This window comes from Gardnerella sp. c17Ua_118, assembly GCF_055804255.1.
This window is the reverse complement of sequence record NZ_JANUYT010000001.1, coordinates 692059-749729: the sequence shown is the minus strand read 5'-3', so window position 1 is coordinate 749729 and position 57671 is coordinate 692059. Positions and strand designations below refer to the sequence as shown.

At 41.6% G+C, this 57671-nt stretch carries 49 protein-coding genes, 1 tRNA gene, 1 pseudogene and 1 riboswitch (2 of these 52 only partly in view); of the genes and pseudogenes, 36 read left to right on the top strand and 15 right to left on the bottom strand.

From position 1 onward, the window contains the following. From recO to NYP69_RS03085, 5 genes are all read left to right on the top strand, one after another. Window positions 1-151: the 3' end of a DNA repair protein RecO gene (recO, locus tag NYP69_RS03105; protein WP_115793815.1), read on the top strand. It extends 602 nt beyond the left edge of the window; 151 of the gene's 753 nt are visible here — the last part of the coding sequence; the start codon falls outside the window, past its left edge; the stop codon is at window positions 149-151. Window positions 152-237: 86 nt separating this feature from the next. After that, window positions 238-339, top strand: a riboswitch (TPP riboswitch). A gap of 36 nt (window positions 340-375) precedes the next feature. After that, complete coding sequence (locus NYP69_RS03100) at window positions 376-996, top strand: ECF transporter S component (RefSeq protein ID WP_004130359.1); 621 nt, start codon at window positions 376-378, stop codon at window positions 994-996. Window positions 997-1165: 169 nt separating this feature from the next. Continuing rightward, window positions 1166-2089, top strand: coding sequence for an ABC transporter substrate-binding protein (locus NYP69_RS03095; protein WP_473410576.1), 924 nt, complete (start codon window positions 1166-1168; stop codon window positions 2087-2089). Between the two features lie 103 nt (window positions 2090-2192). After that, complete coding sequence (locus NYP69_RS03090; RefSeq protein ID WP_473412917.1) at window positions 2193-3434, top strand: phosphotransferase enzyme family protein; 1242 nt, start codon at window positions 2193-2195, stop codon at window positions 3432-3434. A 97-nt stretch (window positions 3435-3531) separates the two neighbouring features. After that, a complete protein-coding gene (locus NYP69_RS03085) occupies window positions 3532-4326 on the top strand; it encodes an isoprenyl transferase (RefSeq protein ID WP_016635710.1) in 795 nt (264 codons plus the stop codon). A gap of 26 nt (window positions 4327-4352) precedes the next feature. Here NYP69_RS03085 and NYP69_RS03080 read toward each other — a convergent pair whose 3' ends face one another. Beyond that, the gene (locus NYP69_RS03080) at window positions 4353-5582 is read right to left on the bottom strand and encodes a M20 family metallopeptidase (RefSeq protein ID WP_346284098.1); all 1230 of its coding nucleotides are present in this window, start codon (window positions 5580-5582) and stop codon (window positions 4353-4355) included. A gap of 77 nt (window positions 5583-5659) precedes the next feature. Further along, window positions 5660-6055 (bottom strand): MTH1187 family thiamine-binding protein, encoded by a 396-nt coding sequence (locus NYP69_RS03075; protein WP_346284099.1) that lies wholly within the window; start codon window positions 6053-6055, stop codon window positions 5660-5662. Between the two features lie 184 nt (window positions 6056-6239). On the opposite strand from NYP69_RS03075, the gene NYP69_RS03070 reads away from it, so the two are divergent. The 13 genes from NYP69_RS03070 (at window position 6240) to NYP69_RS03010 (ending at window position 23453) form a co-directional block, all read left to right on the top strand. After that, window positions 6240-7760 (top strand): glycine--tRNA ligase, encoded by a 1521-nt coding sequence (locus tag NYP69_RS03070; protein WP_004130346.1) that lies wholly within the window; start codon window positions 6240-6242, stop codon window positions 7758-7760. Between the two features lie 97 nt (window positions 7761-7857). Then, entirely contained in the window at window positions 7858-9012 is a 1155-nt protein-coding gene (gene dusB / locus NYP69_RS03065) for a tRNA dihydrouridine synthase DusB (protein ID WP_004130345.1), read from the top strand. Between the two features lie 229 nt (window positions 9013-9241). Then, on the top strand, window positions 9242-10450 hold the full coding sequence (ftsZ, locus tag NYP69_RS03060; RefSeq protein WP_020973343.1) for a cell division protein FtsZ: 1209 nt from the start codon (window positions 9242-9244) through the stop codon (window positions 10448-10450). Between the two features lie 24 nt (window positions 10451-10474). Further along, window positions 10475-10939: a cell division protein SepF gene (locus NYP69_RS03055; RefSeq protein WP_016635704.1), complete on the top strand. Its 465-nt coding sequence runs from the start codon at window positions 10475-10477 to the stop codon at window positions 10937-10939. A gap of 211 nt (window positions 10940-11150) precedes the next feature. Next, window positions 11151-11444: a YggT family protein gene (locus NYP69_RS03050; RefSeq protein ID WP_473412916.1), complete on the top strand. Its 294-nt coding sequence runs from the start codon at window positions 11151-11153 to the stop codon at window positions 11442-11444. Window positions 11445-11714: 270 nt separating this feature from the next. Then, window positions 11715-13028 (top strand): DivIVA domain-containing protein, encoded by a 1314-nt coding sequence (locus tag NYP69_RS03045; protein WP_016787380.1) that lies wholly within the window; start codon window positions 11715-11717, stop codon window positions 13026-13028. 71 nt (window positions 13029-13099) lie between these two features. Then, complete coding sequence (locus NYP69_RS03040) at window positions 13100-13594, top strand: signal peptidase II (RefSeq protein WP_473410574.1); 495 nt, start codon at window positions 13100-13102, stop codon at window positions 13592-13594. Beyond that, window positions 13587-14555 (top strand): RluA family pseudouridine synthase, encoded by a 969-nt coding sequence (locus NYP69_RS03035; RefSeq protein ID WP_473410573.1) that lies wholly within the window; start codon window positions 13587-13589, stop codon window positions 14553-14555. The genes NYP69_RS03040 and NYP69_RS03035 overlap by 8 nt, the downstream gene beginning before the upstream one ends. Window positions 14556-14607: 52 nt before the next feature. Beyond that, complete coding sequence (gene dnaE, locus NYP69_RS03030; protein WP_020758928.1) at window positions 14608-18159, top strand: DNA polymerase III subunit alpha; 3552 nt, start codon at window positions 14608-14610, stop codon at window positions 18157-18159. A gap of 154 nt (window positions 18160-18313) precedes the next feature. Continuing rightward, window positions 18314-19006 carry a hypothetical protein gene (locus tag NYP69_RS03025; RefSeq protein ID WP_004130326.1) on the top strand — a complete coding sequence of 231 codons (693 nt, stop codon included), beginning with the start codon at window positions 18314-18316 and terminating at the stop codon, window positions 19004-19006. 188 nt (window positions 19007-19194) lie between these two features. Next, window positions 19195-20532, top strand: a complete 1338-nt coding sequence (gene glnA / locus NYP69_RS03020; protein WP_004130324.1) for a type I glutamate--ammonia ligase — start codon at window positions 19195-19197, stop codon at window positions 20530-20532. Window positions 20533-20951: 419 nt separating this feature from the next. Continuing rightward, a complete protein-coding gene (locus NYP69_RS03015) occupies window positions 20952-21908 on the top strand; it encodes a nucleoside hydrolase (RefSeq protein ID WP_004132582.1) in 957 nt (318 codons plus the stop codon). 141 nt (window positions 21909-22049) lie between these two features. Further along, window positions 22050-23453 carry an MFS transporter gene (locus NYP69_RS03010; RefSeq protein ID WP_102703007.1) on the top strand — a complete coding sequence of 468 codons (1404 nt, stop codon included), beginning with the start codon at window positions 22050-22052 and terminating at the stop codon, window positions 23451-23453. Between the two features lie 197 nt (window positions 23454-23650). On the opposite strand, the gene NYP69_RS03005 is transcribed toward NYP69_RS03010, so the two are convergent. Together NYP69_RS03005 and NYP69_RS03000 are read right to left on the bottom strand one after the other, a co-directional pair. Continuing rightward, window positions 23651-24484, bottom strand: coding sequence for a GIY-YIG nuclease family protein (locus NYP69_RS03005; protein WP_128813972.1), 834 nt, complete (start codon window positions 24482-24484; stop codon window positions 23651-23653). Between the two features lie 45 nt (window positions 24485-24529). Further along, on the bottom strand, window positions 24530-25012 hold the full coding sequence (locus NYP69_RS03000; protein WP_128813973.1) for a hypothetical protein: 483 nt from the start codon (window positions 25010-25012) through the stop codon (window positions 24530-24532). Window positions 25013-25115: 103 nt separating this feature from the next. Between NYP69_RS03000 and NYP69_RS02995 the strand changes: the two are divergent. After that, window positions 25116-25271, top strand: a pseudogene (locus NYP69_RS02995) (nucleoside hydrolase); the annotation flags it as partial. 27 nt (window positions 25272-25298) lie between these two features. Here NYP69_RS02995 and hrpA read toward each other — a convergent pair. Together hrpA and NYP69_RS02985 are read right to left on the bottom strand one after the other, a co-directional pair. Beyond that, window positions 25299-29378, bottom strand: a complete 4080-nt coding sequence (gene hrpA, locus NYP69_RS02990; protein ID WP_128813975.1) for an ATP-dependent RNA helicase HrpA — start codon at window positions 29376-29378, stop codon at window positions 25299-25301. Window positions 29379-29386: 8 nt separating this feature from the next. Next, window positions 29387-30088: a class I SAM-dependent methyltransferase gene (locus tag NYP69_RS02985; RefSeq protein ID WP_128813976.1), complete on the bottom strand. Its 702-nt coding sequence runs from the start codon at window positions 30086-30088 to the stop codon at window positions 29387-29389. Between the two features lie 169 nt (window positions 30089-30257). Here NYP69_RS02985 and hflX point away from each other — a divergent pair, with 169 nt between their 5' ends. The 6 genes from hflX to NYP69_RS02955 all read left to right on the top strand — a co-directional run bounded on the left by hflX (window position 30258) and on the right by NYP69_RS02955 (window position 36276). Beyond that, the gene (gene hflX, locus NYP69_RS02980) at window positions 30258-31727 is read left to right on the top strand and encodes a GTPase HflX (RefSeq protein WP_473410776.1); all 1470 of its coding nucleotides are present in this window, start codon (window positions 30258-30260) and stop codon (window positions 31725-31727) included. Between the two features lie 130 nt (window positions 31728-31857). Further along, complete coding sequence (locus NYP69_RS02975) at window positions 31858-32820, top strand: L-lactate dehydrogenase (RefSeq protein ID WP_004130300.1); 963 nt, start codon at window positions 31858-31860, stop codon at window positions 32818-32820. Between the two features lie 173 nt (window positions 32821-32993). Next, window positions 32994-34340: a SufS family cysteine desulfurase gene (locus NYP69_RS02970; RefSeq protein WP_081090773.1), complete on the top strand. Its 1347-nt coding sequence runs from the start codon at window positions 32994-32996 to the stop codon at window positions 34338-34340. A 28-nt stretch (window positions 34341-34368) separates the two neighbouring features. Continuing rightward, entirely contained in the window at window positions 34369-35028 is a 660-nt protein-coding gene (gene sufU, locus NYP69_RS02965; protein ID WP_060785561.1) for a Fe-S cluster assembly sulfur transfer protein SufU, read from the top strand. Window positions 35029-35105: 77 nt separating this feature from the next. After that, window positions 35106-35582, top strand: a complete 477-nt coding sequence (locus NYP69_RS02960) for a metal-sulfur cluster assembly factor (protein WP_004130295.1) — start codon at window positions 35106-35108, stop codon at window positions 35580-35582. Between the two features lie 13 nt (window positions 35583-35595). Continuing rightward, on the top strand, window positions 35596-36276 hold the full coding sequence (locus NYP69_RS02955; protein WP_473410572.1) for an HAD family hydrolase: 681 nt from the start codon (window positions 35596-35598) through the stop codon (window positions 36274-36276). Window positions 36277-36301: 25 nt separating this feature from the next. Here the strand turns inward: NYP69_RS02955 and NYP69_RS02950 are convergent, their stop codons facing one another. The 3 genes from NYP69_RS02950 to NYP69_RS02940 form a co-directional block, all read right to left on the bottom strand. Then, the gene (locus NYP69_RS02950) at window positions 36302-36946 is read right to left on the bottom strand and encodes a DUF4125 family protein (protein WP_004130293.1); all 645 of its coding nucleotides are present in this window, start codon (window positions 36944-36946) and stop codon (window positions 36302-36304) included. Beyond that, window positions 36946-39036, bottom strand: coding sequence for a DUF4037 domain-containing protein (locus NYP69_RS02945; protein ID WP_473410571.1), 2091 nt, complete (start codon window positions 39034-39036; stop codon window positions 36946-36948). Before NYP69_RS02945 ends, NYP69_RS02950 begins: the two co-directional genes overlap by 1 nt. 130 nt (window positions 39037-39166) lie before the next feature. Continuing rightward, a tRNA-Pro gene (locus NYP69_RS02940) sits at window positions 39167-39240 on the bottom strand. Window positions 39241-39697: 457 nt separating this feature from the next. On the opposite strand from NYP69_RS02940, the gene lysS reads away from it, so the two are divergent. Both lysS and NYP69_RS02930 read left to right on the top strand, forming a co-directional pair. Next, window positions 39698-41374, top strand: a complete 1677-nt coding sequence (lysS, locus tag NYP69_RS02935) for a lysine--tRNA ligase (RefSeq protein WP_101896631.1) — start codon at window positions 39698-39700, stop codon at window positions 41372-41374. Window positions 41375-41562: 188 nt separating this feature from the next. Continuing rightward, the gene (locus NYP69_RS02930; protein ID WP_004132563.1) at window positions 41563-42303 is read left to right on the top strand and encodes a phosphoglyceromutase; all 741 of its coding nucleotides are present in this window, start codon (window positions 41563-41565) and stop codon (window positions 42301-42303) included. A gap of 144 nt (window positions 42304-42447) precedes the next feature. Here the strand turns inward: NYP69_RS02930 and phoU are convergent, their stop codons facing one another. Further along, entirely contained in the window at window positions 42448-43128 is a 681-nt protein-coding gene (gene phoU / locus NYP69_RS02925; protein ID WP_032843002.1) for a phosphate signaling complex protein PhoU, read from the bottom strand. A gap of 166 nt (window positions 43129-43294) precedes the next feature. Here phoU and NYP69_RS02920 point away from each other — a divergent pair, with 166 nt between their 5' ends. Continuing rightward, complete coding sequence (locus tag NYP69_RS02920; protein WP_004130284.1) at window positions 43295-44716, top strand: sensor histidine kinase; 1422 nt, start codon at window positions 43295-43297, stop codon at window positions 44714-44716. Window positions 44717-44787: 71 nt separating this feature from the next. On the opposite strand, the gene NYP69_RS02915 is transcribed toward NYP69_RS02920, so the two are convergent. Continuing rightward, window positions 44788-45054, bottom strand: a complete 267-nt coding sequence (locus NYP69_RS02915; RefSeq protein ID WP_004130283.1) for a hypothetical protein — start codon at window positions 45052-45054, stop codon at window positions 44788-44790. A gap of 145 nt (window positions 45055-45199) precedes the next feature. Here NYP69_RS02915 and NYP69_RS02910 point away from each other — a divergent pair, with 145 nt between their 5' ends. From NYP69_RS02910 to NYP69_RS02900, 3 genes are all read left to right on the top strand, one after another. Further along, entirely contained in the window at window positions 45200-46225 is a 1026-nt protein-coding gene (locus tag NYP69_RS02910) for a CHAP domain-containing protein (protein WP_473410570.1), read from the top strand. A gap of 101 nt (window positions 46226-46326) precedes the next feature. Continuing rightward, window positions 46327-47094 carry a C40 family peptidase gene (locus NYP69_RS02905; protein WP_020759073.1) on the top strand — a complete coding sequence of 256 codons (768 nt, stop codon included), beginning with the start codon at window positions 46327-46329 and terminating at the stop codon, window positions 47092-47094. Between the two features lie 198 nt (window positions 47095-47292). Next, entirely contained in the window at window positions 47293-48336 is a 1044-nt protein-coding gene (locus tag NYP69_RS02900; RefSeq protein WP_473410569.1) for a universal stress protein, read from the top strand. Window positions 48337-48443: 107 nt separating this feature from the next. Here NYP69_RS02900 and NYP69_RS02895 read toward each other — a convergent pair whose 3' ends face one another. Then, the gene (locus tag NYP69_RS02895; RefSeq protein ID WP_004130279.1) at window positions 48444-49682 is read right to left on the bottom strand and encodes a glycosyltransferase; all 1239 of its coding nucleotides are present in this window, start codon (window positions 49680-49682) and stop codon (window positions 48444-48446) included. Window positions 49683-49833: 151 nt separating this feature from the next. After that, on the bottom strand, window positions 49834-50253 hold the full coding sequence (locus NYP69_RS02890) for an OsmC family protein (protein WP_472781456.1): 420 nt from the start codon (window positions 50251-50253) through the stop codon (window positions 49834-49836). Between the two features lie 116 nt (window positions 50254-50369). Between NYP69_RS02890 and NYP69_RS02885 the strand changes: the two genes are divergently transcribed. From NYP69_RS02885 to NYP69_RS02875, 3 genes are all read left to right on the top strand, one after another. Continuing rightward, the gene (locus tag NYP69_RS02885; RefSeq protein WP_016805278.1) at window positions 50370-51242 is read left to right on the top strand and encodes a thymidylate synthase; all 873 of its coding nucleotides are present in this window, start codon (window positions 50370-50372) and stop codon (window positions 51240-51242) included. Window positions 51243-51321: 79 nt separating this feature from the next. Then, window positions 51322-51945, top strand: a complete 624-nt coding sequence (locus NYP69_RS02880) for a dihydrofolate reductase (RefSeq protein WP_473410775.1) — start codon at window positions 51322-51324, stop codon at window positions 51943-51945. Window positions 51946-51963: 18 nt separating this feature from the next. After that, entirely contained in the window at window positions 51964-52509 is a 546-nt protein-coding gene (locus NYP69_RS02875; RefSeq protein WP_473410568.1) for a low molecular weight protein-tyrosine-phosphatase, read from the top strand. A 101-nt stretch (window positions 52510-52610) separates the two neighbouring features. Here the strand turns inward: NYP69_RS02875 and NYP69_RS02870 are convergent, their stop codons facing one another. Further along, entirely contained in the window at window positions 52611-53396 is a 786-nt protein-coding gene (locus NYP69_RS02870; protein ID WP_473410567.1) for a DUF4191 domain-containing protein, read from the bottom strand. A gap of 172 nt (window positions 53397-53568) precedes the next feature. Next, a complete protein-coding gene (locus tag NYP69_RS02865; RefSeq protein WP_473410566.1) occupies window positions 53569-54225 on the bottom strand; it encodes a DUF3043 domain-containing protein in 657 nt (218 codons plus the stop codon). A 137-nt stretch (window positions 54226-54362) separates the two neighbouring features. Here NYP69_RS02865 and NYP69_RS02860 point away from each other — a divergent pair, with 137 nt between their 5' ends. Next, complete coding sequence (locus tag NYP69_RS02860; RefSeq protein ID WP_473412915.1) at window positions 54363-55730, top strand: M20/M25/M40 family metallo-hydrolase; 1368 nt, start codon at window positions 54363-54365, stop codon at window positions 55728-55730. Window positions 55731-56139: 409 nt separating this feature from the next. Then, window positions 56140-57671: the 5' portion of an ATP-binding cassette domain-containing protein gene (locus NYP69_RS02855; RefSeq protein ID WP_473410564.1), read on the top strand. It continues 1114 nt past the right edge of the window; 1532 of the gene's 2646 nt are visible here — the first part of the coding sequence; its start codon is at window positions 56140-56142; its stop codon lies off the right edge, out of view.

Here is a 57671-nt window from a genome sequence, read left to right as displayed (position 1 = left end):
AATTAATGGCGATTGGCAAAATTTAGACGGAACAAGTATAGACGATTTAACATCTAAATGCGTTGAACAATGGTGTGAATATTGGCTAGAAAAGCCTATTAGATCTATGCGTTTAAGCGAAAAAAATTCTAATTCGCTGTATTTTGATTAGAGTTTCTATTATCTTAATGAGCGATTTTGTTAATTTTATGTTTGAATTTTATAAAATATGTCCTAGCTGTCTGATGCAATATGAATGATATCAGGCACGGGTGCTCTTTTAAGAGCTGAGAAGATTACTGTCTAACCGTTTAACGTGAATCGGGTAATGCCGACGTACGGAGTTTTCTGCAGGGTCGCCTTTGTTTGATTGGTTAAAGATGAAAGGAGACCCTAATGGGTACATCTGTTGAAGAAGAGACCGTGCGTCCATCCTTGCGCTGGAACGTGGCTGATGTTACGCTCACGGTTGTTATTGCTGTAGCTTCTGGTATTATCTTCTGGGGCATCGGCTTGATTAGTGAGCCTATTTCTGCTGCTCTTAAGCTTATTCCAGTTCCAGGCGTTAGCGCATTGTACTATGGTTTGTTCTACTTCGCTGGTCCTTTAGCTGCTATTATGGTTCGCAAGCCAGGCGCTGCACTATTCGGCGAGTTTATTGCTGCAATGGTTGAGTTGACTGTTGGTAGCCACTGGGGCGGTATTGGTACCGTTCTTCCTGGTTTTGTTCAGGGCTTGTTCGCTGAGTTTGCATTCTTGTTTGTTATGTATCGCAAGTGGAACGTTGGTTTGACTGCACTTTCTGGCGCGTTAGCTGGTTTGGGTGGAATCGTTTCAACCTATCCGTTCTACTACGCAGGTGTTCCAATCTTCGGCGCATTCATGATGATTCACACACTTTGCAGCATGATTTCTGGTGCTGTAATTGGTGGTGTAGTTATGTGGTACTTGTACAAGGGTATTGCTGCTACTGGCGCATTGAGCCGTTTTGCTTCTGGCAAAGAAGTACGCGCTTAAGTCTTAACTTTTGCTAGTAAGATTTGATTTGTGGGCGGGGAATTACCTCGCCCACTTTTGTAAAGTCGCAAATAAAAGTGGCAAATAAAGTCGCAAGTTAGCAGCGCGCAAAAGTCGCAAATAAAAGTCAAAATAAAATCACAAATCACTATAAAACAAAGGAGTTAATATGCTAAGAGTACGTCTTGAATATGTGCATCCATGGACGAATCACGCAGGTATGTATCTTGCAAGAAAGCGCGGATTGTACGCACAATACGGATTAGATGTAGAGTTTACAAGCACAGATACGGAGCGCGGAGATGTTCCAGCATGCTTGGAGCGTGGAGAAGTAGATATAGCTCTTATTCGCTTAAATCAGCTTTTGGCTCATCAAAATGGTGCAAACAAGCTAACGTCATTTGCTGTAATGAATCAATCGCAAATTGGCGGAATCATAACAAATAAAAACACGGGTATTACGCGATTTAAAGATCTAGAAGGAAAGCGCGTAGTAATCCCTATGGGCGTTAAGCGCTTATACACAGAGCTTCAGCAGGCTGTTGCTGCCGACGGAGGTGACTTTAGCAAGCTGATTACAATTGACCCAGGCCCATGGGAGCCAGACATTCGAGCTGTAGAACGCGGAATGTGTGATGCGTTTATTAACGTTGCTTGGTGGGAGCCATACCAGGGTTCGCTTCCATTTGACCAAGTTGTTGTTCTTCCATTCGATTCTATTGGCGTAGCTCCGCATCATTCTTACTATGTTTGCGCTCGCCAAGAGATGATTGAGCGAAATCCGCAATTAATACGCAACTTTGCAAGCGCAACAGTTAAGGGCTATGAACTTGCAGGAAAAGACCTGCAGGCTGGCGTTGATGCTTTGCAAAATGCGCTTTGCCATATTAGCCCAGAGGCTTTGCGCGCCTCGCTAGACGAAGTGATTCCGTCTTGGTACGACAAGAATGGTCGTTGGGGTACAGCAGACATGGCTTTGGTGGAAAACTACACTCGTTGGATGGGTGAAAATGGCCACTTAAGCGTGCCTCTTGATTGCGCGCTAAAGAGCCTAGAAAGCGGATGCGTAACAAACGAGTATTTGCCAGAATAGTCGGCCAGCATGTGCTTGAATCGCAAGCAACCGTGCATAAGCTAGTTGGTGTCAAATAATCTGCGAAAAACAATGAGCCTGTAGTAAATAATTTGGAGCGAATATGGAAAACGAAAGCAACGACCCTCAGCTAGATATTGTTGCTCAAAGATGGGCAAATGTTGATTTAGATGAGGCAAATATTGTGTGTTCTCTTTTAGAGAATCCGCTAGAAGCTGATTGCGTTTTAAGCCATAGTTTGCGCCCGATGGCTGCAGGTTCATTGATTCGCGCGCATTACAAAGATGATTCGCCAAAAAAATCGCAAAGTTTAGACGTTTATATTAAAAGATGCAGCACAAAAGTTAGGCAAGCAAGCACAATTAGGCCGTATCATCGTTTTGCTGAGCATCTTTTAAAAAATAAAATAAGCACGCCAAAGTACTTGTATTTTAACAAAAATAGCGAGTTTTTAGGTTTAGAAAAGAATACTGCTGGCGATATTTGTGGCGATACTTCTGGCAATATTTACGTAGACGGCACTCTTCTTGTAATAGGTGATTGCGCTTACGAAGTGACTTTAAAAGCTAGCGGAGAAGATAGATACAAAGACGCGTACACTTGGGATCCGCCTAAAACGTGTGAAGAAGCCAAAAATCTTGGAGTAATGATGGCAAAAATCGCCTTAGCTTCGCAAAGTTTTGACGAGCCAAATCCTAAGGAAATCAACGCTTTTCAATCAAGATTTAGTCTTTGTGCAAGCGAAGATGTGCAAAAAGCTGCAGAAGTTTGGTTAAAAAATAGACCTGATTTAGCAAAATTCTTAAAAGAGCAGAATCGTGATTTTGTAAAAGATTTAAGTGAATTTGCTCCAACATGCAAAAAAATTTACGATTTGGGGTATGTGAATCTAAAAAAGCAGTGGACTCATGGAGATCCGCATATATCTAATTTTATGTGGAAAGATAGCTCTCCAAGCGCAGTATTTGACTTTGGAATGGCGTATAAAAACACAGCAATCTACGATTTGGCAATGACTTTAGAACGCAACACAATTCAATGGGTAGATATTGCGAATGGCAAAAAAGATTCATTTAGAACAGACTTAGCAGAAGCAATTTTGCAAGGATATGCTAGCGTTCGGCCATTAACAGATGTTGAAAAAGAGCTGCTTCCGCTTGTTTTATCTGTAAGTCAAATCGAGCAATGCGTAGAATTTGTAGACTATTACTTAAAGTCTAATGGATCTTACGATTTTAAGATTTGGGGCTATGATACTGGATTCTTAGATCATGCTAGATGGTACAAATCTTGCTTTGGAGAGCAATACTTAAACGCTTTAATAGAGATTTTGCGAGAAATATAGAGGATTTTAGTGGATTTTTTACTTGATTTTGCATGCTTTTATTTAGCTTTGCAAAACGCTTTAGCTATTCGTTCAATGGGGTTGTTAGATTTTAACTATGAGTTTTGAAAACGTTGATTACACTTCGTTAAATATTCCAGCGGCTCCATTTAGTGATCCTAGCCGTGTGCCAGATTTTCCTAAAGGCAAAGTTCCTCGACATGTAGGCGTGATTATGGACGGCAATGGGCGTTGGGCTAAAGAGCGCGGAATGATTCGCACCGAAGGGCATAAAGCGGCGGAACCAGTGGTTTTTGACACTATTGCAGGTGCTATAGAAGCAGGTGTTCGCTACTTGAGCTTGTACACGTTTTCTACGGAAAATTGGAAGAGATCTCCTCAAGAAGTGCATTTTTTGATGGGATTTTCTAGAGATATTATTCACCGCAGAGTTGCGCAAATGAACGAGTGGGGAGTGCGCGTGCGCTGGGCTGGAAGACGGCCTAAATTGTGGAAGTCTGTTATTGACGAGTTGGAAAAAGCTCAAGAAATCACAAAAAATAATACTACAATTGACGTTGTTTTTTGCTTAAACTATGGTGGTCGCGCGGAAATCGCAGACGCTTGCGCGGCAATTGCTAGGGAAGTTAAAAGCGGCAAAATTAAGGGCGATCGCATTAGCGAGAAGATGATTGCGGAGCACTTGTATAATCCAGATATTCCAGATTGCGATCTTGTGATTCGCACTTCGGGAGAGCAGCGCACAAGCAACTTTTTGCCTTGGCAAGCGTCTTATGCGGAGCTTGATTTTGTGCCAGAACTCTTCCCAGATTATGGTCGCGAAGCGCTGTGGAGGTCAATTGACCGTTATGCGCATCGCGACCGCAGGTTTGGTGGCGTAAAAACCGCTTAAACTTATTTGTTAGTAGAATTAATTTATTAGTCGCAAGCTAGCCATGCGCAAGCTGCAACAACGGCTGATTCAAGTCCACGATTTAGAGTTGGTTGCAAATCTGGAGCAAAAGCTGGATTGTGGTTTCCTGGAGCATTTTTCATGTCTTCAAATCCACCTAATCCCCAGTATGCGTAAGGTGTATTGAAAGCATTTGCAACAATAGAAAAATCTTCAGAAGCAGACTGTTTGCTGATTTGTACAGAATTTTCACCAAAATATTCGTCGAAAGCTTCGCGCACGCGATAAACTGATGCTTCGTCATTATTGGTTAATGGATAGCGGTCATAGTATGTAAATTCTGGTTCCTTTGGGCATCGTGCTAGATTGCACTCTCCGCGCACAATTCGCTCAATGGCAGAGTGAACAAATTTTTGAGTATCTTCGCTGTATGTTCTAGTATTAATCAAAAGTTCCGCATCGTCTGGAATAATGTTTGACTTACTTCCAGCGTTTATTGCGCCGACTGTAACTATTGCGTAATCTTTAGCAGCTACTTCACGAGATACAATCGTTTGCAATTTCAACACAATAGACGAAGCTAAAACCACAGGGTCAACGCTTAATTCTGGCATAGATCCATGAGATCCTTTACCAAAAATGTGTACGCGAATTGAAGATGCGGTAGTTAAAAATGCTCCTGATTTAATACCAACTGTTCCTGCAGGAATTGCTGCAAGTACATGCTGACCAAGATAAACATCTGGCTTTGGGATAATGCGTGTAATGCCATTTTCTACCAAGCTTTTTGCGCCTTGAGCTGTTTCTTCTCCTGGTTGAAACACTCCAATGTAGGTTCCATGCCATGCTTCTTTATGATTGTTAAAAGCTTGTAAAGCTCCAAGTAAACTTGCAATATGAAAATCGTGACCGCAAGCGTGTGAAACTCCAACTGTTTTACCATTTTCATCTTGTGTTGTAACTGTTGAAGCGTAGTCTTTTCCTGAATTTTCTGTAACAGGAAGAGCATCGATATCTGCTCGCATAGCAACAATGGGACCTTTGCCGTTTTTAATCTCTGCCACAACGCCTGTTTTGCCAACTCGCTTTGTTTCAATTCCATCTTTAGTAAGAATATCTATGATTTCTTGTGCTGTATGCGTTTCTTGCATAGATAATTCAGGATGCTGATGCAGGTATTTATACTTCTTTTCTCTATCTGCTTGAGTTTCTTTTATGTTGGACAATATTTGCTTAACTGATTTAATTTGCAGCATTAATTTCTGCTTTCTTATTGTGCTTATTACAATTTAGCTCTATTTTATGTTTTATTTATAAATTATTTATTAACAAATTACTTGTTTTCGCGTTCTTCAAGAATCTTGTCTACAAGAGCAGCTTTTGCGTCTATTTGGCCGCTAAAACCAGGGCGAATGTCTAGTTTTAATATAACGCCTGTGCGGTAGCCTTTTTCTACAAGAACCATAGTTGCGTCTTTTACAACGCGCATAACGTCGTCGAATTCGCCTTCGATGTTTGTAAACATTGCGTTTGTTTCGTTTTTTAATCCAGAATCACGAATCACTTTAACGCAATCTGCTACGTATTCGCTAAGTTCTTCGCCAACTCCGCTAGGAGCAATGCATAATGCTGCAACTGTATTAGTTTTGTGGGAATTTTTGTTATTGTAAGTATCGCAAGTATCGCGAGTCTTGTTATCATTAGTCTTTTCAACATTGTTTTCGCTCATTTTAAGTCCTTTCAAAATACAAATGCGTATGAAAAATTATGCTTATACATTATTGTATTCGTTTAGCTTATATATGTAGCTTTATATGTTTATGTAGCTTTATATGTTGCGTTAGCGTCACAGGGTTTTTCTATAATAAACACCGTTTCACCCGAATTTTCTAGATTTACGAAAAAGGTGTATTGTGGCTGTTTCAAAACTTGATGAAGTTGTGTCGCTGGCTAAGCGTCGTGGATTTGTGTTTCCAGCTGGAGAGATTTACGGCGGAACTCGCTCCGCGTGGGATTATGGCCCTTTGGGCGTTGCGTTAAAAGATAACATTAAGCGCGAATGGTGGCGTTATATGGTCACTACTCGTGGCGATGTTGTTGGCGTAGATACGTCTGTTATTTTGCCTTCTCAAGTTTGGGTTGCGTCTGGTCACGTTTCTGTGTTCAACGATCCTCTTATTGAGTGCTTGAATTGCCATAAGCGCCATCGTGCGGATAAGCTCGAAGAATCTTATGCCGAAAAGCATGGCGATAAAATGCCAGAAAATGGCTTAAAAGACATTGCTTGCCCAGATTGCGGAACTCGCGGAAATTGGACGGAGCCTCGCGATTTTAACATGATGCTTCGCACTCATTTGGGGCCAGTAGAAGACGAAAACAGCTTGCATTATTTGCGACCAGAAACAGCGCAAGGTATTTTTGTTGATTTTAAGAACGTTATGACTTCTACTCGTCAAAAGCCGCCATTTGGCATTGCGAATATTGGTAAGTCTTTCCGTAACGAGATTACGCCTGGAAACTTCATCTTCCGCACTCGCGAGTTTGAGCAGATGGAAATGGAGTTCTTCGTAGAGCCTGGAACAGACGAAGCTTGGCATCAGTATTGGATTGATACGCGCGTAAATTGGTATGTTGATTTGGGCGTAAAGCCAGAGAATTTGCGCATGTATGAGCATCCTAAAGAGAAGCTAAGCCATTATTCCAAGCGCACTGTAGATATTGAATACAAATTCGGCTTCCAAGGATCTGACTGGGGAGAGCTTGAAGGAATTGCAAACCGTACCGACTACGATTTGTCTGCTCACGCTAAGCATTCTGGCGAGGATTTGAGCTACTTTAATCAGGCTACTGGCGAAAAGTACGTGCCTTACGTTATTGAGCCTGCTGCTGGTCTTACGCGCTCGCTTATGGCATTTTTGGTTGATGCTTACGATGTTGACGAAGCTCCAAACACTAAGGGTGGAGTGGATAAGCGTACGGTTCTTAGACTTGATCCTCGCTTGGCTCCTGTTAAGGCTGCTGTTTTGCCATTAAGCAAGAAGCCAGAATTGCAATCGGTTGCTCAAGATTTGGCTGCGGATCTTCGACAGCATGATTGGGTTATTGACTACGATGAGGCTGGTGCTATTGGTCGCCGCTATCGCCGCGAAGACGAGATTGGTACTCCTTTGTGTGTAACAGTTGACTTCGATACTTTGGAAGATCATGCTGTAACAATCCGCGAGCGCGACACTATGCAACAAGAGCGTGTTTCCTTAGACAAGGTTGCAGATTACGTAGCAAGCCGCATTAACGAAAAGCGCGTTAAGTATCCGCAAGGTCCTGTAGAGATTGTTGGAGCTCGTGCTGCAGACGGCGGTGTGGATGTTTCTAAGGAAAGCGGCGTTGACGAGTCGCAGCCTGTAAAGATTGCTCAAGCTGGCGGATTGTACTAATAAGTATTTAGTAAAAAGTCGCTAGTGAAAAGTCGCGTAAAATCGCCAGCAAAAATATATCTAGCAAAAATATTAAAGTGAATGGAGTTAAAGCAATATGGATTTTTCTATTAAACCAGTGGATTTAGGGAAAATTCATATTGCAACTCCTGTTGTTTTATCTCCAATGGCTGGTATTACTAACTGGCCTTTTCGCGTGATTTGCCGAGAGTACGGGCCAGATGGCTTGTATGTTGCAGAAATGATTACTGCACGCGCACTAGTCGCAAGAAATCCAAAAGCCTTGCGTTTATGCCGTTTTGCGCCTAGCGAAAAAGTGCGCTCCTTGCAACTTTACGGAGTGGATCCTTTAATTGTGGAGCAAGCTGCTCGAATTGTTGTTGACGAAAATATGGCAGATCACGTTGACTTAAACTTTGGCTGCCCAGTTCCTAAAGTTACAAGGCGCGGTGGCGGATCTGCTCTTCCTTGGAAAACGGATTTGCTTCAAGAGATTTTGCATCGCGTTGTAAGCGTGTGTAATCCAGCAGGAATCCCAGTTACAGCTAAATTCCGCGTTGGAATTGACGAAGACCACGAGACTTTTATGCAAGCTGGTCATATTGCGCAAGAAGAGGGTTGTGCGGCTGTTACTTTGCATGCGCGTACGACTGCAGAATATTATGGTGGCCATTCCGATTGGAGCCGTATTAGCGAGCTTGTAGAGGCTTTAGATATTCCTGTTTTTGGTAATGGAGATATTTGGGGCGCGGATGACGCTCTTGCAATGTTTAAAGAAACAGGATGTGCAGGCGTTGCGATTGGCCGCGGATGCCAGGGGCGTCCTTGGATTTTTGCTGATATTCGTTCTGCTTGCAATGGCAGCGATAATCGCGTTAATCCAAGTCTTGGCGAAGTTTGCAAAGTGATTTTAAGGCATTTGGAGCTTCTTGTTGACTTTTATGATGGCGACGAACGAATGGCAGTTCATGACTTGCGAAAGCATATTGCGTGGTATTTGAAAGGCTTCCCAGTTGGAGGAGGAACTCGCAAAAGCTTTATGGAATGCGAGTCTATTGAGGATGTTCAACGCAATATTGATGCATTGGATTTATCGCTTAAGCTTCCTGAGCAGGTTTTAGACACGCCGCGCGGCCGAGTTCGTTTTGCTAAAAAAGTTCATTTGCCATATGGCTGGTTGGATTCAAGAATTACCACTAGCGAGGAGCGCAAAGAGCTTTTTGGCAATGACCCGATGGATGCTAGCTACTAGCGTTTTTCTAGAGTTTTCTAGGGTTTAGCGGCTGTTAAAAATGGCGTCTAAGCTATTGCTTAATGTTCAAAACTTTTGTTGGTAAAACGCCTTAAATATTTGCGTATAGCACGGTGTATTATCGAATCGGTGACATTTTTTAAGTTTTTATTTGTAAAACGTCGCCATTATCGAGCGTTTTGCGCTAAAGTATTGCGTAAAACGTGCGTGTGAGTGACAGGAGACAACGGTGAGCGAGATTGCCCAGACTGACAATTTCAACGACAAAACCATAATCAAGGTAGTCGGCGTCGGTGGAGCCGGTGGTAACGCCGTCAACCGAATGATCACCGAGGGTTTACAGAACGTAGAATTCGTAGCAATCAACACTGATGCTAAGGATTTGTTGCGTTCCGACGCTGATGTAAAGATTTCATTATCTGATGCTTCAAGTCGTGGTCTCGGTGCTGGTGCTGATCCAGAAAAGGGTGCAAAAGCTGCACAAGATCATCAATCCGACATTGAAGAAGCATTAAAGGGCGCCGATATGGTGTTCGTAACTTGCGGCGAGGGCGGCGGAACTGGTACAGGTGCAAGCCCAATAGTTGCGCGAGCTGCACACCAGCAGGGTGCCTTAACAATCGCAGTAGTTACGCGTCCTTTCGGGTTTGAAGGACCTCAGCGTGCTGCATCGGCAAAACTTGGTATTGAAAATCTTCGTAAAGAAGTCGATGCTTTGATTGTTATTCCAAACGATCGTTTGTTGGAAATTTCAGATCGAACTATCGGAATTATTGAAGCTTTTAAGACGGCAGATACCGCATTGCTTGCAGGCGTGCAAGGTATTACCGATTTGATTACCATGAATTCTTATATTCATGTTGATTTTTCGGACGTTACCGCCGTTTTGCGTGGTGCAGGAACCGCGCTATTTGGAATTGGCGCTGCAAAGGGAGAAGACAGAGCTACTCAAGCTGCTGAAATTGCTATTAGCTCCCCATTGCTTGAAGAGAGCATTGAAGGTGCTCACGGTGCTTTGATTAATATTGCAGGTCCAAGCGATTTGAAGTTGCAAGAAGCAAGTGCTGCAACAGAACTTGTTCGCAAGGCAATTCATCCAGAAGCCCAGATTATTTGGGGTCTTTCTTTGGACGATTCTTACGGAGACGAAGTTCGCGTTACTGTTATTGCCGCTGGTTTTGATTCCCACCCTAAGGTGGAAGACGATAAGGCTGGTGCTTTTGTAGATATGCAAGCAGGAGTTGATTCTGTTGCCCCAGCTCAGTCAACAACTCCAGTCGCATCTTCTGCAAAGCCTGTTGTTGCTGAAGAATCTTCACATCCTGTTTCTTCTATGTTTGATTCTGTTGCTCCAAGCCAGAATTACCAAGCATCGGCTTCTAAAGATAAGCCTCAAGACGAACCAGACGAATTGGATATTCCTGATTTTCTACGTTAAGCATAGCGATAGGAGGGCAGCTTAATGGCTGGCTTTATGAAGAACATGATGTCTTACGTAGGCATGAGTGATGTTCAAGACGACGATGATTTCGTTGATTCTCAAGCGCAAGAAACTTCGTTTGACAACGATCACAACGTTGCTCCTATAAGTCTGCATAATTCAGAATCGCAGTTGGGTAATGGCACTGCTTCTCGTGCTGGAGCAGTCCGCATGAGTCGCATTACAACGATTCATCCAAAGTCTTATGACGATGCTCAATTAGTTGGGCGTGCGTTAAGAGATGGAACTCCAGTTGTTTTGAATCTTACTGGTGTTAGTGAATCTGTTGCGTATCGCATTGTTGACTTTTCTGCTGGAGTTGTGTTTGGTGTTCGTGGGTCTATTGAGCGAGTAACGCCAAGAGTGTTTCTTCTAAGTCCTTCGCAAGTAAACATAAAGGTTGAAGACGCTCCTAATGGCGGTTCTGCTAGAGAATTGTTCTCGTAAAGATACAAGCTTAGTAGCAAAGACCGCTTATAGCATTTGCTTTATGCGTTATTTAGATTTAAGGCAGAGTCTCTTTGAGATTTCTGCCTTAAATTATCTAATATCAATTATCGAATAAAAATTATCTAATAACAAAAAGCTTCTTAACTTTTATTGTGATGATTGTTTACTTGTGATTGTTTTAAGAAAGTTTATTTACGGAAGTGAGTTTATGATTTTTAACAGCTTAATATTAATCATTAATCTTTTTCTAAGCGCATACTTAACAGTGCTATTTATTCGCGCAATTTTAGACTGGATTCCAATCGTATTCCATTCATTTAGGCCAAATGCGATTGTTAGAAAATTTGCTCAAATCGTATATTATTTAACGGAACCGCTTTTAAGATTTGCGCGTAGATTCATACCACCTGTAAGGCTCGGTAACATAAGTTTAGACGTAAGTTTTATGGTTGTTTACTTTTTGATAATTGTTTTACAAGTGATTTTATCTATGATTTATTAAGATTTTTTTATTAAGACTTTAAGAATGTTTACTATACGCGCGCAATCGCCACTATTCTTAAATGATATTCGTATTATTATCTATTAATCACATTATTTACTAAACATTTACTAAACGTAAGTCTTCATAATAAAAATAAGTCTTCATAATAAAATATTGGCAGATTTCGTAAAAAATAATTACTTTTTACACAATTTTTTCTATGGACGTGATAGCATCGAAGAGATATATCAAAAGGGCTGCGCGCCCAAAAGTGAGGTGTAATGCATTATGGCTCTGTTAACGCCTAAAGACATTCGCGAGCATACCTTCCAGATCGTTAGATTCAAGGGAGGCTATGACGTTGACGAAGTTGATGACTTTTTAGATCAGGTTACAGAAACAATCGAAGCGCTTGGTCAGCAGGCCGTGCAAGGACTCGGGGCTTCTACGCAGTCTCTTGGCGCTGATGTTGCTAGCTTAAACAATAAGATTGCAGACTTAACAAATCAGGTTGAATCTTTAACTAAAGAAAATAATGATTTGCGAGAAGCATCCAGCAATGCAAGCAAGAGTGATAACGATCTTGCAGCAAAGCTTAAGGAAGCGGAAGAAAACAACCGTGCATTGAGCGAGCAAAATCAGCAGCTTAAGGAGCAACTGGATGGATTGGGTGCTCAAGTAGATCAGCTTACCGCTCAAGCTGCAAATGCAGATAATGCTAAGGCAGACGCTGATAAGAAGATTCAAGAAGAGCTTGAAAACGTTACGCGCGAGCGCGATGACTTCCGTGCAAGCAGCGAAAACTTGGGTCGTGAGCTAGAAGAGGTTCGCCAGCAGCTTGTTGTAACTCAGCAAGAAAATGCTAAGGTTCAAGATCTTAACAAGCAGCTCGAAGAATCGCATAAGCGAGAAGAACAGCTTCGCGAGCAAGTTTCTAAGATGGAACCAAGCACAGAAACTGGTAGCTTGCAAAAGATCGCAGGCGCTGGTGCGGAAGCTCAGGGGTCGGAGCCAGAGCGTGCTACTGCTATGTTGACTCTTGCAATGCAATTGCACGATCAATATGTAGACAAGGGCAAGGCAAAGGCTCAGCAGATTGTTGAAGAAAGCCAGGCACGCTATAACGAGATAATTGCCAAGGCAGACGAATATTCTGGTCGCACGCACAGCGAGGCTGACGAATACAATAAGCAAACTCGTGGGGATGCGGATGATTATTCGGTTCGTACTCGCGGAGATGCCGATGCTTATGCGGCTCGTGCTCACAACGAGGCAGACGCTTACTCGGGCAAGGTTCGTCAAGCTGCGGATGACTACTCCAAGCAAACTCACGATCAAGCTGATCAATACGAAGCAGAAGTTCAGCACAGGGCTGCGGATTACGATTCCACTACTCGCACTTCTGCAGACGCATATGCTCGCCAAGTACGTGAGAATCTCGAGAAGCAAACTAAGGTTATTGAAGGAAACATTCAAAGCCTTAAGCAGTTTGAAACTGAGTATCGTACTCGCTTGACCGACTTCTTGGGTCAGCTTGTTGCTCAAGTTTCCGACGAAAACACGTATACATCTATGGAAAATCAAGATAAGCAGGATAAGTAGTATTTACTAAAATTTGCTAGTAGTATTTACTAAATCCCTTTAGATTGGAAAATACATTGACGCATAGTTATGTGCGTGTAGAACGGCTGCGTAATCGCGCAGCCGTTTTTGCACTGATTGCTTTTATTGGCGTGGTTTTAGACCGAGTAACAAAAGTTTGGGCTTTAGCAGCGCTTAGTGGCGGAAAAAACATTGATATTTTTCCACACTTGCTCTCTTTTACTCTTGTTAGGAATCCTGGAGCATCTTTTGGCTTAGGATCTTCTTTTACTTGGGTTATTAGCGTGTTAGCGTGCGCTGCGTGCGCTGCTATGATTGCTGTTATTAAGCACACAAAATCCTTATATTGGACTATTGCGCTTGCTTTAGCTTTTGCTGGAGCTTTTGGAAATCTTATTGATAGAGCGCAATATGCTCAAGGATTTTTGAACGGAAAAGTCGTAGATTTTATAAACTACGGATGGTCCGTTGGAAATGTGGCAGATATTGAGCTTATGTTTGCAGGAATCGCAGTTATATGCCTTATTTTGATTGGGATTCCTCTTATAGAGCGCGCTGATGAGTGATATTCGTTTTACTGTTACGAGTCAATTTGCCGGATGCAGATTCGACGTGTGCTTGTCGAAGCTTATGGGAGTATCGCGTGCAAACGCAATATCGCTAATCGATAGTGGCAAAGCAAAAATCTTAAATAGAAAGTCGCAAAAATCGTCTATTTTGCAAGAGTCTTATGTGATTGTTGTAAATAAAGAAGACGATTGTGTTAGTGATTGCGATTGCGATTGTGCTAGTGCTTGCGATTCTTCCAGTAATCTTCAAAGCCAGCCCGCTATGTGCGATTTAGAAATCGTATACAACGATGACGATGTTGTAGTAATAAACAAGCCTGTTGCAATGGCGTCTCACGCAGCAAAAGGGTGGAACGGGCCTACTGTTCCAGAAAGCCTAGAAGCTGCTGGGATTAGAATAAACACAACGCTTTGCGACGAATCACGCAAAGGAATCGTAAGCAGGTTAGACGTTGGAACAAGCGGCCTTATGCTCGTTTGCAAAACGGATTTTGCTTACGAAAAGATGAAGCAGCAATTTGCTAGTCATAGTGTTTCAAAAACTTATACGGCATTAGTGCAAGGAAATTTGGAGCAAAACAAAGCGACTATTGAAGCTCCGATTGGAAGGTCGAAAGTATCTGACTTTAGGTTTACTGTAACAAAAAATGGCAAGCCAGCTGTAACACATTGGGATGTTTTGGAGCGCTTTGGAATTGCAACTTTAGTTAGCGTAAATTTAGAGACGGGTAGAACTCACCAAATACGCGTGCATTTTTCTTCGATTGGCCATCCGTTAGTGGCGGATAAAATGTATGGAGCAAACCCAAAACTCGCGGAAAAACTAGAGTTACAACGCCAATGGCTTCACTCAACTAAGCTAGAATTTAAGCATCCTAGAACAGGAAAATTAGTTAAGCTTGAATCGGAGTATCCGCTAGATTTGCAACACGCTTTACAAGCCGTGCGGCAACTATAAAAGCGAGCATATTTAGCAAAGCAGGTCATATTGCATCTATAAAATAGCAAGCATGACTAGGCCAGAAACAAACTTCGTACATTTGCATAATCACACGCATTATTCGCTTTTGGATGGTGCTTCAAAGATACCAGACCTAGTTGCGAGTGCAAAAGAATTGGGTATGCCAGCTATTGCGATTACAGACCACGGCAATATGCATGGAGCATACGAGATGTGGAGCACGGCTGTAAAAGCTGGGATTAAGCCGATTATTGGAATCGAAGCTTATGTGACTCCAGAAACAGCCAGACAAGACAAAAGCCGAGTTCATTGGGGAACGGAAGCGCAAAGAAGCGACGATGTTTCTGGCGGTGGTTTGATTACTCACATGACAATGTGGGCCGAAGATGATGAAGGCTTAACAAATTTACTTAAAGCATCGTCTATAGCCAATTTGGAAGGTCGCGTTATGCGATATCCTCGAATGGATAAAGATGTGCTTTCAACGTATTCTAAAGGCGTTATAGCGTCTTCTGGATGCCCATCTGGAATTATTCAAACGCGTCTTCGTCTAGGTCAATTTGATGAGGCTTTACGCGCTGCAGGCGAGTTCCAAGATATTTTTGGTCGAGATAATTTCTTTATTGAGCTTATGAATCACGGGCTTTCTATTGAAACACGAGTTACAAAAGATTTGCTCGAGATTGCTAAAAAGTTGAATGCTCCACTTCTTGCTACAAACGATTTGCACTATGTGCACGAAGAAGATCGCGAAGCGCAAGATGCAATGCTTTGTATTAATTCTGGATCTCGCTTAGATGATCCAGATCGTTTTAAGTTTGACGGTTCTGGCTATTATTTGAAGTCTGCTGAGCAAATGCGTGAGCTTTTTAAGGAGTTTCCAGAAGCTTGCGATAATACTCTTGAGATTGCTCGCCGATGCAATGTTATGTTTGATGACGGCGAAGATGGCGCTTTTATGCCGCAATTTGACTGCCCTAAAGGTTGGGATGAGACTTCGCTATTTCTTAAAAAAGTCGAAGAAGGATTAGAGCGCAGATATAACAATAACGTTCCTATTGAAGTCTTAAAACAAGCAGACTACGAGTGCGGCGTTATATGCCAAATGCAATTTTGTGGCTACTTTTTAGTTGTTGCAGACTATATTAATTGGGCAAAAGAGCATGGGGTTATGGTTGGCCCTGGCCGAGGAAGTGCAGCAGGCGCAATGGTTGCGTATGCAATGGGCATTACAGAACTAGATCCAATGAAGCATGGCTTGATTTTTGAACGATTCTTAAACCCAGAGCGCGTATCTTTGCCAGATATTGACGTTGACTTTGACCCAGAAGGTAGAGCCAAAGTTTTGGAATATGTTGGCGAAAAATATGGAAAAGATAAAGTAGCGCAATGCGTGATTTATGGCACAATTAAAACAAAACAAGCACTTAAAGATTCTGCTCGAATAATGGGCTATGAGTTTTCTGTTGGAGAAAAAATTACAAAGATTTTGCCGCCTCCAAAAAACGGCAAAGATATGAGTTTCCACGATATTTTTGACGAAAAGTCAAAGCGTTATGCGGAAGCTCGCGAGTTTCGCGAGATGTATGATAGCGACCCAGATACAAAGCGAATTACAGAAGAAGCAAAGGGTATTGAGGGTCTGATTCGCCAAACGGGTGTACATGCTTGTGCAACGATTATGGGTTCGGAGCCTATTACAGACACATCTCCTCTGTTGGAGCGCACTGATGGCACGATTACAACTACCTTTGAGTATCACACTTGCGAAACGCTTGGCTTAGTTAAGATGGATTTTTTGGGTCTTTCTAATTTAACAGTTATTAGAGATACTCTTAAAAACGTTGAAAATAATGGAAAAGAGCCTATTGACTATACTAAAATTCCGCTTGACGATAAAGAAACATATCAGCTTCTTGCAAGAGGAGATACTTTAGGCGTTTTCCAGCTTGATTCCGACGGTATGCGTGCGCTTCTTCGCACTCTAAAACCAGATAACTTTAACGATATTTCTGCTTTGATTGCGCTTTACAGACCAGGTCCTATGGATATGGATTCGCACACCAATTATGCTAAGCGTAAGAACGGTTTGCAAGATATTACGCCTATTCATCCAGAGGTTGCGGAGCCACTAAAAGATGTTCTTGGAGAAACTTATGGTTTGATTGTGTACCAAGAGCAGGTGCAGTCGGCTGCTCGTATTTTAGCTGGATACAGCCTTGGCAAGGCAGATGTTTTGCGTAGAGCCATGGGTAAAAAGAAGCCAGAAGTGCTAGCTAAAGAGAAAATACCGTTCTTTAAAGGCATGAAGGAACATGGTTATTCAGAAGAAGCTGCCCAAGCTGTTTGGGATGTTCTGGTTCCATTCTCGGGTTACGCGTTTAATAAGGCTCACTCGGCTGCATACGGTTTGATTTCTTATTGGACTGCTTACTTAAAAACGCATTATCCTGTGGAATTTATGGCTGCATTGCTTCAAAACGAGCGCACTAATAAAGATAAGACAGCACTCTACTTAGGCGAAGCAAGGCGCATGGGTATTCGCGTTTTGCAACCAGATATTAATGAGTCGGTTCTTGAATATTCTGCAGTTGGAGATGTTGTGCGCTTTGGCCTTGGAGCTGTACGAAACGTTGGAGATAAAGCAGTTAACGATATTATTAGCGAGAGGGAAAGCGAGCGCGGAAAATTCGTTGATTTTAAGGATTTTGTAAATCGCGTATCGTTTGAATCTCTGAATCGCAGACTTGTTGAATCGCTTATTAAATCTGGTGCTTTTGACTCAATTAGCACTTGTAGGCGAGCACTTTTTGAAGTTTATAATCCACTAATTGACTCAGTTATTTCTATTAAGCGAAAGCAGGCAGGTGGCCAATTTGACCTTTTTGCCGATTTGGATGATTCAAGTAATGAGCTTGGAGATGCACAAATCAATATTCCAGATGTTGAAGAGTGGGATAAAAAAACGAAGCTAAACTTTGAGCGAGAAATGCTTGGACTTTATGTTTCGGATCACCCTTTGAGTGGACTTTCTGCTGTTTTGGCTGGTCTTAGAGAAATGTCGATTGCGCAGCTTCTAAACCGTGCTAGAACTATGAGCGAAAATCAACAAGTAACTCTTGCAGGACTTGTTACTAGCGTAGATAGGCGAGTGTCTAAAAAAGGTAATGCTTGGGCGATTGTAACTATTGAAGACATGGAAAGCTCAATACAATGCATGTTCTTTGGCAAAGTTTACGAGTCTTCTGCTGCAGAACTTGCGATTGATCAAGTTGTGCGAATTAGGGGCCAGGTAGAAGTTCGAGACGAAACTGTTTCTTTAAGAGCTACGGATTTTGAAGTTCCAAGCTTAGAGGCAGAAGACGCTCAACCTGTAACTATTGTTTTGCCTTTGCAAGCGCTAGAAAAGTCTCGTATAAAAGAGCTTGAAAACATTGTTACAAGGCATCCCGGTTGTTGTGAAGTAAATCTTGCTTTGATTGACTCTAAGGGGTGCGCAAAAGTCTTATCTTTTGGAGATAGATTTAGAGTCAAGCGAGATACGTCACTTTTTGCAGAGCTAAAAATATTGTTTGGCCCAGCTTGCTTGCCAAGTGCTTAAAATAAGCGCCTAAAATAAGCTAATCGCGTAAAATATTCTTAGAGTGATTTAGAGTGATTTTAAGCGTTTTAAGAAGTGGTAGTTATAAGTAAAGATAAGTGAAGATAAGTAAAAACAAGTAAAGCAAGGCTTTTTAATTTAGAAGGTAAAAGATATGTGTAAAGATAACGACGATTTGAGTAAAAACAATAACGTTAGCGATAATAATAATGGCGTTAATGGCAATAATGGCGTTGGTTCTAATGATTCTAACGATGTTCGTACTTCTTTTACCGATAAAGAGCTGGAAGACGCATTGCTTGGTTTTGAAAAAGAGTTTAGCGAAGAGCAAAATCGTGATTCAATCGATGATGCTGTAAAAAAGATTGAGCAAGCGGATTTTGAAGAAGATTTGCAAGGTTTGCTTGGAAAAAAGGCAAAGTGCGCGCTGTTCTTAACAGCTATAGAGCCAGGAGAGCTTCTTGCATCTTTTTGCAAAATGGCTGGAGTTAATGCGGATTGTTTTAACGACGAAAATGGTGGAGTCGCAGTTTTACGTGATTTAGACGAAGACAATCCAGAAAAATCAGTTAAAAAATTTACCGACTATTTTCGTGGAATGCCTGCTGTTCTAATGGTAAATCGCGCTAATAAGATTGATGCAAAAGTTTATGAATACAATCGAGGCGTTTTAGACGTTGTTCCTCCTATGATTCTTGCAATGGCTGCTAGATGTGTTGAAGATCTTATGATTTGTTACTCAAGTGTTAAAGATCTTAAAGAATCTGGGATTGAAGTTACAAGTACAGATGATTTAAGCGATGATCAAGCCAAAGAGATTTTTTATAAATATGGCAAAAAGATGTAGTCTATGTTAAATAGATTGCTACTAGATTGCTATTAGATTGTTACATTAAAAATAAGTAAATTCATGCTCATAAAGCTAAATAAAAGCGAAAAGTAAGAGATAATATAATAATTAGTCTCTTAAATATTAGTTAAAGAGTATGAGAGAAAAACACATAGTTACACACTTAAATTGATTGGACTGTAGATATGGATAGACAGCAAGAATTCGCTTTGCGTACAGTTGAAGAGCGTGACGTTCGTTTTATTCGACTATGGTTCACGGATGTTCTTGGAACACTTAAATCGGTTGCTATTGCTCCAGCAGAGCTTGAAGCTGCGTTTGAAGAGGGTATTGGCTTTGACGGTTCTGCGATTGAAGGCATGACTCGCGTTTTAGAAGACGATATGATTGTTAAGCCAGATCCTTCGACTTTCCAACTTTTGCCATGGCATGGCGGTCCAGAAGGCACGGCGCGCATGTTTTGCGACGTTTTAACGCCAGATGGGGAGCCGTCTCTTGGAGATCCGCGTCACGTTCTTAAAACTGCGCTCGCAAAAGCTAAAGAAAAAGGCTTTACTTTTTACGTTCATCCAGAAATTGAGTTTTACTTATTTGAAGCGCAAGATGATTGGTCTAAGGCGCCTGTTCCTATTGATGAAGGTGGGTATTTTGACCACGTTCCAAGAAGTTCGGCAATGGACTTTCGTCGTAGTGCTGTGAGTATGCTTGAACAGATGGGTATTTCTGTTGAGTATTCTCACCACGAAGGCGGTCCTGGTCAAAACGAGATTGACTTAAGATATGCAGACGCTCTTACTACTGCAGATAACATTATGACTTTCCGCACTGTTGTTAAGGAGATTTCTCTTGAGCGCGGAATGTATGCCAGCTTTATGCCTAAGCCGCTTACAGATCAGCCTGGTTCTGGTATGCACACGCATTTAAGCCTGTTTGAAGGAGATTCCAACGCTTTCTACGAGGCTGGTCAAGAGTTTAATATGTCTCTTATTGCGCGCCAATTTGCGGCTGGTATTTTGCATCATGCTGCAGAAATTTGCGCTGTTACAGATCAATACGTTAATTCTTACAAGCGCTTGTGGGGTGGAGCGGAAGCTCCTAGCTATGTTTGCTGGGGTCATAGCAACCGTTCTGCGCTTTTGCGTGTGCCTCAATATAAGCCAGGCAAAGGCAATTCTTGCCGTATGGAGTTTCGCGCGCTCGACCCTGTGGCGAATCCATATCTTGCATACTCTGTTTTGTTGGCTGCTGGTTTAGATGGCATTGAAAAGCAAATGACTTTGTGTGATCCTACTAGCGACGACGTTTGGGAGCTTACAGATGCTGAGCGTCAAGCTATGGGAATTCAGCCTCTTCCTGAGTCTTTGGATGAAGCTTTGAAGATTATGGAGAAGTCTGATTTTGTAGCTAGCGTACTCGGTGAGCATGCGTTTGAATACTTCTTGCGCAATAAGCACAAAGAGTGGGAAGAGTATCGTCGCCAAGTAACGCCTTACGAGCTAGAGAAATACTTGCCTAGACTGTAGGTTTTTGCGTTTAGTTTGTGTTGACTATTAAAATCGCGTGATGTGCTGTGGTGGCGTGTCGCGCGATTTATTTTTAGGTTTTTCTTTGATTATTTTTTAACATTTTTCGCAAATTTTTTTATATTGTTATATCTGAATGTTTATGTTTGAATGCTAGTTTCTAAGCATAATTTAAACGTTTGTTTATTTAATTTAACTTTTGTTGGCAATTGAAACATTTTATAACAAAAATCGCAAACTATTGCACAATAAAGAAACAATGATATATCTAAAATTATCCAATTGTAATGTTGATTTTCAAAATTATGATAATAAAATTTTTGCTTGGTTGCATTTGAATAATTTTGAAAATATTCGCGCAATCCATGATTTACAACGACTGTAATATCATGCCAAATACACAAAGGGAGGTAACTCAAGTGAAGAAGCTGATTCTTGATCTTGATACTGGTGTTGACGATACTCTCGCTATATCTTATGCTCTTGGAAGCCCAGAAATGGAGCTTATTGGCATAACTGGTACGTATGGCAACGTTTTAATGGAGCAAGGTGTTCGTAACGCGCTTGCAATCACAGACTTACTTGGGCATCCAGAAGTAAAAGTTTATAAGGGACTTTCGCACGCAAGCACAAAAGATTCGTTTGAAGTTCTTCCAATTTCTGCATTTATTCACGGAGATAACGGAATTGGCGATGTTGAGATTCCAGATTCTGCACGCAAAGCAGAAGATGAATCAGCTGTTGATTTTATTATCGATTCTGTAAAGAAATATGGCAAGGACTTGGTGTATGTTCCAACAGGACCAATGACAAATATTGCTGCTGCGTTGAAGAAAGCTCCAGAAATCAAGGACGAAATCGGAAAGATTGTTCTTATGGGCGGCGCGCTTACTATTCATGGAAACGTAAACGCTTGGACCGAAGCGAATATATCTCAAGACCCAGATGCTGCAGATGTACTATTCCGCTCTGGTGCTCCAGTAACAATGATTGGTTTGGATGTTACTTTACAGACTTTACTTACCTACAAGGAGACAAAGCAGTGGCGTGACCTTGGTACAAAGGCTGGCAAGTTCCTTGCAGATATGACCGACTTTTACATTAAGGCATATGAGACAACGGCTCCACACCTTGGCGGATGCGGTTTGCATGATCCTTTGGCAGTGGCTGTAGCTGTGGATCCAACACTTGTTACAACGCTTCCAATCAATATGCAAGTTGATGTTGAAGGCCCAACTCGTGGACGCACAATTGGTGATGTTACGCGCTTGAATGACCCTGTTAAGACAATGCAAGTTGCTGTTGGTGTTGATGTTCCACGATTCTTGAACGAGTTTATGACGCGCATTTCTGGCTTGGCAAAAATCGCTGGCTGAGTGCGGATTTTACGCGTTTTAATTCCGTTTTAGCTCCGTTTTTTGTTGTTCGACACGCCGCAAATCGCAACATTTTCTGCAATATGCGACGTGTCTTATTTGCCAATGTAAAAACTAAAAATATTAATTGATTGGATTATTATGACTGAGATTGCAAAATCTAGCGCGGTAGACCCATACGAGGATCCAAAAACCCGCGACAAAGTGGCGATTTACTCGCTAATTTTACTTCTTATAACCTTTATTCTTGGAACATTGTGTTTGCAAGGATTTAATCTGGTATTCGATCAGATTGGTAAAGCTGTTGGTGCTCCTAATCAGGCTTCTCTTATTACGAGTTTGCCAATTATTGTTTTAGGCATTGTGTGCTTTATTTACGGCTCTTTGGGTGACTTTGTGTCGCTTCGTAGACTCATAACAATCGGACTTGTAACATTGTTTGTTGGATCGTTGTTTGGTTTTATTGCAAACTTCTTCTTCACTCCAAACTTGTGGACTGTTATTATTGCGCGTATTTTACAAACAGCTGGCGAGCAAGTAGCAGGTTCTTCATTCCTTGTTATTGCAACTAAGTATTTGCGCAACGATCTTAAGGTAATTTTCTTTGGACTCTTTACTGCAGCATATCAGCTTTCTGCTTCTATTGGCGTTTTTGCCGCTGGTGCTCTTAGCTCTATTGCTTGGCAGTATTTGTTCTTGATTCCTGCAATTACCATTCTGTTCTTGCCAGTTCTTGTTAAGTTCTTGCCTACAAAGAACGGTATTGGTGGAAAGATAGATAAGCTTGGCTTTACAGTGTTTGGTATTGCTGTTGCATTGCTGACTTTGTTCTTCTCGTACAAGGCATGGGGATTGTTGCTTGGATCCATCGTGCTGTTTGTTGTGTTTGCTGGTTATATTATGAAGGCAAAGAACCCGTTTGTAACTCCTGCATTCTTTAAGAATAAGCGTTGGCTTTCGGGCATTGTCTTAATATTCATCTTCTACTTTACTAACTATTGCATGCCTCCAATTTACAATGTTATTGGTGGAGCTTTGTATCATATGAGCACTGAGGCAGTTTCTTCCTACCTTGTATGGGCATTCGTTGTAGCAGCAGTGTTTGGAACATGCTCTGGAACAATTATCGGTTTCATTGGACGTAAAGCTGGCATTATTATAGCTGCTGTTCTTATGATTCTTGGATGGGTTGGAGCTGCTGTATTCATCAATTGCGGATTCCTTGTTCTAACTTTGTGCGCATGCGTTTACTACGCTGGTTGCGGACTTATGTATTCGCCAATCGTTTCAACGGTTCTTAGCGCATTGCCTGTTGAAGAATCGGGTCGTGGATGCGGTATGAACGATTTAGTTATGAATGTTACAGCATCAATCGGTATTTCCATTTTCAGCGGTTTCTTTGGCGGAAACTTGCTAAAAGGATTCTCTTTTGCTGGAATCCAAGGCTTAGGTGCAGGTTATTCTAACTTGCTTATGATGGGCGCTATTGTAGCCTTTATTGGCTTAGTAGTTTACATTGCTCGTAGCCTTATGGTTAAAGAGTAATTATTATTTACTCAATATGTTAGTGGTCACTATCTTGCAGTCATCTTTGGCTGCGTGGATAGTGACCACTTTTTTGTAGTCTTATGCCGCGCATTTTTAAACTAACATAGTTTTTACACTAACATAGTTTTTTCATGCGCTGAATACTAATCTTTTGATATTGTATTGGTGAAGCTTATTTTTAATGATTATTTAAATTAATTGTCGTTATAGCCAAAAACGTTACTTTTTAATACTTCTTTCCACCATGATTCTCTGCCTCGAACAAAATCATCTTCAACTTTCGCATTATAGTTTTCAAGAATTGAATATTGGAAATGTTTTTCAATATATTCGATTCCCTCAGCTTCAACTAGTTTTATAAGTTCTTTATTTCCACCATGACCAGTTTCTAAATAGTCCTTCCAGCGTTTTAGTAGCATTTCATTTTTTGAAGTTGCAGAGCCAACATACAATTTACCAGTATTCGTATCTGTTATTAGATATACTGCCTTTTGATTGCTTAGGGCTGCAATCCAATCATTATAACTGTTTTTAACAATGCGTTTTAGATCTGAATATGAAAGTTTAACATTGTCGTATCCAGGAAAACTATCATCTCTGAATGTGTCTGGTAGAATTTGAGAAACTTCTAAGTCGCTTTTAAGATTGTTAAGCCATCTAACTAATTGTTCATGTTCATTGTGGAATTTTACAATTACTCTTCCAAAATATTTTTCATATTCCTTTATTGGAGTTCCTTCATAGCCTATTCCTTTTTCGTCTACATTTAAATCTTTGCTGACGGTGTCGATTGTTGTTAATAGCCATTGATCTTTGTTTTTGGGCATGCGTACTAAACATATTGCGATTTGTCCAACTTGGAATAGGGACTTACTATACTTCCAGTAAAGCCATTGTTTGTTAATTATCTCGCGATTATCTTGATAAAGCTTAATAGGATCATCATGTCTATTATTCATATTAAAACGTATTTTTGTATTTGCTGCCTGTTCTTCTGTGAGATTTAGCAAATCATTTAATTTAATCATTTTATTCCTCACTTCTAAACTATCTGCATAAATCTTCGTTGGTTTTTATGCATGTTTTAGTGCAATCATTGCGCTAATTCTAAGTGTACTGCCACTATTATGCACACATGAATAGATTGAAGAATCTTTATCTAATTTTTTATAGATTGCGTTAATTATATTATTTGTATCTTTTGTGGAAAGATTTATGCCATTCTCTATGTATATTAAGGCGTCACCTTTTATTAAATTACTGTCTATGTTATCAATTTGCTCACTAATTTCATCAACGGCATTATTGAGGTCTTTTTGTTCTGATTGAACTAATTTTAGAACAGAGCCTTTTGCAACCAACAAAATATCTTCATTGCTTAAACCCATTTGATTGTTTGGGCTTGTTATGTTTTTTATAAATTCCATAGATTTATTTAATGTTGTGTTAGCATCTTCTGTATCAACTGGTGCAAAAATTAAATCAGTATTAAGTGAGTCTTTGTTGTTTTTGTTAAATATAGAAGCAGTCAATTTGTAATCTTTATTGTTTTGCATCTTATTATATTCCTTTATTTATGTTGTTATTTTTTGTGGAATATGACAATTATAAAATGTAAATGCAATAGTTAAAACTACTTATGAAAATTTTACATTAATTGATGTTGATGGCTCAACTCGTGGACGCACAATTGGTGATGTTGTGCGCTTGAATGACTATGTTAAAACAATGCAAGTTGCTGTTTGTGTTGGCGCTCCACGATTCTTGAACGAGTTTATGACGCGCATTTCTGGCTTGGCTAAAATCGCTGGATGAGTATGTGAATTTTTAACTTTTGTGCTATCAAATCTTTTTCATGCGCTGAATACTAATTGGGTATGCTGTTCCAAGCTCTTGCGCCCAAAGAGAAACGTAGAATTCTTCGCACATCCACTTTAGTTTTTGCGCCTTTTCTTGAGCATCATCTCTATTGGGTCCTGCAGGCAAGCTTTCTGCTCTCTTTTGAGCTTCTAACACAAGCTTATGAGCTTCATCTGCCTGCCAAGCCCATTGAACATCTCGATTTTTGTCTGACTTAGCTTTGTTAAGTCGAATCAAATCCGCATGTAAGTAGCGCTCTATTGAAGTAAGTGAGCTAGAATCTGCTTTTGCAATGAATCCAGGAAAAACAAGAGAAGATGCGTGTTCTTTAATCGATTGAAGAACACTAAGCATTGGCAAGTCGGCTTTGCCGCTAACAGCAGACTCGACTTTAGCAAATCGCTCCAAAATAGCAATAACACTGTGTGCAACGCTATAAACCGTGTCTTCGTAAACTTCGGCAATATTGCCAACAGCTTCTTTAAGCTCAACATCGTTAGTAATTTTTTGCGTATTTGGTATAAGTCGCTTAATAGCTGCCATTTGCAAATCTTGAGCCAAATCTTTAGAAGACTTATAAGGTGCAGAAGCAAGTAGCAAAGCCTCGCTGCCGAGCCATCTAGATGTAATGCGCTTATCGTCTAAAATAAGCATGTTAAGCGCGCCTTGCCAAACCATTTGAGATCTAGAAAGATTAGTTGCTCCAGACTTGTGTAATAAATCTGCTCGCTCAACAACATTTCCGGCCTTTGCAGCTTTAATCGCCTTGCTGTTAACAACATTTAACGCACATTCTTGAGCTGATTTTGCAAAGCGATGCTGAAGGCTGATTAGAGACTTGTCTGTTCCTAAAACAGTAGGCTTAATACGCTTGTTGTTTCGATTATGAAAGTTGTTTTGATTAGGTTTGTTTTTATTAGTTTTCTTTTGCTCAACGCTAAAAGTTACGCGTAAATAAGGAGATAGTCGTTGTAGCTGATCTTCGCTTAAAACTTCTGGGTGGATTTGTGCTCCAACAACATTAATCGCAGCTTTAGTAAAGACTTCGCTAAAGTCTTGCCAAATAAAATCTTCTTGCGGATTTTTGTTTATTCCTGGAAGATAATCGTAGTTTTCGTCAATCCACTCGCGGATTTTACGAGCAGTATCTGGAGCTGGCACGAATTGCACGCGCAAAGTCTTAGGAAGAGACTTAATCATGCCAATAATAAGCTCATCTAATAAGCCTGGCACGTTCCAAGTAAACTCTTGAGGCTTAAGTCGCAAAAGCGCATGAAGCGGAACGTGTACAGTTACGCCATCTAAAGGATTATGCGGATCGTAAATGTAGCTTAAGCGCAAATTAATTTTCTGGCCGTCTGTTCCAATCGTATGCCAAGTATCGGGGTAGTCTGCTAAATCAGTGTCATTTGCGTATTGCAATCGCTCAACACAATCTGGGTTAAAATCAAGAAAATGCGGATCTTGAAGTCTGTAATTTTTCCACCATTTAGCTAAATCTGCAATAGTTGTAGCTTCTTGAGGAAGTTTATTATCGTAAAAAGTAAACAAATCCTCGTCGTTTACAGTTTCGCTTGCCTGCCTAGTGCGATTTGTTTGATTGTCGGCATCGTTCAAAACGTTAATATTTGAGGAGATAAAATCGTTGAATGGAAAACGCTGCTGAACATTTCCTTCGACTAAGCCTTGACGAATCATTAACATTCGAGATTCGTAAGGGTTGATTTTAGACCATTGAACAGTGCGATTTTGCACAATAGGCAAGCCGTACAAAAGCACTTTCGATTGAGCAATTGCAGCACCTTTGCTTGCGCTCCAATGAGCATCTAAATATGTTACGCGAGTAAGGTTCTTAGCTAAAGACTCCGCCCAAGCAGGGTCGATTTGCGCGCAATACCTTGCCCAAAGTCTAGAAGTTTCAACCAATTCCGTACACATAATCCAAGAAGGAGTTGCTTTAGAAACAGATGAAGATGGGAAGATTGCAAACCTTGTGCTTCTAGCGCCTTGATAATCATTTTTTGCCATTTTTTGAGCGCGCTTAATTGCGCGAATTTTGGCTGTTCCGCGAAGTCCTGCAAAATCCGAAGCCTTAGGCTCGCGAATAACTTGCATGCCAATCATAGAAAGCAAGCCAGAAAGCATAGAAGAGTGGATTCCTTGATAATCCCAAGTGCAGCAAAGACTGTGAGCCGCCTGCTGATTATTTGGCAATTGGCGGATTTGTAAAGGCGCGCGTTTAATCGGCAGTGATTCGCCAACATTATAATGAAGCTCCTTGCATAAATCTTTAAGCTGATTAACTAAATCTTTCCACTGTTTTAGGCGTAAAAAGTGGAAAAATTCCTCTTTGCAAAGTCGCCTTAGTGCGTTGTTGCTGATTTCGCCATCCGCCTGGAATATGCGATCCCAAATATTCAATGCTGTTAAAAAGTCACTTAACTCATCGGCGTAACGATTGTGTAATCTATCTGCTTCTTCGCGCTTGTCCTCTGGGCGCTCGCGCGGATCTTGCAAGCTCAAAAATGCAACAATCACAAGAATCGCAGCTAAAGTATTAGGTGTAGTGTTTCGCGCAGCTTCAATAATCATGCGGCCAAGGCGAATGTCAATTGGAATATGACTAAGCTCGCGGCCAATGCGAGTCAAGCTTATAACACCAGATTTTCTACTTATTGCACCAAGCTCGCTAAGCTCGTTAAAACCGTCGCTTACAGCCTTAATATCTGGAGGATCAATAAATCCAAAATTCGTTATATCTTCGCCAGTTTTAGCAACACCAACAGAGAGCATGTGTAAAACAACAGCTCCAAGTGAAGTGCGCAAAATCTCGGGGTCGGTAAAGCGCGGGCGAGTCTCGTAATCTTCCCTAGAATACAAGCGAATAGCAATGCCATCTGCAATTCGCCCACAACGACCAGAGCGCTGATCCGCGCTTGCTTGAGAAATAGGTTCTATAGGAAGACGCTGAACTTTAGCAGACTTAGAATATCGCGAAATTCTAGCAAAACCAGGGTCTACAACGTAGCGAATCGAAGGCACTGTAAGAGAAGTTTCTGCAACATTAGTGGCGATTACAATGCGCTGATGAGTGTGATGCTCAAAAACGCGATGCTGGTCTTTAGAAGAAAGACGTGCAAAAAGTGGAACAATCTCAATGGCGTCACTGCGATTCATGTCGCTTGTGCGCGCACCGAAATAAGAACGCAACGATGCTTCAAACTCGCGAATATCGCGCTCGCCAGAAGCAAAAACCATAATATCTCGCGCGCCTTGAGTGTGTGTTGAATGAATCACAAGTTGAGCACATGCGCGAGTTACAGCAGAAGCAATGTCTTCATCACAAATATCGCCGCTTTGCGAAAAACTAGAAATACTTTGGCTTTGCGCAACACTTTCATCATCCATAGCAATATCGGCAAAACCTGGAACATGCTTCATAAGCGAAGGCGCGCTTCCAAGCGGCTCGTAAAGTACGCGCACAGGGTATGTTCGCCCCGAAACCTCTATAACAGGAACTTTAATGTGTAAAGCTTGCTCAAAATGGTCTTTGAACTTTGCAGAATCGATTGTTGCAGAAGTAATAATAAGCTTTAAGTCTTTGCGTTTTGGCAAAAGAGTTGTTAAATATCCAAGCAAAAAATCAATGTTTAGGCTGCGCTCGTGAGCTTCATCAATAATAATCGTGTCGTAGCGCGTAAGAAGTGGGTCGCGCTGAATTTGAGCAAGCAGAATACCGTCTGTAACTATGCGAAGCTTTGTTTTGGATGAGCTTTCGTCGTTAAAACGCACCTGGTAGCCGATTTCTTCGCCAAGCTTAACACCCATTTCGCTTGCGATTCTCTCGGCAACTGTGCGTGCAGCAAGTCGTCGAGGTTGTGTGTGAACAATTTGCTTTCCGCGACCGCCTCTGCCAAGTTCCAAAGCCATTTTTGGGATTTGAGTGGTTTTGCCAGAACCAGTTTGACCAGATACGATTACAACTTGCGACTCTTTAATAGCTTCAATAATCTGGTTGTGTGCAGCACAAATCGGCAGTTCACTAGGATAGTCAAAGTTCATATTCAATCCTATTTTCTTAAGACTTCTATAATCCTGTATCCTTTAGAGCTTGCGTATTTTTCAACGCTAAAATCTTCCCCAAGATTTTTAGAAAGCCAAGGGATTAAGGAGTCTGAACCAAGATTTTTTTGAACAACCAAATAAGCAGCTCCACCAACTTTTAAGCGAGGAAGCCACGTGAGCAAAATATTGTGTAAAACGTCTTTTCCAACGCGGATTGGAGGATTAGACCAAATAAGATCAATGTCTTTTAGCTCATCTTCTTTTAGCGCATCTTCTACAAGATAAGTGTGAATGTTATTTAATCCAGCATTCTTAGCGTTAATATTAGTAAGTTCTAGAGCGCGCTCGTTAACGTCTACAGCGTAAATTTGCGCATTAGGAGATTCAAAACCTAAAGCCAAACTAATAGCGCCCCAGCCGCAACCGATATCGAAAAATCGCCCATTTTCTGGGGGTTGTGGAGCGTGTTTAAGAAGAACTGCAGTTCCTAAATCAAGTTTAGAAGAGCTAAAAACTCCGTTAGAAACTTGCACGCTAACCTCGTGACCGCGCAAATCAACTTGCAAAGTTCGTCTTAAGTCTAAAGAATTTGGATTAGCGGAAAAATACTGTTCGCCGCTAGTCTTAGATTCTTTAGCATTCTTGTTTGTTTTAGTAGCATTAATGCTGCTCGTCTTTTTAGTTTTATTAAAAGTGTTAATAGCCATTTTAGTGTTGCGTTAAAAATTATGTCTTCTAGATTCACAATAATAAAACAAACGTTGTAAATCGTGTATTAACAAGGGATTTAGCGTTAGTAGTTAAAGAAAAATAACAAAGGGCATAGTTTTGGTAGATACTTTAGCAAATAGTGATTTGGCAAGTGGTGATAATAATATGCCTGAGCATAAAAATGAGCATAAAGACTTTCTTTCAGGTCATAGTGAAGTTCTGCTAGACAATGCAAACGCTGGATCAAGCCTAGAAAGTAACGATGAAGCTTGGCAAGAGCGCGAATCAAGAAACGCGTTAAAACGAGTTGCTGGCCTTGGAGAATTACAAGACGTAACCGAAGTAGAGTACAGAAAACTAAGGCTGGAACGTGTTGTTTTAGTAGGTGTGTGGTCTAGTGCTCGCGGAACTTTAAGCCAAGCAGAAGAGTCTCTTAGAGAGTTGGCCGCTCTTGCTAAAACCGCTGGAGCAGTAGTGTGTGACGGCATGTTGCAACAAAGATATAGGCCAGATGCAGCAACGTATGTTGGTTCTGGAAAGGCGCGTGAACTTGCAGCGGTTGTGGCGCAAAATGATGCGGATACGATTGTGGTAGACGATGATCTTCCACCAAGCCAGAGAAGAGCTTTGGAAGACGCCACTAAAGTCAAAGTTGTAGACAGAACGGCTGTTATTCTAGACATTTTCGCTCAACATGCAACAAGCAGGGAAGGAAAGGCACAAGTCGAGCTTGCTCAGCTTCAATACATGCTTCCGCGACTTAGAGGTTGGGGTGCTGCTCTTTCTAGGCAGGCTGGCGGTCGTGCTGCTGGAGACGCTGGAATAGGCTCTAGAGGCCCTGGCGAAACAAAAATCGAGATGGATAGGCGCGCAATTAGGAATCGAATTTCAAAATTGCGTCACGACATTGCGCTAATGGCACCAACTCGCGAGACAAAGCGCGGATCTAGGCGTCGTCAAGATATTCCAACCGTTGCAGTAGTAGGGTATACAAATGCTGGAAAATCTTCGATTATAAATAGGCTTACAGGATCTAAAGAACTTGTAGAAAATGCGCTTTTTGCCACTTTGGATACTGCTGTTCGAAAGTCTTTAACTAAAGATGGTCGCGCGTACACGCTTGTAGACACGGTTGGTTTTGTGCGAAGGCTGCCAACTCAGCTAGTAGAAGCGTTTAAGTCCACTTTGGAAGAGGTTGGCCAAGCAGACGTTATTTTGCACGTTGTTGACGGATCTCACCCAGACCCTGTTTCTCAAATTGAGGCAGTTAACGAGGTTTTGGCTCAAATTGATGGAGTGGAAGACATTGCGCAAATTATTGCGTTTAACAAGTCGGATGTTATGCAAGAGCCAATGCGTTTGCGCTTAAAATCTTTGTATCCTGATTCTTTAATTGTGTCTGCTGCAAGTGGAACAAATATTGACCGTTTAAGAACGCGCATAGAAAATTTGTTACCTTCACCACATGTTCATGTTAAAGTTAGGCTTCCTTATAGTGATTATTCTGGATCTTTGCTATCTAAAGTTAGGGAAAATGGCATTGTAAAATCAGTGGAATATAAGGATTCTGGCATAGAATTAGATGCTTTTGTTGGAGATTCTTTGGCGGCAAAACTTATGCAAATTGCGTTTTAAGCAAAACTCCTTAGGTGTGATTAAAGTAAAAACTGTTCATGCATATATCTCTATTATTAGAGCAGCCCTTATATTTTGAGTTATTTATTAGCTAGAGGGCTGATTCGGTTTGTGGAAAAGGGGTTTTCTAATGGTGAATTCTCAGGTTAAGCCAACAAAGCTTGCGATTATTGGTGCTGGCGCAGTAGGTTCTACGCTTGCGTTTGCTGCTGCTCAGCGCGGTGTTGCTCGTGAAATTGTGCTTGAGGATATCGCTAAGGAACGTGTTGAAGCAGAAGTGCTCGATATGCAGCACGGTTCTAGCTTCTACCCAGCTGTTTCGATTGCTGGCTCCGACGATGTTGAAATTTGCCGCGATGCCGATATGGTTGTTATTACTGCTGGCGCTCGTCAAAAGCCTGGTCAGACTCGTTTGGAACTTGCAGGTGCAACCATCAATATTATGAAGTCGATTATTCCTAATGTTGTTAAGGTTGCTCCAAACGCAATTTACATGCTTATTACAAATCCTGTTGACGTTGTTACGCATGTTTCTATGAAGCTTTCTGGTCTTCCTGCTAATCAAATGTTCGGATCTGGTACAAACCTTGATTCTGCACGTTTGCGCTTCCTTATTGCTCAGCACACTGGTGTGAACGTTAAGAACGTTCACGCTTATATTGCTGGCGAACATGGCGATTCCGAAGTTCCTCTTTGGGCTTCTGCAACTATTGGTGGCGTTCCAATGTGCGAGTGGAATGCTCTTCCAGGTCATGAGCCATTGGATGAAGCTAAGCGCGAAGAGATTCATCAGGAAGTTAAGAACGCAGCTTACAAGATTATTAACGGTAAAGGCGCTACAAACTACGCTATTGCAATGTCTGGTGTAGATATTGTTGAGGCTGTTCTTCGCGACACCAACCGCATTTTGCCAGTTTCCTCTTTGCTTGAAGACTTCCACGGAATCTCGGACGTTTGCATGTCTGTTCCAACTTTGTTGAACCGCAACGGCGTAAATTCTCGCTTGAATACTCCAGTTTCGGATCGCGAGCTTGCTGCTTTGAAGCGTTCTGCAGAGACTCTTCGTCAAGCTGCGGCACAATTTGGATTCTAATTAGCTTTCTGCTTTATGATTTAAGCGTTTATGCTTTTATGCTTTTATGCTTTTATGCTTGGCTGTTCGTAAAGCGCTAATTACTAAGATTTAAGTCTTGAAAGTCGCTCCTTCAATCATTGTTTTGGGGGAGCGGCTTTTAAGTTATAAATTTGATTAAAAGGTGATTTTGAATGTTTAATCATAAAAATCTTGATACAGACTTTGCGCTAATGCGCGATTTTGAAGATTTAAGGCTCCAATTTCCAATTTTAAGTCGCAAAGTGCATTCAAAACCCTTGATTTACTTGGATTCTGCAGCAACTTCTCAAAAGCCGCAAGTTGTAATTAATGCCGAAAGCGAGTTTTATAAAACGATTAATGCTGGAGTGCATAGAGGAGCGCACGAGTTGGCAGCGCTTAGCACAGTTGCGTTTGAAGGAGCGCGCGCAAAGGTTGCAAAACTCGTTGGTGCTTGTAGCAAAGAAGGCAGCGAAGAGATTGTTGTTACGCCTGGCGCTACAGGCGCGTTGAATCTTCTTGCAACTTCTATTGGAAATGCCACTATTAACGCTAAGCTAAATCGCTCTGGTTTTGCGGAAGATAACTTAATTTTGCGCCAGCATTTTGTGATTAATGAGGGAGATAATATTGTTGTTTCTCGCGCAGAGCATCATTCCGTTTTATTGCCATTCCAAGAGCTTGCGATTCGATCGGGTGCGGAGCTTCGCTGGATTGATGTAACTGAAGATGGCCGAGTGCGAGCGGATGCGGATTATTTGAGCACTGTTATTGATGAGCGCACGAAAATCGTTGCAGTTACGCATATTAGCAATGTTACGGGCGCAATCACGGATGTTTCGCCGATTTGCAAGCGCGCGCACCAGGTTGGGGCGATTTTTGTTCTTGACGCTTGTCAGTCCGTTCCGCATATTCCAGTTGATTTTCACGCGCTAGATGTTGATTTTGCAGCCTTTAGTGCTCATAAAATGTACGGACCGACGGGAGTTGGGTTCTTGTATGGTCGACGTGAGTTTCTTCAAGCTCTTCCGCCTGCTAATTTTGGGGGGTCCATGGTGGAGCTTGCGTGGCTTAATAAGCCAGCGCAATATATGGAAGCGCCTTACCGTTTTGAGGCAGGAACTCAGCCAGTTGCGCAAATGGTCGCTGCAGGAGTAGCTGCGGATTGGCTTCGAGAGTTGGGCATGAATCGAGTTGCACAGCATGAGAGTCAGATTGCTGCAGAATTGCTTAAATTGCAAGATGTTCCAGGAGTTCGCGTGCTTGGCCCACTTGATTTAAGCAAGCGCATTGCAACGGTTTCTTTTGAAGTTGAAGGCGTGCATCCGCATGACGTTGGCCAGTTTTTGGATGCGCAAGGGATTGCGATTCGCGTTGGGCATCATTGCGCTCAGCCGATTCATCGCCATTTTGGCGTGTACGCTTCGAATCGCGCGTCTGTTGGAGTTTATAACACAATCGAAGAAGTTCGCGAATTAATCGAAGCTGTTTCCCAAGTTCGCGCATATTTTGGCGCATAGTCGTAATATTTTAATGCAAGGAGAGCGTATGTTTGATATGAGTTTTGATGACGCTAACGGTGCAAGTAACAGCTTAGAAAGCATGTATCAAGAAGTTATTCTAGATGCTGCTAGAAATCCGCACGGAAAAACACATTTTTTAAGCACAGAGAGTCTTTCTAAAGCAGAAGAGCGTGAAGAGAAAGTTGAGGAGGCTTCTGGTAAATCGCAAGCAACCGATGAGCTAAAAAACGATTCTAATATAAAAATTACAAATCATCACGAAAATTGTGCTGTAGAAGCTAATAAAGATTATGCTTTTGGCGAATCTCATCAATTTAACCCAACTTGTGGAGATGAGGTTACAATGCATGTGGAACTCGCTAAAAACGTTGATAATTCAAGCAATGCGCTTATTAAAAGTATTAAGTGGGATGGCCACGGTTGCTCAATTTCGCAGGCGAGTCTTTCGATTATGGTTGATTTGGTTGAGGGGAAAACCGTTGCGGATGCATTGCGATTGGCCGCTCTTTTCCACAAACTTATGGAATCTAGGGGAGTTGGATTAAAAAGCGAGCAAGACGAAGATGAGTTGGAAGATGCTATGGTTTTTCAAGGCGTTTCTAAATATCCAATGCGAATCAAGTGTGCGTTGCTTGCGTGGGAAGGCTTAAAAGACGGTATTGCAAAGGCTATTGAGGCTTTATAAAATCGTATGTAGCTTTATAAAATCGCGTTGTAACACTTAAAAAAATCGCGTTGTAACACTTAAAAATAAGGAACGAGATGGCAGAAAATCAAGCAGAATCAACTCTTAGCGCAAACAATATTGGGCGCGTAACTGAGGAAGATATTCAAGAGGCTTTGCACAATGTTGTGGACCCAGAGCTTGGTATTGATGTTGTTGACTTGGGATTAGTTTACGGGATTGAGATTGACGAGCTTGGTCGCGCGATTCTTACTATGACGCTTACAACGCCTGCTTGCCCGCTTACGGATTTGATTGAAGACGAGTGCGCGAGTGCGCTGGTTGGACTTGTAGACGAATTTAGGATTGATTGGACTTGGAAGCCGCGTTGGAGCGTTGAAAATATTACGGAAGATGGGCGCGCGCAGCTTGAGGCGCTTGGCTATAATTTGAACAATTTGCCTGCTAGCTTTGGGGCTGGGCTTGGGGCTGGGGTTTCTGGCGTTGGTTCTTCTGTAGCTCCTGGCACTTCTGGAATGTCATCCTATGTTGGCGGAATTTCGCCAACCGAATAATTTAGGATTTTTAATGGTTTGTACAGAAGATTTTTCGCATGATCGCGATGATTTTAAGAATAGTGACGATTGCAGGAATAGCGACGCTTATTGCGATTTGTGCGCGCAAAAAATTATTGAAAACGGCATAACGGATGTTGTTTTTGACCTGCATCTTCTTGTTGATTGGGATGCGCGCCGCACATTGGAGTCAGATTACCCAGATTATATTGGCGAAGTTCTGTTTAGTTACGAGCCAGAATGGAGTTTTGAGTTTCACGAAGCTTTGCTAGAGGCGGCATGGAGCAGCCAGCGCGCACTGGAATCGTTTAGCGAGCATCACGGTCCTGCTGTAACTTGGCTTTATCGCCTGTATTTTAAGAATTTTTCACGCGGATTTTTAGGGGAGCGAGCGCGTTTTGCGTCTTTTGCTCGCGATTTAATCGCAAAAGGTGTGCGCGTCTGGGCGCTTGGAAACGCTTCGCAAGAGTGGATGGATTGTGCGCGCGAAACTTGCCCAATACTTAGCGAGATAAATGGCGTTAGTGCATCTTGCGAATCTCATTTGCTAAAGCCGAATATTATGATTTATAGAGATTTTTTGAGCAAAAATGGTTTGCGTGCATCTTCTACTGTTTTTGTTGAATCTGATTTGCGTAGCCTAAAAACTGCGCAAAGAATCGATTGTGCGTTTGCAAAACTATTTACTCTGTAATAAAACTATTCACGCTATAGTTGCCTCAACATTTGTCGGCTGATTCGAGTGAATCGTAGCCATACATGTGCACAGTATTTTCAACAATCATCTGAGTAAGATTTAGATTTTTTGCCGTTAAATCTTCTATAAAAGTTTTATATTTAGCAAAAGTTTCGGCAGAATACGTGCTTAATTCTCCTCTCAAATACGTTTCAAAAGATGTATTTTCTTCTGTATCTTCGCTTGTTTTTAGAACGCGCATTGCAAGACCTAAATGAGGGTAGTGATTGCGAAAATCATCGGCCCACTTAACTTGCGTTAAAATAATCTTCTCTTGCTCGCTTTTTCTAGGCTCTAAAATCGGCTTAATATAAGGCTTAATCGTGCGTTCAAAAATTTCTGGGGCAGTAGACTCCATCATTCTTGCATATTTTTCTGTTATCAAATTTCTGCCATTGCTATTTGCGCGCTCAAGATCTTTTTTATAAGACTCTTGCAAATCCAGAGGCCAAGTTAAAAATTGGCTCATTCGCATAATGTGGAATGTTGGCCAGTTTCCTTGACAATTCGCGCGTCCGCCTTCGTTTTGCGTAAGCTGGAATTGCTGCCATTCTAGTTTTGTAATTTCTTCTGCAAGCTTTTGCGTTTTTGGATTTTGCGTTTTTGGATTTGATAATGAATTGCACATCATAAGCTCCTTAAGCACGCAGCGCGCGAATTAATATGCGCTTCAACATACGGGCGCTGCCATTCTAAAAATGTTTCATTGCAATCGCTCAAACCTTGATATTTAAGCTCTTGCACTACTTCGTTGCACACGTTTTGAATAATCTCGTTTATTTTAGACTCAGATTCGCTGCTTCCTTTTGTGCCTTCGCCAAATCCGATTCCGCCAAAGCATGCCGCACTACTTAGTCGCATAAGCGATTCAAGTTGATTTGCTACGCCAGAAAGCCTAGACGCCATTCGCGCGCTTAGCTTGCGAAGTGCTGCAAATTGCCACTTATAATATGGCAAATATCCTGCGCTTATTGGGTTATTTAGCAAGAACACGATTGAAGCGGTTGCGCGCACAAACTCGTTTATAGAAAGCCACGCTGCAGCTCCGTCTTTTCGCGCTAGCATTCGTGGAACATTGTATTGACCTGCTTGAGCCATCATGCCAAGCCTTCTAGAGATTAGCGAGATTCTCACATCGTCTGGCATAAGCTTAAAACTTTGACGCGTTTTGCTAAATTCTCCAAGTGGGTCTGCAAAAATTTGGCCGTTCGTAGCTGCAGCAAGTGTTGGCTCGCTTAGCGAAATCCACAAATACGGCTCGTCTTGGCTTGGCGCGGCGGAAAATCCTGTTATGTTTTCAAAAAATTCGCTTATGCTAAATACTCCGACTCGCTTGCTGCTTTCGCATGATTTAGCGCGCGGCGTTTCTTTTCTAGAGTCAAATCCAGCGTATTCTTGCGGCAAATCGTTGTAAGCTGCTTGCAAATCCTCGCCAATTTTTGCATAGTCTTCATCTGTAAGCCATATGCAGAATCCTGGGCCAAAATCGTGGTCTCTAGAAATCTCGTCGTCAAATCCGTAGCATTCCGATCCGTGACCGACTAATCCTGCAGCTATGCGGTTTTTATAGTCCCTAAATTCTTCAAGTTCAAGCAGCGGCTTTCCGTAGGTTTGCCAATATTCTTTTGCAAGTTGCATGCCGTTTTTAATTTTTGTATTATCTTCTGTTTTTATAGTTCTGCTTGATTTTATAGTGTTATTTGATTGTATAGTTTTATCTATTTTTATGGTTTTATTTGATTCTGGATGCGGCTCATCGGTTTCTGGCGATTTTTCCGCAGCGCACTGAATCGCATCCGCCACGCCAGTCTCCGTAAATTTTTCTGCTGCCTTCTGTGCTTGCTGTAGATTTTCCAACGTAATCGCATAGGACTCGCTATCTTTTCCGTAACATTGTGCTATTAAATCTAGAGCTTCGCTGTACGCTTTTACAGCGTCGGAATACTCTTTTCGTGCGTATTGAACTTGCGCATATCCTGCCAACGCAGAAGCGTAATGCGGTTGATTTTGGTTGTTTCCTGCAATGTACATGCGAATGCTGGTTGAAGCGTGTTCAAAAGCAGCGTTAAGACTATTAGATTTGCTATTCGTGCTTTCACTAGGCTGCGAGCATTCTTGCAAAATCGCAAGCGCAAGATTTGTGTGAGTTGCTGCTATATCTATGTCTGTTGAAGGATTGATACTCGATTTTTGCAATATGTCTAATGCTTTTTCAAGCTGATCTATTGCTTCTTTAATTTTGCCTGTTTCGCTATAAAGCATTGAAAGATTGTTGTGAAGGGCAGCGAGCTTTCTATCGTTTGGTTTTAGTGTTTTCGATGATTCTTTAAGAGCTTTAGAATATATTTCTGTTGCGCGCTCATAATCGCCAGCTGCGCGAAGGCTAGTAGCAGCGTTTATAAGTGTTGTTGTGCCAGCTTCACTGCCTGCTAGTTGCATTTTATCTGAAAGTTTTAGCGCACTATCAATGATTGGCTTGTTTTTTGCGTATTCTCCTCTAGACCTATAAAATCCCATCAACTCATTTAACACAGATAGTTGCAATGCTTGAGCGCTTGCTTTTTCTTGGTTTGATTCTTGGCTTGCATCTTGCGGTTCGTCTGGCTCGCAATTTGCTTCGTGCAGAGCATTTAGCAAGTATTTTTCGATTTCTTGTGCGTTTGCGTGATTAGCAAACATATTGTCTAGTTCTTTATACAATTGCGAAACGCTTAACATTTAAGCCACCTTGCTTCTTGCGATTTAATTCCGTTTTGCTCACTACTCAATCATACAAAATTATGCGTTTATACAGAATTATAAGTTTATAAGAGTGTTGCAATACGCGCGATTGTGCAAAAATCAAAAGTCGGGCTGGTGGGATTTGAACCCGCGGCCTCTTCGTCCCGAACGAAGCGCGCTACCAAACTGCGCTACAGCCCGATGTTATTGTGTGAATTCATCTTACAAATACATGATGCAACTACATATTGAATTGTGCAAGCAGCACTACAATAACTTGGTTATAATAGCGTGAACTTGCTACAAAATATCATTGTGTGTCGCTTGTGCGTTGCTGTGTGTGTCGTTAGTGTGTGTCGCTAGTAAATAAATTTTTTGAGATTTTATTAAAAATTTACTTTCACTTTTTTATAGCTTGCATGCAATCTGCAATATTTGCAAAATCATGTCTCTTTTCGTAAATAATTTTGTATATCTTAATAAAATAATAAAAATTTTTACTGTAAATCTATTTTTCTTCCGAAAACAGAAAAATATAAATATTTCTATAAAAATGTGTATTTGATGTAAAAATGATTCGCACAATCAACTAAATAACGCAATAAAACGTATTTGTTGTGCACTTATCTGTATTACCTAGTAGCTACAATTAGCGACTATGAGTGACACGAATACTACAATGCTCGCTGCGCAAAACGATGCAGCAGAAAATGAATCAACAGACAACGTCAACGAAATTGACACCGTTGAGCATGCCGAAATGCTGCTCGCGCAGGATGAGGTTATTGCTAAGCGTGTAAACGAGGGCGCAAGCCTGGATGAAGCAATTGACCCAAGCAATAAAGAGTTTGGTCCGCTTGCGCACCCAGAGCAGGTGCAAATGCGCGTTGCAAAGCGCGCGATGATGCTTAAGGAAGGCGTGCAACCATACCCGGTGCATCTTAATGTTACGGATACAATCGAAAAAGTTCGCGCTGATTTTGACGGCAAGCTTCAAGCTGGCGAAGAAACCGATACAGAGGTTGGCATTGCTGGGCGCGTTCTTTTCTTGCGTAATGCTGGCGGCTTGTGCTTCGTTAAGCTTTCTGCTGGTGACGGCACTACTATTCAGGCTATGGTTTCCAAGAAGGAAATCGGCGAAGAATCCATTAAAAGCTTCAAGCAGATGGTTGATTTGGGAGACCATTTGTACGTTCGCGGTCGCGTAATTTCTTCAAAGACGGGTGAGCTTTCCGTATTTGCAACAGAGTGGGCGATTGCTGCTAAGGCTTTGCAGCCGCTTCCAGCTTTGCATAAGGAATTAAGTGACGATACTCGTACTCGCAAGCCATATATTGGCATGATTGCAGACGAGAAGATTCGCGATATGGTTCGCAGGCGTTCGCATGCTGTGGCTTCTCTTCGTCGCACTTTCGACAGCCACGACTTCCTTGAGGTTGAGACACCAATGTTGCAAACGGTTCACGGAGGTGCTGCTGCTCGTCCGTTTACAACTCATATGAACGCTTTCGATATTGATCTCTACTTGCGTATTGCTCCAGAGCTTTTCTTGAAGCGTTGCTTGGTTGGTGGCATTGACCGCGTGTTCGAAATCAACCGTGATTTTAGAAACGAAGGCGTGGATGCAACTCACGCACCAGAGTTTACAATGCTCGAGGCATACCAGGCTTACGGCACTTACGATACGATTGGTGCTCTTACTAAAGAGCTGATTCAAAAGGCTGCACTAGACGCTTTTGGTTCCACTAAGGTGACTTTGCTTAATGGCGAAGAGTATGATTTTGGCGGCGAATGGAAGCAAATCACCATGTATGGCTCGCTTAGCGAGGCTTTGGGTGAGGAGATTACGCCAGAGACTTCTGTTGAGCATTTGGGCGCAATCGCAGACAAGCTTGGCGTTGAGCGCGACGAAGTGGAGAATCACGGCAAGTTGGTTGAGCACTTGTGGGAGCACTTCTACGAGGACAAGCTTTATGAGCCAACGTTTGTGCGCGACTTCCCAGTGGAGACAAGCCCACTTGTTAAGGGTCACCGCACAAAGCCTGGAATGGTTGAAAAGTGGGATTTGTACGTGCGCGGCTTTGAGCTTGCAACTGGCTACTCCGAGCTTAACGATCCTGTTGTGCAGCGCGAGCGCTTTGTTGCTCAAGCTAAAGATGCTTTGGCTGGAGACGTTGAGGCAATGGATATTGACGAGGACTTTATTGAGGCTCTCGGCGTTGGTATGCCTCCTGCTGGCGGCATGGGAATGGGAATTGACCGCTTGCTAATCGCACTTACGGGCGCAACCATTCGCGAGACGATTACGTTCCCACTCGTAAAGCCACTTCGCTAGTTGTGATTATCGCTAGTTGTGATTATCGCTAGTTGTGATTATCGCTAGTTGTATCAGTTATAATCAGCTGAATTAATCTTAAAAGTCGTTGAATGCTGTTTTTAGTGTTCGGCGACTTTTTTGATTAAATTTTTCGTGTTTGTTTACTTTTTGTAAGTAGTCGCACGAAACGAATAGACTAGGTAACTATGACATATAAATTAGTATTGCTCCGACATGGTCAGAGCGCATGGAATAAGACCAATCAGTTCACTGGTTGGGTTGATGTACCGCTCACTGAGCAGGGTGTTGAGGAAGCTAAGCATGGTGGCGAGCTTCTTAAAGAGAAGAACGTTCTTCCAGACATCGTGTTCACTTCTTTGCTTCGTCGTGCTATCAACACCGCGAATTACGCGCTTGATGCAGCAGACCGCTTGTGGATTCCAGTTCGTCGTAGCTGGCGTTTGAACGAGCGTCATTACGGTGCTTTGCAAGGCAAGAACAAGTCTGAGATTCGTCAGGAATATGGCGATGAGAAGTTTATGATTTGGCGTCGTTCTTACGCAACTCCACCTCCACAGATTGATCCAAACGATGAGTATTCTCAGGCGAATGATCCTCGTTATGCAGGCGACCCAGTTCCAGAAACTGAAGCTTTGGCAAACGTTGTGACTCGCGTAACTCCTTATTGGGAGTCGGATATTATTCCAGAGCTTAAGTCTGGTAAGACTGTAATGATTGCAGCTCACGGCAACAGCTTGCGAGCAATCGTTAAGATGCTCGACAACTTGAGCGAAGAAGAGATTTCCAAGGTGAATATTCCAACAGCTATTCCTCTTCTTTACGAGTTGGATGAGAACTTTAAGCCAATCAAGCCTCGTGGTGAGTATTTGGATCCAGAAGCTGCTGCTGCTGGCGCTGCTGCCGTGGCTGCTCAGGGTCAAAAGTGAGTTTGATTAGCTTAAGTTAGCTTAATTATCTTAAATTAACTTAAATAAAAAGTAGGTTTGCAAAATTAATTGCAAGCCTACTTTTGTTTTACAAGCTACTTTTTAGGTTTCTATTTAAAAATCGTGTTCTACGCAACTTGTGTTTTATGCTACAACTGTGTCCTTGTCTGGTTCTGGTTTCTTAGTTGGGTCAAATCCCGAAACAATAAATACAACTTGCCTTGCTGCAGCAACTGAATGATCGCCTATGCGTTCCATGAATCTGCTTAGAAGCACCAAGTCAATCAACTGTTTTCTAGTGCCGTTCCAATCTTCGCTTTCTACAAGCGCAAAAATGTGTTCGTGCAACTTATCCATTACATCGTCGCCGTGAATAATTGCATCTGCTACATTAACGTCTCTATTTGAGAGCATGTCTGTTAGTTGCGTAGAAAGAGCGCGCAAAAAGTCAACCATTTTTTCAACAGTTTCTTTTGCTTGACTTGGTATTGCGCAATCAGGCCATGTGCGTCTTGCGATTTGTGCAACGTGACTTGTTAAATCGCCCATGCGCTCAAAAGTTGCAGCAAGCCTCATAGTTGCAACTACTTCTCGCAGATCTGTTGCAACTGGATTTTGACGTGCAAGCAATATTAAGCATTGATCTATAACGTTTGCTTCTAGTGCGTCTAGCTTTGCGTCGTTATCTATAACCGTTTGCGCAGCTTCTAAGTCTGCGTTTACTAGAGCGCTTCCAGCATCGTTCATGGCTTTTGCAACAAGCTCTGCCATGCGTTCAATGTTTAATGCAACTGCCTTCATCTCTTCGTTGAAAATCACTCGCATGGTGTGTCCTTTCTTGCGTTCAATCGCGCTAAATTGCATTGGAGCATATTCGCGTTTGTTTAGATTGCCCTAATCAAGTATAGACTACTGTGCGCACGTGCGTTAAACGTATTAGTCACTGTATTAGTCGCTTAAATGTGAGCGCGTTAGAGTATTCTTTAAGAGTATGCTTCAAGATTCGCCATATTCGCCTTTAATGGTGTTTGTTGTTTTTGCTTTGATTGCACTTTGCGTTGCAATTGTTGTGGTTATGTTTGCTTTTGACTTTGTTCTATCGGCATTTCGTAATGTTTTTGTTCCGTTTTTTGATTCTACTTTTAGTCGTATTTTTATGACTTTTAGACGTGGTTCTAAGCGCATTTTTCGCATCATTTTTCATAAGAAAATGCAAAAAGTTTTAGGCGATTCCGACTTTGATTCCGATTCCGACTTTGATATAGACGATAGTTCCGAAGACATTAGCTCCGACGCTTGCGCTGTTTTAGCTATGCTTCCAGGAGCTACGATTGTTGTTGATAAAAATAACGACGTTTTGCGCGCAAGTTCACAAAGTTACACTCTTGGAGTTGTTTTAGACGATTCGATTGTTCAGCCGCGCGTTTTGCAAGCTGTAAATAACGTGCGTTTCTCTGGAGGCTATGAAAGCTTTGATTTAGTGACATTTACCCCCAAACAGTATGTAACAATTAGTGAAGATAATGATTTTTATGTAGATAATGTAGATAAAACTTCGTATTTGCAATCTTCGGCTGCTTTCGATTCTTCATCAACACAATCTAGCGATTCAGCGCCTAATCCTTCTACAATTTCTAGACCTAATTGGCTTAATATTACAGTTGGAAGTGTTGGAGAAGGCAAAGTTGTTGTTATTATAAATGATTCCAGTGCGGAGCATCTTTTTGAGCAAACGCGTAACGATTTTATAAGCAATGTCTCCAATCAACTTATTAGCTCAACACGCATGATTTCCAGCCTTACTAATGTTTTGCAATGCAAAGATGTTAATGCAAGTCGCATTAAAGATATTGCTGCGTCTGCTCAAAAATCGTCTAAACACTTGGAACATATGTTAGAAGATTTGCTTCTTCTTATGCGAGCGCAAAGTCCTATTGATGCTTCAAAAGCTAGTGTTGTAAACGTTTTGAAAGTGTTGGAAGATGTTAAAAATCTTGTTTCTGCTCTTTCGTCTAGTCAAAATGTTCGCGTAATTATTAAAGCAGATTCTTCACTTAACATTTTAGCGGATTCTAATCAAATAAGCAGTGCGATTAGAAAACTTGTTGAAAACGCTATTATCTATTCTCATAAAAATAGTGTTGTTGCGCTTTGCGCTTTAAAGTCAGAAGATAATAGATTTGCTGTTATTCGCGTTGTTGATTCTGGAATTGGAATCCCGCTAAAAGATCAGCCGCGTATTTTTGAACGTTTTTATAGATCGAGTAATCAAAATGACTTTAGTAAAGACGGTGTTGGATTAGGTCTTGCTATTGCTAAGCACGTGGCTCTTACGCATCACGGCAGCATAACATTGTGGAGTAGGCCTGGGCAGGGAACTACTGTTAATTTTGCTATTCCGCTTGCAAAGTAGTGAGCAAAGTAAGCCGCAAAGTAGGGCGCAAAGTCTTATGCAAAGTCTTGTTGCAAAGCTTGATTAGTAACTTATTTTCCTAATCTTCTATAATCCCAGCGATCAAAGTGTTCCCAGATTAAAAGCAAAATTCCAATTGCAAATCCGCTAAGGCAAATTACAGCAAAGAACCACAATAAAAAGTGTAAAATAGCAAGAACAACTGTGATTAATGATGCTATGAGCCAAATAATCGTTCCAGCCATAAATGCTTTGCACAAGTCTACTCGCAATGGCTTAGGCGCTTCTTTGCGCGCATCTGGATTAATAATCGGTGCTAGCTTCATATGATTAACCATACATCTTTGCGTGTTCAATATCAATTTTAAGAATTACATTGCGTATTGTGTTGCGTATTGTGTTGCGTATCCGTACCACATTGTATCCTTTAGATTTGTAAGTGTGAATTTGTGAATACATTTAGAAGATTTTAGGAGCGATTTTATGAAGCATGCTGAGCATGGTGCTAAAGCAAAGGGGCGGTTTAATTCGCCTTTTATGCTTTTTACCTCTGTGCGCGGTTCGCATGCATCTTCTAACAATCATCATGCATTTTCTAGCAATAATAGTGCAGCCGTTTTAGCAAATAATGGTGCTGTTGTAAGTCTAGAAAACGTAGATTTAGAGAACGTAAATCAAGAATTTGCTGTTTCGTTATCTCGTCGCCAGCTTCGTTTAGCACGTGTTGCTAAAGAACGTAAGAATCGCATGATTGTTTCTGCTTCTTTGTTTGCGTTAGTCGGAGCTGCTTTAACTTCTATGGCGTTGAACAAGCCTAATAGCATTGATTCTTTGGCTTCTAAATCTTATTCTTCTAAGTTGAGTTTTGTAGACGATTCTTCTGCTCAAGCAGCATCTCGTTCGAGTATGCGAGAAAGCATTAATCGCGCTAATAAATATTTGAACTTTAGCAGCGCAGTTGCTGGCCTTGAATCTGATTTAAGCGCATTTTCTACTAAGTCTTCTCATAAGTCTAAGTGGGATTTGGGTTCTAATTCCGATTTTAAGGTTTCGGAAATGTCTAAGTCTACAGCAAATAATCCGAATGTTGCTGTTTTCTTGGATTCAGATGCAAAGATTGTGCCATCTGGTTTTAATCCAAATCACGATTCTGGCGATTCTGGAAATGCTTACGAATTTAGCCAATGCACTTGGTGGGTTTATGTTCGCAGGCATCAGCTTGGCCTTCCAGTTGGCTCCAATATGGGAGACGGATGGATGTGGGGCTGGACTGCTCGCAAGCTTGGCTACTGGGTAGATAACACACCTCGTCACGTTGGAGACATAATGGTGTTTGGCCGCGGTCAGGCTGGAGTTAACCGCGCTTATGGCCACGTTGCAATCGTAGAAAAGATTAATCAAGATGGTTCTATAGAAACATCTGAATCTAGCGCCGAATATCATGGTAGAACCTATTCAAGAGTTGTTAGCGCTAAAGATGCTTCCGCTTTTGAGTTTATTCACTACTAAATCTTTTAAGCATTACTCGCATAATATTAGATTCATCAACTTTTGTTGGTTTATTATGCGTTTTTTAGGCGCTTTGTATTGTTAACGTGTTAACATCGCTAATGATGGTTAAGCAAAAGTTTGAACAAAAGATTAAACAAAATAAGATTTTTTCTTCTGTAGTTGCGGGAGCTGTATGCACGACTCTTCTTGCAGCTATGGTTCCTTTTGCTTGCGCTTATGCAGAAGAGTCTGCAGTTACTTCTACGCGTTCCTTCCCTAAAGTAACATCTGTTAAGCGCGATTTATTAACAGAATCTACTTCTACAAGCGTTGACTCTAATTCGCATTGGGGCGGTATTGAGTCTTTGAATGTTCCACAAACTAAAAGTGCTGCAGAATTGGCGGCTCAGGCTGCAGCTCAAGCGGCTGCAGAAAATGCGCGTAATGCTGCTCGCAATAATGATGGCGATTACGATTCCGCTGCAAGCCGTTCTGGTGCTAGAGGAGCATCGCAAAGCTATTTTGTTGCTCCTCCAGATGGTTCTTCTACGTCGGCAATGCTTAATTTTGCTGCTCAATTCTTAAACAAAGTGCCGTATCGTTCTGGTGGAACAACTCCTGCTGGTTGGGATTGCTCTGGCTTTGTGCAATACGTTTTTGCAAATATGGGTGTTTCTTTGCCTAGAACTTCTGGCGCGCAAGCAACAGTTGGCACAGCTGTTCCAAGTCTTGCTCAAGCAGCTCCAGGAGATATTATTGCAAATGGTACTCACGCTGCGATTTACGTAGGCAATGGAATGGTTATTAATTCGCAATATGGCGGAACAAAATATAGCCCTATTCCTTACGTTTTTACATCTGCTTATTCCATTCGCCGAGTTTTCTAGCATAAGTTTTTGGCGTAAGTCGCAAGTTTTCTAGCGTTAGTTTTCTAGCGTTAGTCGCAAGTTGTTTTAGCAGAAATCGGCAATTGGCAAGTCATAAATAGCAAATCTTCTGTGTCGCGATAGACTCAAAACAATTAAACGGCTATTGTAGTATTTAAGCAAAGATTGCAAAATTCGCGCAATACTAGGAGGATCTAGATGACACAGAATGTTATTACACAAGAAAAAGCTGTTCTTGTAGGCGTTGATGGTTCTCATGCAAGCTATAAGGCTGTTTGGTGGGCGTCAAACTACGCTAAGCATGCTGGATTGCAACTTCAAATTGTTTGTGCATACTCTTTGCCAAGTTATGCTGCTGTGTCTTTTGATGCAACTTACACTGCCATCGGAGACGATAATGTTGCTCATCAAGACGCTCAGGAGATTCTTTCTAAAGCCAAAGCTGTAGCTTTAGAGCAGGGTGTGGATGCAACAACTCTGATTGTTACTGGCGACCCGTCTTCTGTGTTTGTGGAGCTTTCTAGAAACTATCAACTTATTGTTATTGGAAACCGTGGTAAAGGCGGATTGGCAGAGCGTTTACTTGGCACAACAAGTTCTTCACTTCCAGCATACGCTTATTGCCCAATTGTTGTTGTTCCATATACAGATGATGATGGTCATAGAATCCACTTGAACAATAAGATTTCTAATATTGCTGTTGGCTCCGACGAGTCTAAGTGGGGATTAAAGGCACTTGAGATTGCTGCAGATTTGGCAGATAGTTGGAATGCTCAATTAGATGTGATTTCTGCTGTTCCTAGCGTTCAAGGAGCCGAGGGAGATACTGCAGTTATGGGATCTTATATGGAAGATCTTGACGAGCGTGTAAAGCCAATTTTGCAACGCTTGCCAAACTTAAAGATTCATCGTTCTGTAGTTCCTGGCTCTGCTGTAAACGCTTTGACTCAAGCTAGCTTAAACAACGATTTGGTTGTTGTTGGATCTAGGGGCAGGGGTGGATTTACTGGTTTGCTTCTTGGCTCGATTAGTCAAGGTTTGCTTCAGCATTCGTCTAGACCAGTGTATGTTGTTCCTCGCAAGTATGTGGAGCTGAGCGCTGCACAAGTGGCTCAGCAGGCTAAGGTAAGTAACGATACTAGTGCTATTGATTCTATAAGTGGTGTTCATAAAGTTGATGTTCCAAAGGCTGGTGTTGAAGAAGCTAAGCAAATTGAGCAAACAATCGATCCGCTTCACTAAAGTAGTAACGCTAAGTAGTAACGCTAGGCGCTAAAACATAAATCGCGTATAAGGCACTAATTGTGTTTTATACGCGATTTTTCAAACATACATATGCTAATATGCTTTTAGTTTTTCTTAAGCAAGAAACGCGCTCGTCTTGCCTCTCGAGCAGCGCGCTTTTTAGCAAGTTCTTGATTGTTAATGCTGATTGCGCGCTCATAAATCTTAATTAACTCTTGAGCTTGCTTTTTAAAGTCATTGTTTTTTGAATATTCAAGAACATTTGCTTTTAGCTGCTCTTGCTCTTCTTTGCTCATATTAAGAACGCGGCTAAACACTTGCTTAAAGTCTTCTTTAGAATCCCATTGGTATCCATTTTTGCCACTAATAATTTGATTTTCATTAGGAGCGTCGTGCTTAACAAGCGCAAATAAGCCAGAGGCCATTGCTTCCAGCATAGAAAGCGAGTGCATCTCTGATAGTGAAGCGGTAGTGTAGTAGTCCATTGCGTGCAAATACTTAGGAATTTGCGTGTGTTCAATAGGTCCTAGAAGGTAGATTCTATCTTCAAATCCTTTGCTTGCTACCTTATTGCGCAAGTCTTCTAGATCAGGGCCTCCGCCAATAACAACAAGTCGAGCTAAATCGCGAGGAAAATCACAATACATAAAGTTGTCAATCAACTCGCTAATGTTCTTTTCGGCTCCGATTCTTCCAACAAAAACAAACAGCTTTGTAGAATCTGCAATGCCGTATTTTTTACGGAATTCTTCTCTAAAAGCAATTCGTTCTGGTGTTGGCAAGAACTTTTTGTATTCAACAGCATTGCTAAGAACAACAACCTTTTTATCAACTTTTTGTCGGTCAATATAAGCTTGAGCCTTAGCAGACATGCTGGTAATAATTGTTGCGTTTTTAGAAAATCGCGTAAAATATTTTGCCGATATATTCCTAGAAAACTCAGTAAAATGCTTTAGACCAATGTAAAACAGGAATTTATCGTATTCGGTGTGTAGCGTGTAAACAACAGGAACATGCTCTTTTTTGGCCACTTCTAGGCCTATTTCTCCAATGCCAAATTCGTTTTGAATATGAATAACATCTGGTTTAAAGTTAATCGGGAACTTTTTGCGCATGTTTCCAATTGGAATTGCAACCCTATACTTGTAAAGCTTTTTCAAAAGAATGCCTGGAACGTACACAACGCCGTCTACAAGCTTGGTTTTACGCTGTTTTTCGGAGCCAACTGTAACAACAAGAACTTCGTGCCCAAGCTCTTCGTACATTTTTTTAAGCATGTAGGATTGTGTTGCTACGCCGTTTATGTATGGTGGATACGTTTCTGTAAAAATCGCGATTTTCAAAGTTTCCTCCGATTACATAAATAGCTTACATAAATAGCTCTAACAACGTTAAAAGTTTAGCATTGTGTTTAGCATTGCGCCACAAATTGTGATTTTTTGCGTTTTTAGCGTTTTATATTTGGTGTTTTTAATGTTTTAGTGTTTTAGTGTTTTAGTGTCTTATATTTACTGTTACACGCACTTGTGCGCCACGTTCAAGAGTGTGCTTAACTGTGCAACCCTTGCTAATATGCTTTTTCATACGCTCTTTTAGTGCTTGTGCATCTTCGTTAGTTAGTGCAGGCTTTGCGCTTGTAGCGTCTACTGTTAAGTCTTCTTGGAATCTTAAGTAAGTTCCTTCTTCTGGGTCGTAAGTGCCATTTACAACTATGCGCGCGCCTTTTCCTTCTCCAATCGTGTGTTCAACAGCGTATTGGCTGCTTAAAGCTGTGCAACCAGCTAGAGCTATTTGCATTAGTTCTACGGGAGAAAATTGCCCTTCGCCTTTGCCAAATTTTAGTGTTGCTCCGTCTTCGCTTTTTGCAATCCAAGAGCCGTCTTCTAAACGCTCAACCCATATTCTTCTAGCCATTTTTGCTCCTTTGCATTTGTTGTGCTTAGCTAAAACAATTATATAGAGATGTATAGTATAAGTATATTTGCACATGCATTGGTAGTGTTGAATTTAGCTAATGATAGAATAAACGTATGGCTTTAACTCAACAAGAACTTGCAGATTTGCGCGCGCGCGTGCCGCAAAAACCAGTGTCAAATATTCCTACTCCTTACGAGGATTTGGTTAGAAAAATCTTTATGGAAGGCACATTAAAATCAGATCGCACTGGCACGGGAACAATATCTCTTTTTGGTCAGCAAATTCGCTTTGACTTAAGCAAGAGTTTCCCGCTTATAACAACAAAAACTGTGTTCTTTAAGGGGCTTGCGTACGAGCTTCTTTGGTTCCTTAAAGGCTCTAGCAATGTGCGTTGGTTGCAAGAAAACGGTGTGCATATTTGGGATGAGTGGGCAGACGAAAATGGCGATTTAGGGCCTGTTTACGGCGTTCAGTGGCGTAGTTGGCCAGCTCCAACCGAGCAAAATCCAAATCGCACAATCGACCAGATTGCAAACGTTATGGATCTTATTAAAAATCATCCGGATTCTAGAAGAATGATTGTTAGCGCTTGGAATCCTGCAGAAGTAGAGAATATGGCTTTGCCGCCTTGTCACTCGCTTTTCCAGTTCTATGTTGCCGATGGCAAGCTTTCTTGCCAGCTTTACCAGCGTTCTTGCGATATGTTCCTTGGCGTGCCATTCAACATTGCTTCTTACTCGCTTTTAACAATGATGATGGCTCAACAAGCAGGATTAGAACCAGGAGAGTTCGTGTGGACTGGCGGCGATTGTCATATTTACGATAATCACGTAGAGCAAGTGCTTGAGCAGCTTTCGCGCGAGCCGTACCCGTATCCGCAGCTAGAAATTCGCAAAGCTGATTCTATTTTTAGCTACGACTATAGCGATTTTAAGGTTGTTGATTATAAGCATCATCCTACGATTAAAGCTCCTGTAGCTGTGTGAGCTTTTGGTTGTTTGCTTGTTTGCTTTGTTTAGTGATTGATTAGTAGGCTTACGTAGGAGTTTTATGACTAACAATATTATGACTAATAATATTCCCGTTCGTTTAATTTGGGGGCAAGCATACGATTTTGAAGGTCGCGCAGGAGCGATGGGTGTAAATGGCGGCATGCCTTGGAGACTTTCCCCAGATTTGCGCTATTTTAAGGCAATGACAATCTCTTGTCCAGTAATAATGGGCAGAGGAACTTGGGATTCTATGCCAGAAAAATTTAGGCCTCTTCCTGGTCGTGAAAATATTGTTGTTTCTAGGAATCCATACTTTAATCCAAATGGAGCAAAAAGTTTTACAAAGATCGAAGACGCAATATGCTACGCAAAAAAGTGGATTGAAGATAATCCTATTGAGCATGTAGATTCTTTTGATTTGCCAAAAGATGGCAGAGCAATTTGGATTATTGGTGGCGGCGCAATCTTTAGAGAAGTGATTGAGTCACAAATTGTTGACGCATCTTATGTAACTCAAATTGACGCTAGAGTAAAAGCAGACACGTTTGCTCCAAACATTCAAAAACTTGTAGATGATGGATTGTGGAAAGTTGCGCGCGATGGCGATTGGCAGGAATCGCCTATAAAAGTTGGTGCGAATCAATTTAACGCAAAATACAAGTTTATGGTTTATGAGCCAGTTAAATCTAAAAACTAAGCTAGATTAAGGATATGTATGGAATCTTTAAACAAAATTCACGTAGATGCTAAGCATCCGTATGTTGTTATGACAGTTTGTACGGGCAATATTTGCAGATCTCCAATGGCAGAAATCGTTTTGCGCAATGAGTTTAAGCTTAGGGGATTAAGCGATGTTGTTGCTGTAAAATCGTGCGGCGTAAGCGACGAAGAATACGGGAATCCGATTGATAGGCGTGCGCAAAAAGAGCTTAAAAGTAGGGGATATTCTTTGCCATTAAGCCATTTTGCGCATAGGATTGAGCGAGACGAAATAGAAGAGACGAATCTTTTTCTTCCAATGACGGCTTCGCATATGCAATCTTTGCTTAGGATTATTCCGCCGCAAAAGCGTAGTCTTGTACACATGTATAGGTCTTTTGATCCGTCTTTAGAAAAGCCACAAGCTGGTCGCGAAGCTGTTTTAGATTTGGCAGACCCTTGGTATGGTGGTCCTAAAGAGTTTGAGATTGCAATGGATCAAGTGGAGGAGTGCGCTCCGTACATTGTTGATTGGGTTCAGTCGCGTATAACGCGTGAATAGTATTTGCATATAAATCGCAAGTAAAATCGCGTATAAATATATTAAAACCAGACGAACCGCTTGGAACGTCTGGTTTATTTTATACGAAAAAACTTAAGAATTTATTTTCCTCTTAAAGCTCTGCGGCTCACGCGTGGAGTATGAGTTGGGTCAATTCCCTTTGGAATTCCAAACCCTTGCTTTCCTTGCAAAGTGCGTAAACGGTCGTTTAGAATCGCAAGCTCTGTTTTAGTAAGGAAGAATCTGCGATTTGGATGAATTGCAGCAAGAGGAGCAAACTTGTGATTTGTAGGAATCAAAGTTTTAGACTTTAGAACTTTACTCCTTAAATCCTTAAGCTTAATTTGATTTTGGCCATTTCCAACGCAAATGCGGTAAACAGGAATATTGGATCCAGCTGTAACACTTTTAATAGCATGCTCTTGGCGTTCCATAGCATGAGTTAGGCGTTCGTAATTGCCTTCTCCAACAAGAAATATTCCGTTAAAACCAGTTCCACGCCAAATTGCATCTTTGGTGCGAGGGTCAACCCATACTGGCTGTTGTGGGAAAGTAAAACCGCCTTTATTGATTGCGCTTAAAATTCCAGCTGCAGCTCCAGGTTTACCTTCTAGTTTTGCGTATCCAACTTTATCTGCGCGCTTTGTTAAAACAACAGTAAAAAGCAAAAGACCAAGCATAAGCGCTGTTACAACCATCATAATCCATGTAAAAATGGACCAGCGTAAAATAGCGCCAACTATAACGCATAGCACTACAGGGGCTACAAAAGCCAAGCCAAGCCAAAGCGGAAGCTGCTTATCTTCTGTATACGTGTACTTGTAAATGCGCACAATTTGTGAAATCATGCCCGATTTCTTAGTGTTCTTTGACTTTTCGTTTGCCATTTTGCGTTTATCCCCTATACGATATTCGCGTTAATTTTGTTTTGTGCTTATTGCAAGGTTTTCTACAACGGGTTTACTACCACATTTGTGCAACTATTACTTAAGTAGCCTTAAGTAGCATGCTACAAACACACATTTCTATAAATCATATCTTTGTTGGTATACTAGCGTTCTATTTTGGCCAATTACCGCGTTTTGGCGTGCTTGGTTTTGGTAGCCTCCACCTGCGCATTTGTATTGCACGGCTACAAGCATACATTGCCGATCTAGAGCTTTTAGCAACAGCAGATTGGCCGTACCTTTTAACAAGTTCTTTTCTAAGCTTTCGCCACATTATTAAAACGTCAATAATTGCAGCAAAAAGATACGCGTAAAGAATAATCGCAAGCGCAAAATAAAGAGCAATATATTTAGTAGACAAGAAGTTTTGCGTAAAGAAGATGCAAATCATAATTACGATTGCAAATGGAACGAAAAACTCGCCAATATTAAAGCGTGCGTCTACGTAATCGCGAATATAAACTCTCCAAGGAAGCTGCTCCGACTTTGGCATATGCGCTAAATCGCCGCTTTTCATAGCTTCGTATTGTGCGTTTTCTCTTTCGCGCAATCGTGCTCGCGCAGCCTTTGCGCTAGCTTTTCTATCGGTTGGAACTAGCGGCCTAAGATTTTGCGCTGCAGCTTCGCTTTGCTTTGGAGTTGGAGCGTTTTTTGTGCGAGTTTTTGGCTTATTTTCTACTTTATTTTCGCTATTTTTATTTGCTGATGGTTGATCGCCATTTTGTGCGTTATTATCAGCGTCTTTTTTTACGAATGGATTCCATGTCATGTTTGCAGATTACCCAACAGACTAGACGCGTTCCATAGATTTTGCTGGCTGTTAATGTTGTTAATAGTGTGATAGTGGTTAGATAGTAGTTAACCGCTTGACTATTTGTTTTGGCTATTTGTTTTAAGGAGATTTGTATGGCTAATCTTAATGTGGAAGATGTTAAGAATCGTGTTAGCGCCGCGTGGAATGATGTTATATCCGTTCTTAATAAAAAGATAGAGCTTGGAGCTGTTTCTGCTAAAGGCATTACTGGGGATCATATGCGTGCTTCTGCTGAATACGTTGCTGGAGTATTGCGCGAAGTGGGCGTTGATGCTCGCGTTGAGCAGTCTCAAAATCCAGATGGCACTCCAGGCGCATTCGAGGTTGTTGGATCTAGAATTGTAAACCCAAATGCTCCAACTGTTTTGCTCTACGCTCATCACGATGTTCAGCCTGTTCCAGATGCAAGCGAGTGGAACACGAATCCTTTTAAAGGAACCGAGATAGATGGGCGCTTGTATGGTCGCGGCAGCGCGGATGATGGTGGCGGAATTGCCATTCACTATGGTGCTTTGCGCGCTTTAAGTGAAGATTTAGGCGTAAACATTAAAGTGTTTATTGAAGGCGAAGAGGAGATGGGCTCTCCAAGCTTTATTCCATTTATTGAGTCTCACAAAGATGAGTTTGAATCCGATGTGATTATTGTTGCAGATTCTGGAAATTGGTCTGCCGAAGTTCCAAGTCTTACGACTAGCTTGCGCGGAAACACTACTGTAGACGTTAAGGTTAAGGTTCTTGATCATCAAGTTCACTCTGGTCAATTTGGTGGCCCTATTTTAGATGCATACACGCTTGCTTCAATGCTTGTTACTTCTCTTTACAACAAAGACGGCGATTTAGATGTTCCTGGAGTTGAATCGCAAGAGCCTGTTGGCGGTTTGCAACGCGATTTAGACGAGTCGCAAGTTAGAGCCGATTCTTCTGTAGTTGATTCATACAAGCTTGCGGGAACTGGATCTTTGGCTGCACGAATGTGGACTAAGCCAAGTTTGACTGTTATTGGAATGGACGCTCATCCAGTAGAGGAAAGCTTTAACGTTATTGCTCACGAGACACGCTTGCGACTTTCGCTTAGAACTGCGCCTTGCCAGCGTCCAGAGGAAGCACAAAAAGCATTGAGTGACTTTTTGGTTAAAAATGCACCGTTTGGCGCGCAAGTAACTGTAGAGCCTTTAGATAATGGCATGGGTTGGGCTATGGATCCAAATGCAATCGCAACTAAAGATGCGCTCGCATCTATGAAAGACGCTTTTGGTGTGGATCCTATTAACAAGGGCGAAGGTGGTTCGATTCCATTTATTCCAGAATTGCAAAGAATCTTCCCTAAGGCTCAAGTTTTGGTTACGGGTCCAGAAGATCCAAAGTCTAATGCTCACAGCCCAAATGAGTCGATTTCTCTTTCTGGCTTGAAGTCAAATATTGTAACGGAAGCTTTGCTTCTTAGTCGTTTAGGGAAGTAGTGTTGTAAGTTATAACTCGCGCATAAAAGCGCGCGAACACGTTGATTTTGTGCGCGAGTCTACACAATGCCGTAAAATTTTCACTCGACACGGGTGCTTTGCGTTAATTCGTAAAGCTGAGAGAAACCGCTTGAACGTGAATCCAGGTAATACTGGCGCACGGAGATCTGTTTTTCCCGTGCCTAAAAGTAAAAAGGCACAATCATGTCAACAAGCGTCTTCTATGCATATAGCAATTAAATGCTGTATGCTGTTTAGATTTTTCTAAGCAAGTAGGCGTTTTGGGATTGTAGGATTTGCTAAGATTCTAAGATTTGTTAAGATTCTAAAAATCTATAGTAAAGTCTAATAATCCTAAAAATAATTTAATAAATAATTAAATAAAAATCATTGCCATAAAGGATTTGCTATGCCCGATGCATCTAAAACGCAGGTTTTGAACAATGCTAACCAGTACAAAGCTGAAACTTTCCTTCCATCGGCTTTTAGTGCTGCTAAGTTGCGTTTTGAGAATTGGGGTTATCGTCATGCCTCTCGCAAAGCGTTTGCTGTTCGTGGTTTGAACCTGACTATTGAAGCAGGGCAGAGAGTATTGCTATTAGGAGCATCGGGCATAGGTAAGTCCACTATTCTTGAAGGTGCTGCTGGATTAATCGGCAGCGATATTATTCTTAAAAGTGATTCAAACGATAAAAATAGTAACTCTTCTTCGCATAATGTTTTAGTTGAAGACGAAGATGGCGGAGTGAGCGAAGGCGCAGTATTTGTAGACGATGTACCAGTTCATAAGGCTCGCGGACGCGTTGGTTTAGTTTTACAAGACCCAGAATCTCAAGCGATTTTTCAACGTTTAGGAGATAACGTTGCGTTTGGTCCAGAAAACATGAATGTTCCGCGTAAAGAGATTTGGAATATTGTTGACGAAAGTCTTAAAGAGGTTGGCTTAGATGGCTTGCAACTTCATCGCTCCACTGCACATTTAAGCGGTGGTCAAATGCAGCGACTGGCTCTTGCTGGCGCGCTGGCAATGAAGCCTAGTGTTCTTCTTTTAGACGAGCCTACAGCAAATCTGGATCCAGACGGCGTTGAGCAAATTGTTTCAGCAGTTGGAAAAGTGCTCGACGATACTCATGCAACAATGGTTCTTGTTGAACATCATGCTCAACCTTGGATTGATTTAATTGACCGAGTAATTGTTTTGGGGCTTGAAAATAGCGGTAATAGCGGTAATAGCGAAGATAGCAAAAACTTTGTTCACGATGATGATATTGCAAGAGACGAGAGCGCTAAAACAGTAATCGTAGCTGACGGAACTCCAGACGAGGTGTTTAATCGCAAGGATCTTGACTTTGAAAATCTTGGAATATGGCTCCCGGATAAGTATAAGGATTCAAAAAATCGCAATATAGGTAGGATTCATGTTGAAGGAGAGCCTGATTGTGATCCTTCTGTAGGAGATGGGAAAGTAGTTTTATCTACAAAAAACCTTGCGATTAGTCATACGGATACTCCAATAGCTAAAAACATTAATCTTGAATTTAATTCTGGCCAAATAACGGCTTTGGTTGGCGCAAATGGTGCTGGAAAATCAACTTTGTCTCTAACTTTGGCAGGATTAATTCCGTCAATAGAAGGCGAAGTTGTAGCAAGCGAGGAACTTTGTAAAGATTTAGACTCAAGTGATCCTATAAAGTGGAAGTCAACTGAACTCGCTAAAAGAATATCGTATGTTTTCCAAAATCCAGAACACCAATTTGCTTGCGGAACTGTTTTAGAAGAGGTTATGTTAGGCCCTATTAGAACAGGCATGAGCGAGGAGGATGCTCGAGCAAAAGCTAAAGAATTGCTAGAGCGATTCCGATTAGGCAGATATGCCAACGCCAATCCGTACACGCTTTCTGGAGGAGAAAAGCGCAGGCTTACAGTTGCTGCATCTTTGGC

Bases quoted from the DNA above. Each gene is read 5' to 3' on its own strand.
- NYP69_RS03100 (WP_004130359.1), top strand. From the start codon at position 376: ATGGGTACATCTGTTGAAGAAGAGACCGTGCGTCCATCCTTGCGCTGG.
- NYP69_RS03095 (WP_473410576.1), top strand. From the start codon at position 1,166: ATGCTAAGAGTACGTCTTGAATATGTGCATCCATGGACGAATCACGCA.
- NYP69_RS03090 (WP_473412917.1), top strand. From the start codon at position 2,193: ATGGAAAACGAAAGCAACGACCCTCAGCTAGATATTGTTGCTCAAAGA.
- NYP69_RS03085 (WP_016635710.1), top strand. From the start codon at position 3,532: ATGAGTTTTGAAAACGTTGATTACACTTCGTTAAATATTCCAGCGGCT.
- NYP69_RS03080 (WP_346284098.1), bottom strand. From the start codon at position 5,582: ATGCTGCAAATTAAATCAGTTAAGCAAATATTGTCCAACATAAAAGAA.
- NYP69_RS03075 (WP_346284099.1), bottom strand. From the start codon at position 6,055: ATGAGCGAAAACAATGTTGAAAAGACTAATGATAACAAGACTCGCGAT.
- dusB (WP_004130345.1), top strand. From the start codon at position 7,858: ATGGATTTTTCTATTAAACCAGTGGATTTAGGGAAAATTCATATTGCA.
- NYP69_RS03055 (WP_016635704.1), top strand. From the start codon at position 10,475: ATGGCTGGCTTTATGAAGAACATGATGTCTTACGTAGGCATGAGTGAT.
- NYP69_RS03050 (WP_473412916.1), top strand. From the start codon at position 11,151: ATGATTTTTAACAGCTTAATATTAATCATTAATCTTTTTCTAAGCGCA.
- NYP69_RS03045 (WP_016787380.1), top strand. From the start codon at position 11,715: ATGGCTCTGTTAACGCCTAAAGACATTCGCGAGCATACCTTCCAGATC.
- NYP69_RS03035 (WP_473410573.1), top strand. From the start codon at position 13,587: ATGAGTGATATTCGTTTTACTGTTACGAGTCAATTTGCCGGATGCAGA.
- dnaE (WP_020758928.1), top strand. From the start codon at position 14,608: ATGACTAGGCCAGAAACAAACTTCGTACATTTGCATAATCACACGCAT.
- NYP69_RS03025 (WP_004130326.1), top strand. From the start codon at position 18,314: ATGTGTAAAGATAACGACGATTTGAGTAAAAACAATAACGTTAGCGAT.
- glnA (WP_004130324.1), top strand. From the start codon at position 19,195: ATGGATAGACAGCAAGAATTCGCTTTGCGTACAGTTGAAGAGCGTGAC.
- NYP69_RS03010 (WP_102703007.1), top strand. From the start codon at position 22,050: ATGACTGAGATTGCAAAATCTAGCGCGGTAGACCCATACGAGGATCCA.
- NYP69_RS03005 (WP_128813972.1), bottom strand. From the start codon at position 24,484: ATGATTAAATTAAATGATTTGCTAAATCTCACAGAAGAACAGGCAGCA.
- NYP69_RS03000 (WP_128813973.1), bottom strand. From the start codon at position 25,012: ATGCAAAACAATAAAGATTACAAATTGACTGCTTCTATATTTAACAAA.
- hrpA (WP_128813975.1), bottom strand. From the start codon at position 29,378: ATGAACTTTGACTATCCTAGTGAACTGCCGATTTGTGCTGCACACAAC.
- NYP69_RS02985 (WP_128813976.1), bottom strand. From the start codon at position 30,088: ATGGCTATTAACACTTTTAATAAAACTAAAAAGACGAGCAGCATTAAT.
- hflX (WP_473410776.1), top strand. From the start codon at position 30,258: ATGCCTGAGCATAAAAATGAGCATAAAGACTTTCTTTCAGGTCATAGT.
- NYP69_RS02975 (WP_004130300.1), top strand. From the start codon at position 31,858: ATGGTGAATTCTCAGGTTAAGCCAACAAAGCTTGCGATTATTGGTGCT.
- NYP69_RS02970 (WP_081090773.1), top strand. From the start codon at position 32,994: ATGTTTAATCATAAAAATCTTGATACAGACTTTGCGCTAATGCGCGAT.
- sufU (WP_060785561.1), top strand. From the start codon at position 34,369: ATGTTTGATATGAGTTTTGATGACGCTAACGGTGCAAGTAACAGCTTA.
- NYP69_RS02960 (WP_004130295.1), top strand. From the start codon at position 35,106: ATGGCAGAAAATCAAGCAGAATCAACTCTTAGCGCAAACAATATTGGG.
- NYP69_RS02955 (WP_473410572.1), top strand. From the start codon at position 35,596: ATGGTTTGTACAGAAGATTTTTCGCATGATCGCGATGATTTTAAGAAT.
- NYP69_RS02950 (WP_004130293.1), bottom strand. From the start codon at position 36,946: ATGTGCAATTCATTATCAAATCCAAAAACGCAAAATCCAAAAACGCAA.
- NYP69_RS02945 (WP_473410571.1), bottom strand. From the start codon at position 39,036: ATGTTAAGCGTTTCGCAATTGTATAAAGAACTAGACAATATGTTTGCT.
- lysS (WP_101896631.1), top strand. From the start codon at position 39,698: ATGAGTGACACGAATACTACAATGCTCGCTGCGCAAAACGATGCAGCA.
- NYP69_RS02930 (WP_004132563.1), top strand. From the start codon at position 41,563: ATGACATATAAATTAGTATTGCTCCGACATGGTCAGAGCGCATGGAAT.
- phoU (WP_032843002.1), bottom strand. From the start codon at position 43,128: ATGCGAGTGATTTTCAACGAAGAGATGAAGGCAGTTGCATTAAACATT.
- NYP69_RS02920 (WP_004130284.1), top strand. From the start codon at position 43,295: ATGCTTCAAGATTCGCCATATTCGCCTTTAATGGTGTTTGTTGTTTTT.
- NYP69_RS02915 (WP_004130283.1), bottom strand. From the start codon at position 45,054: ATGGTTAATCATATGAAGCTAGCACCGATTATTAATCCAGATGCGCGC.
- NYP69_RS02910 (WP_473410570.1), top strand. From the start codon at position 45,200: ATGAAGCATGCTGAGCATGGTGCTAAAGCAAAGGGGCGGTTTAATTCG.
- NYP69_RS02905 (WP_020759073.1), top strand. From the start codon at position 46,327: ATGATGGTTAAGCAAAAGTTTGAACAAAAGATTAAACAAAATAAGATT.
- NYP69_RS02900 (WP_473410569.1), top strand. From the start codon at position 47,293: ATGACACAGAATGTTATTACACAAGAAAAAGCTGTTCTTGTAGGCGTT.
- NYP69_RS02890 (WP_472781456.1), bottom strand. From the start codon at position 50,253: ATGGCTAGAAGAATATGGGTTGAGCGTTTAGAAGACGGCTCTTGGATT.
- NYP69_RS02885 (WP_016805278.1), top strand. From the start codon at position 50,370: ATGGCTTTAACTCAACAAGAACTTGCAGATTTGCGCGCGCGCGTGCCG.
- NYP69_RS02880 (WP_473410775.1), top strand. From the start codon at position 51,322: ATGACTAATAATATTCCCGTTCGTTTAATTTGGGGGCAAGCATACGAT.
- NYP69_RS02875 (WP_473410568.1), top strand. From the start codon at position 51,964: ATGGAATCTTTAAACAAAATTCACGTAGATGCTAAGCATCCGTATGTT.
- NYP69_RS02870 (WP_473410567.1), bottom strand. From the start codon at position 53,396: ATGGCAAACGAAAAGTCAAAGAACACTAAGAAATCGGGCATGATTTCA.
- NYP69_RS02865 (WP_473410566.1), bottom strand. From the start codon at position 54,225: ATGACATGGAATCCATTCGTAAAAAAAGACGCTGATAATAACGCACAA.
- NYP69_RS02860 (WP_473412915.1), top strand. From the start codon at position 54,363: ATGGCTAATCTTAATGTGGAAGATGTTAAGAATCGTGTTAGCGCCGCG.